Source organism: Desulfamplus magnetovallimortis (assembly GCF_900170035.1).
In the GTDB taxonomy this organism is placed as follows: domain Bacteria; phylum Desulfobacterota; class Desulfobacteria; order Desulfobacterales; family Desulfobacteraceae; genus Desulfamplus; species Desulfamplus magnetovallimortis.
The window spans coordinates 245,170-302,840 of sequence record NZ_LT828540.1; the positions used below are offsets into that span (position 1 = coordinate 245,170).

General features: G+C 39.4%; 50 protein-coding genes (1 of these 50 running past the window's edge). 19 read left to right on the top strand and 31 right to left on the bottom strand.

The window, feature by feature from the left end; genetic code table 11:
• Positions 1–735: 735 nt before the first annotated feature.
• From MTBBW1_RS01015 to MTBBW1_RS01040, 7 genes are all read left to right on the top strand, one after another.
• Positions 736–933 (top strand): DNA-binding protein, encoded by a 198-nt coding sequence (locus MTBBW1_RS01015; RefSeq protein WP_080797878.1) that lies wholly within the window; start codon positions 736–738, stop codon positions 931–933.
• Positions 930–1,319 carry a type II toxin-antitoxin system death-on-curing family toxin gene (locus MTBBW1_RS01020; RefSeq protein ID WP_186441015.1) on the top strand — a complete coding sequence of 130 codons (390 nt, stop codon included), beginning with the start codon at positions 930–932 and terminating at the stop codon, positions 1,317–1,319. The genes MTBBW1_RS01015 and MTBBW1_RS01020 overlap by 4 nt, the downstream gene beginning before the upstream one ends.
• Positions 1,320–1,418: 99 nt before the next feature.
• Positions 1,419–6,083 carry an AAA domain-containing protein gene (locus MTBBW1_RS01025; RefSeq protein ID WP_080797882.1) on the top strand — a complete coding sequence of 1,555 codons (4,665 nt, stop codon included), beginning with the start codon at positions 1,419–1,421 and terminating at the stop codon, positions 6,081–6,083.
• 406 nt (positions 6,084–6,489) lie between these two features.
• Positions 6,490–6,930, top strand: a complete 441-nt coding sequence (locus MTBBW1_RS01030; protein ID WP_080797886.1) for a PIN domain-containing protein — start codon at positions 6,490–6,492, stop codon at positions 6,928–6,930.
• 2 nt (positions 6,931–6,932) lie between these two features.
• Positions 6,933–7,148, top strand: a complete 216-nt coding sequence (locus MTBBW1_RS01035; protein ID WP_139786612.1) for a hypothetical protein — start codon at positions 6,933–6,935, stop codon at positions 7,146–7,148.
• A 236-nt stretch (positions 7,149–7,384) separates the two neighbouring features.
• Positions 7,385–7,549 carry a hypothetical protein gene (locus tag MTBBW1_RS28065; RefSeq protein ID WP_186441016.1) on the top strand — a complete coding sequence of 55 codons (165 nt, stop codon included), beginning with the start codon at positions 7,385–7,387 and terminating at the stop codon, positions 7,547–7,549.
• A 504-nt stretch (positions 7,550–8,053) separates the two neighbouring features.
• Positions 8,054–8,878, top strand: coding sequence for a hypothetical protein (locus MTBBW1_RS01040; RefSeq protein WP_080797893.1), 825 nt, complete (start codon positions 8,054–8,056; stop codon positions 8,876–8,878).
• A 132-nt stretch (positions 8,879–9,010) separates the two neighbouring features.
• On the opposite strand, the gene MTBBW1_RS01045 is transcribed toward MTBBW1_RS01040, so the two are convergent.
• The 13 genes from MTBBW1_RS01045 to parC all read right to left on the bottom strand — a co-directional run bounded on the left by MTBBW1_RS01045 (position 9,011) and on the right by parC (position 27,554).
• Positions 9,011–10,735, bottom strand: a complete 1,725-nt coding sequence (locus MTBBW1_RS01045) for an ABC transporter ATP-binding protein (protein WP_080797896.1) — start codon at positions 10,733–10,735, stop codon at positions 9,011–9,013.
• 139 nt (positions 10,736–10,874) lie between these two features.
• Entirely contained in the window at positions 10,875–11,489 is a 615-nt protein-coding gene (locus tag MTBBW1_RS01050; protein ID WP_080797900.1) for a P-loop NTPase family protein, read from the bottom strand.
• Positions 11,490–11,628: 139 nt separating this feature from the next.
• Positions 11,629–12,642, bottom strand: coding sequence for an HPr kinase/phosphorylase (locus MTBBW1_RS01055; RefSeq protein WP_080797903.1), 1,014 nt, complete (start codon positions 12,640–12,642; stop codon positions 11,629–11,631).
• 393 nt (positions 12,643–13,035) lie between these two features.
• A complete protein-coding gene (locus MTBBW1_RS28070) occupies positions 13,036–13,197 on the bottom strand; it encodes a hypothetical protein (protein WP_186441017.1) in 162 nt (53 codons plus the stop codon).
• Positions 13,198–13,229: 32 nt separating this feature from the next.
• Complete coding sequence (locus MTBBW1_RS01060; protein WP_186441018.1) at positions 13,230–13,490, bottom strand: PqqD family protein; 261 nt, start codon at positions 13,488–13,490, stop codon at positions 13,230–13,232.
• An 8-nt stretch (positions 13,491–13,498) separates the two neighbouring features.
• Entirely contained in the window at positions 13,499–13,960 is a 462-nt protein-coding gene (locus MTBBW1_RS01065) for a lasso peptide biosynthesis protein (RefSeq protein WP_080797909.1), read from the bottom strand.
• A gap of 10 nt (positions 13,961–13,970) precedes the next feature.
• Positions 13,971–14,639 carry a hypothetical protein gene (locus MTBBW1_RS01070; protein WP_080797912.1) on the bottom strand — a complete coding sequence of 223 codons (669 nt, stop codon included), beginning with the start codon at positions 14,637–14,639 and terminating at the stop codon, positions 13,971–13,973.
• A 375-nt stretch (positions 14,640–15,014) separates the two neighbouring features.
• The gene (locus MTBBW1_RS01075) at positions 15,015–15,650 is read right to left on the bottom strand and encodes a response regulator (protein WP_080797915.1); all 636 of its coding nucleotides are present in this window, start codon (positions 15,648–15,650) and stop codon (positions 15,015–15,017) included.
• 327 nt (positions 15,651–15,977) lie between these two features.
• Positions 15,978–17,861, bottom strand: coding sequence for a bifunctional acetyl-CoA hydrolase/transferase family protein/GNAT family N-acetyltransferase (locus MTBBW1_RS01080; protein ID WP_080797918.1), 1,884 nt, complete (start codon positions 17,859–17,861; stop codon positions 15,978–15,980).
• Positions 17,862–18,046: 185 nt separating this feature from the next.
• Positions 18,047–19,855 (bottom strand): ShlB/FhaC/HecB family hemolysin secretion/activation protein, encoded by a 1,809-nt coding sequence (locus MTBBW1_RS01085; protein ID WP_080797922.1) that lies wholly within the window; start codon positions 19,853–19,855, stop codon positions 18,047–18,049.
• A 287-nt stretch (positions 19,856–20,142) separates the two neighbouring features.
• Positions 20,143–23,823: a two-partner secretion domain-containing protein gene (locus tag MTBBW1_RS01090; RefSeq protein ID WP_080797925.1), complete on the bottom strand. Its 3,681-nt coding sequence runs from the start codon at positions 23,821–23,823 to the stop codon at positions 20,143–20,145.
• 3 nt (positions 23,824–23,826) lie between these two features.
• The gene (mltF, locus tag MTBBW1_RS01095) at positions 23,827–25,251 is read right to left on the bottom strand and encodes a membrane-bound lytic murein transglycosylase MltF (protein ID WP_080797927.1); all 1,425 of its coding nucleotides are present in this window, start codon (positions 25,249–25,251) and stop codon (positions 23,827–23,829) included.
• Positions 25,252–25,259: 8 nt separating this feature from the next.
• Positions 25,260–27,554, bottom strand: coding sequence for a DNA topoisomerase IV subunit A (parC, locus tag MTBBW1_RS01100; protein ID WP_080797931.1), 2,295 nt, complete (start codon positions 27,552–27,554; stop codon positions 25,260–25,262).
• Positions 27,555–27,860: 306 nt separating this feature from the next.
• Here parC and MTBBW1_RS01105 point away from each other — a divergent pair, with 306 nt between their 5' ends.
• Positions 27,861–28,079 (top strand): hypothetical protein, encoded by a 219-nt coding sequence (locus tag MTBBW1_RS01105; RefSeq protein WP_080797934.1) that lies wholly within the window; start codon positions 27,861–27,863, stop codon positions 28,077–28,079.
• On the opposite strand, the gene MTBBW1_RS01110 is transcribed toward MTBBW1_RS01105, so the two are convergent.
• The 7 genes from MTBBW1_RS01110 to MTBBW1_RS01135 all read right to left on the bottom strand — a co-directional run bounded on the left by MTBBW1_RS01110 (position 28,051) and on the right by MTBBW1_RS01135 (position 35,991).
• The gene (locus tag MTBBW1_RS01110; RefSeq protein ID WP_139786614.1) at positions 28,051–29,397 is read right to left on the bottom strand and encodes an ATP-binding protein; all 1,347 of its coding nucleotides are present in this window, start codon (positions 29,395–29,397) and stop codon (positions 28,051–28,053) included. The genes MTBBW1_RS01105 and MTBBW1_RS01110 overlap by 29 nt on opposite strands.
• A gap of 163 nt (positions 29,398–29,560) precedes the next feature.
• The gene (locus tag MTBBW1_RS01115) at positions 29,561–30,766 is read right to left on the bottom strand and encodes a DUF4340 domain-containing protein (RefSeq protein WP_080797942.1); all 1,206 of its coding nucleotides are present in this window, start codon (positions 30,764–30,766) and stop codon (positions 29,561–29,563) included.
• A 119-nt stretch (positions 30,767–30,885) separates the two neighbouring features.
• Positions 30,886–33,288, bottom strand: a complete 2,403-nt coding sequence (locus tag MTBBW1_RS01120) for a Gldg family protein (protein WP_080797946.1) — start codon at positions 33,286–33,288, stop codon at positions 30,886–30,888.
• Positions 33,289–33,325: 37 nt separating this feature from the next.
• A complete protein-coding gene (locus MTBBW1_RS01125) occupies positions 33,326–33,871 on the bottom strand; it encodes an ABC transporter permease subunit (RefSeq protein ID WP_245809207.1) in 546 nt (181 codons plus the stop codon).
• Between the two features lie 14 nt (positions 33,872–33,885).
• The gene (locus MTBBW1_RS29340) at positions 33,886–34,029 is read right to left on the bottom strand and encodes a hypothetical protein (protein ID WP_245809208.1); all 144 of its coding nucleotides are present in this window, start codon (positions 34,027–34,029) and stop codon (positions 33,886–33,888) included.
• Positions 34,030–34,035: 6 nt separating this feature from the next.
• Complete coding sequence (locus MTBBW1_RS01130; RefSeq protein WP_080797950.1) at positions 34,036–34,998, bottom strand: ATP-binding cassette domain-containing protein; 963 nt, start codon at positions 34,996–34,998, stop codon at positions 34,036–34,038.
• A gap of 417 nt (positions 34,999–35,415) precedes the next feature.
• The gene (locus MTBBW1_RS01135) at positions 35,416–35,991 is read right to left on the bottom strand and encodes a hypothetical protein (protein WP_080797953.1); all 576 of its coding nucleotides are present in this window, start codon (positions 35,989–35,991) and stop codon (positions 35,416–35,418) included.
• Between the two features lie 617 nt (positions 35,992–36,608).
• On the opposite strand from MTBBW1_RS01135, the gene MTBBW1_RS01140 reads away from it, so the two are divergent.
• Both MTBBW1_RS01140 and MTBBW1_RS01145 read left to right on the top strand, forming a co-directional pair.
• Positions 36,609–36,935 carry a type II toxin-antitoxin system RelE/ParE family toxin gene (locus tag MTBBW1_RS01140; protein WP_080797955.1) on the top strand — a complete coding sequence of 109 codons (327 nt, stop codon included), beginning with the start codon at positions 36,609–36,611 and terminating at the stop codon, positions 36,933–36,935.
• Positions 36,936–36,939: 4 nt separating this feature from the next.
• A complete protein-coding gene (locus MTBBW1_RS01145; RefSeq protein WP_080797959.1) occupies positions 36,940–37,140 on the top strand; it encodes a hypothetical protein in 201 nt (66 codons plus the stop codon).
• Between the two features lie 185 nt (positions 37,141–37,325).
• Here the strand turns inward: MTBBW1_RS01145 and MTBBW1_RS01150 are convergent, their stop codons facing one another.
• Both MTBBW1_RS01150 and MTBBW1_RS01155 read right to left on the bottom strand, forming a co-directional pair.
• Positions 37,326–37,514 carry a hypothetical protein gene (locus tag MTBBW1_RS01150; RefSeq protein ID WP_080797962.1) on the bottom strand — a complete coding sequence of 63 codons (189 nt, stop codon included), beginning with the start codon at positions 37,512–37,514 and terminating at the stop codon, positions 37,326–37,328.
• Positions 37,515–37,732: 218 nt separating this feature from the next.
• A complete protein-coding gene (locus MTBBW1_RS01155) occupies positions 37,733–38,383 on the bottom strand; it encodes a metal-dependent hydrolase (RefSeq protein WP_080797965.1) in 651 nt (216 codons plus the stop codon).
• A gap of 349 nt (positions 38,384–38,732) precedes the next feature.
• On the opposite strand from MTBBW1_RS01155, the gene MTBBW1_RS27645 reads away from it, so the two are divergent.
• The 8 genes from MTBBW1_RS27645 to MTBBW1_RS30145 all read left to right on the top strand — a co-directional run bounded on the left by MTBBW1_RS27645 (position 38,733) and on the right by MTBBW1_RS30145 (position 43,085).
• Positions 38,733–38,888 carry a type II toxin-antitoxin system HicB family antitoxin gene (locus tag MTBBW1_RS27645; protein WP_139786615.1) on the top strand — a complete coding sequence of 52 codons (156 nt, stop codon included), beginning with the start codon at positions 38,733–38,735 and terminating at the stop codon, positions 38,886–38,888.
• A gap of 35 nt (positions 38,889–38,923) precedes the next feature.
• Positions 38,924–39,139: a hypothetical protein gene (locus tag MTBBW1_RS01165; RefSeq protein WP_080797971.1), complete on the top strand. Its 216-nt coding sequence runs from the start codon at positions 38,924–38,926 to the stop codon at positions 39,137–39,139.
• Positions 39,140–39,225: 86 nt separating this feature from the next.
• On the top strand, positions 39,226–39,762 hold the full coding sequence (locus MTBBW1_RS01170; protein ID WP_139786617.1) for a Fic family protein: 537 nt from the start codon (positions 39,226–39,228) through the stop codon (positions 39,760–39,762).
• A gap of 226 nt (positions 39,763–39,988) precedes the next feature.
• Positions 39,989–40,669, top strand: coding sequence for a hypothetical protein (locus MTBBW1_RS01175; protein WP_080797979.1), 681 nt, complete (start codon positions 39,989–39,991; stop codon positions 40,667–40,669).
• 43 nt (positions 40,670–40,712) lie between these two features.
• Positions 40,713–41,963, top strand: a complete 1,251-nt coding sequence (locus MTBBW1_RS01180) for an IMP cyclohydrolase (protein WP_080797982.1) — start codon at positions 40,713–40,715, stop codon at positions 41,961–41,963.
• 104 nt (positions 41,964–42,067) lie between these two features.
• Positions 42,068–42,322, top strand: coding sequence for an addiction module protein (locus tag MTBBW1_RS01185; protein WP_080797985.1), 255 nt, complete (start codon positions 42,068–42,070; stop codon positions 42,320–42,322).
• Positions 42,323–42,369: 47 nt separating this feature from the next.
• Complete coding sequence (locus MTBBW1_RS01190) at positions 42,370–42,924, top strand: AEC family transporter (RefSeq protein WP_245809209.1); 555 nt, start codon at positions 42,370–42,372, stop codon at positions 42,922–42,924.
• Positions 42,924–43,085: an AEC family transporter gene (locus tag MTBBW1_RS30145; protein ID WP_342743871.1), complete on the top strand. Its 162-nt coding sequence runs from the start codon at positions 42,924–42,926 to the stop codon at positions 43,083–43,085. Before MTBBW1_RS01190 ends, MTBBW1_RS30145 begins: the two co-directional genes overlap by 1 nt.
• A 99-nt stretch (positions 43,086–43,184) precedes the next feature.
• On the opposite strand, the gene MTBBW1_RS01195 is transcribed toward MTBBW1_RS30145, so the two are convergent.
• The 6 genes from MTBBW1_RS01195 to MTBBW1_RS01220 form a co-directional block, all read right to left on the bottom strand.
• Entirely contained in the window at positions 43,185–44,666 is a 1,482-nt protein-coding gene (locus tag MTBBW1_RS01195) for a GEGP motif-containing diheme protein (protein ID WP_139786618.1), read from the bottom strand.
• Between the two features lie 70 nt (positions 44,667–44,736).
• Positions 44,737–45,600 carry a porin gene (locus MTBBW1_RS01200; RefSeq protein WP_080797989.1) on the bottom strand — a complete coding sequence of 288 codons (864 nt, stop codon included), beginning with the start codon at positions 45,598–45,600 and terminating at the stop codon, positions 44,737–44,739.
• Positions 45,561–46,049 carry a porin gene (locus MTBBW1_RS30275; RefSeq protein ID WP_080797991.1) on the bottom strand — a complete coding sequence of 163 codons (489 nt, stop codon included), beginning with the start codon at positions 46,047–46,049 and terminating at the stop codon, positions 45,561–45,563. Before MTBBW1_RS30275 ends, MTBBW1_RS01200 begins: the two co-directional genes overlap by 40 nt.
• Positions 46,050–46,391: 342 nt before the next feature.
• On the bottom strand, positions 46,392–49,475 hold the full coding sequence (locus MTBBW1_RS01210) for a response regulator (protein WP_080797996.1): 3,084 nt from the start codon (positions 49,473–49,475) through the stop codon (positions 46,392–46,394).
• A 132-nt stretch (positions 49,476–49,607) separates the two neighbouring features.
• Positions 49,608–50,312: a cobalamin B12-binding domain-containing protein gene (locus MTBBW1_RS01215; RefSeq protein ID WP_186441019.1), complete on the bottom strand. Its 705-nt coding sequence runs from the start codon at positions 50,310–50,312 to the stop codon at positions 49,608–49,610.
• Positions 50,313–50,393: 81 nt separating this feature from the next.
• Entirely contained in the window at positions 50,394–50,864 is a 471-nt protein-coding gene (locus tag MTBBW1_RS01220) for a hypothetical protein (RefSeq protein ID WP_080798001.1), read from the bottom strand.
• Positions 50,865–51,115: 251 nt separating this feature from the next.
• On the opposite strand from MTBBW1_RS01220, the gene MTBBW1_RS01225 reads away from it, so the two are divergent.
• Entirely contained in the window at positions 51,116–53,218 is a 2,103-nt protein-coding gene (locus MTBBW1_RS01225; RefSeq protein WP_080798004.1) for a response regulator, read from the top strand.
• Between the two features lie 56 nt (positions 53,219–53,274).
• Here MTBBW1_RS01225 and yjjJ read toward each other — a convergent pair whose 3' ends face one another.
• The 3 genes from yjjJ to MTBBW1_RS01240 form a co-directional block, all read right to left on the bottom strand.
• The gene (yjjJ, locus tag MTBBW1_RS01230; protein WP_080798008.1) at positions 53,275–54,579 is read right to left on the bottom strand and encodes a type II toxin-antitoxin system HipA family toxin YjjJ; all 1,305 of its coding nucleotides are present in this window, start codon (positions 54,577–54,579) and stop codon (positions 53,275–53,277) included.
• A gap of 264 nt (positions 54,580–54,843) precedes the next feature.
• On the bottom strand, positions 54,844–57,111 hold the full coding sequence (locus MTBBW1_RS01235) for a helicase-related protein (RefSeq protein WP_222423964.1): 2,268 nt from the start codon (positions 57,109–57,111) through the stop codon (positions 54,844–54,846).
• Positions 57,086–57,671, bottom strand: partial view of an RpnC/YadD family protein gene (locus MTBBW1_RS01240; RefSeq protein ID WP_080798011.1) — the 3' portion only. Its footprint extends 284 nt past the window's final position; only the last 586 of its 870 coding nucleotides appear in the window; its start codon lies off the right edge, out of view; it ends in the stop codon at positions 57,086–57,088. The genes MTBBW1_RS01235 and MTBBW1_RS01240 overlap by 26 nt, the downstream gene beginning before the upstream one ends.

Genomic DNA, 57,671 nt, shown 5'->3' on the forward strand with positions numbered 1-57,671 from the left:
TCCTGATTCAGACAGTGTTGACAAGGCTTACAAGATCATAGGTGTCGACTTTGAGTTTTATATGAAAGTCTCGGTAACAGGCTGTTTTTAAAACAACTTTCATCTCTTCGATTGTGGCGGTCATCAGCCATGTACGTTATATGGAGCCGGTTGAAGATGAAATTTTAATAATCCCAAGCGCGGAAAGAATGGAACTTGCTCTATGAGCAAAGTCTCCAGCCTAAATTATGACAAAGTGATAAAAGCGTTACAAAGAGATGGATAGGTAATCGTTCGTCAACGCGGATCGCATATACGGATACAAAAGCATATTGATGAAGAGATTCTAAAGATAACTATTCCAGCGCACAAACCAATAAGACGTCATATCAAGATTAAATCCGATGCAAATCCCTACGATCCATCATGGGCTGATTACTTTGCCAAACTTTCCAAATCTAAAACTGCCGGGTTCTTAGATGAACTTTATCAATGCTTGAGCCCTGTGCGGTGAAAGTCGCACGCAGGGTTCTTAAGGAGGCTTGGGAGTGGTAAGACTCCCCGGCTATCCGACATTTTTGGGGCTTCACTTTGTTACGCCCCATAAACCGCTGAATTCGTCGTTAAGCTGACCGCCGGCGGTTCCGCTCGCAAGCTCGCTCCACCTCCGTCGGCAGCTTAACTCATCGTTATGTATAAAAAATATTGCTAAAATATATGACTTTGAGCTACTATTAGTTCAAGGAGGACAAAAAAATGGCAACAATAACGGTTGAAATCGATGATTCAAAAGCAGACATTTTAAAAGAGAAAGCCCAAAAACTTGGTCTACTACCAGACCAGTTCGTTGCTGCATCTATCGAAGATTTAATTTCAATACCTGAACCAGAGTTTAACAAGGCATTAGAAAAAGTTTTACGGAAAAATAAAGAACTTTATAAGCGTTTAGCATGATGAGGTATCTTTCTCTAAAAGAAATTTTTACAATTCATAATTCAATAATTTCATCTTCTGGTGGTGCATCAGGAATACGTAATTTAGCATCCCTGAAAGCATCACTTGGTCAACCTCACCAAACATTCGATGGCAACGACTTTTATCTTGATCTTATTTCAAAAGCAAGTATCCTCTGCTACTCAATTGTTATGAACCATCCCTTTGTTGATGGAAATAAAAGAGTTGGCCATGCCGTCATGGAAATTTTTCTAATGCTCAATGATTTTGAAATTGAAGCATCGGTTGATGAACAAGAGAAAATTATGCTTCGTTTAGCCGAAGGTAGTATACACCGTGAAGAGTTTGAAGTTTGGTTAAGAGCAAATATAAAAAAAATCACATAACCAGCCAGTTCACCGGATTGCCATTACGCTGCGCTTCATGGTAACCGGTGACCGACAGCGTTATGTTTCAAAAGACAAAGCCCATCGAAGGAATAAAATGTGAGTGAAGTTAAAGAAAAAATGGATTCAACAACCAGTAATCGCTTAGATGAACTTCTTGCTTATGTGCATCATGTAGGGCAGATCAATCAAAAACCTATTTTCAGAATAGAAGAATATAAACAACTGACTATATGGGAGCATGAGTTAAAAGGGAAAATCGGAATCCAGCATAATATAATTGATAACGATGGTATTTCCGTATGGCTAAGAATCGAACGATTAAAGAGGTTTGCACCACCTTCGATTCCTGAACATATACAAGATTGGATTGCCGTTGAAAATGACCCTGAAAGCAAGCCGCAGATTAAAGATAAAATAATCAAAACACTGACAGAACAAGAAGCCAATAAACTTGTTGCCGAAGGAGTTGTAATTGAGTGCGATGTTACTGATCCGTTAAAAGAAGAAATGTCTGGAACAAAGCTAAAGGATGTAATATTTCGCTTAGAAAATAATCAGCAAATAAAGACAGACATAGACAGTTATCTTAATGAGCAGTGGTTTCCTTGGTCTGAGGAAGAAAAGCCACGTAGGGTTACGATTAAAATATATGACTCATTATTTAGTCTACAGCAAACCATTGAAGCACAAGGTGACGAGCAGCCGATAGAATTAATTTGGGGTATTGGTATAAGTCGGTGGTTATGCGAAGGACACAAAATTAATCATCCATTACTGGAAAAGCCGATTGAAATTGAAGTTGATAGAAAAGATGGCACAATACTGATACATCCTCGAAATAATGAGCCGACTATTGCAGTTGGTGCATATTTCGCATTAAAAAACCCTGGTGTGGATGCCTTGTTGCGTTTTGGGAAAAAACATTTTTCTGAAATGTCAGATAACATCGAATTTTCACCATATATTCACGAAAGTTTTGAGCCAATATTAAGGCAGGCTTCAACTCATCTAAGTGAAAGCGGCACATACTGGCCTGATATAAACCATGACAAAGAAAACCGCGAACCAAACAAGATAAGTGACTCTCTTGAGCTAACAGATAGTTGGGTTTTATTTGCAAGGCCAAGAAGTGCCACTGGATTTATCCAAGATATAGAGAGGTTCCAAAAAGAATTAGAAGAGTCAAAATCCACAGATACTGACATTCCCAATCCGACAAAAAAGCTTGTCACGGAATTATCTGATAAAAAACCGATACAGACGGGTGGTGGGTTTCTATCAGATAGCGGTTCGTCTTCTTCATCTTCAGGTGCATCACAAGCGAAAAAACAAAAAACAGAACTGTTTTTCCCAAAAGCCTTTAATGATTCGCAGGTTCAAATAATAGATAGGCTTGAAGAGAATGACGGTGTAGTGGTTCAGGGGCCGCCCGGTACAGGCAAAACCCACACGATTGCCAATATTATTTGTCATTATCTGGCAACAGGAAGGAGTGTCCTTGTTACTTCAAAAGGGGAGTCTGCCCTATCGGTACTGCAAGACCAAATACCTGATGAATTAAGAGCCTTAACAATTAGCCTTCTGGCAAACGAAAGGCAAGGTATGAAACAGTTAGAAGCAGCAGTTGAGCTTTTGGCTGGATTAGTTAGCCAAACCAGTTTGGGGAAGTTGAATCAAGAAGCAGAGTCCAATGCTTTAAGAGTTAAGCAGCTAAAAAGGGAAATAAATGAAATTGATGAAAAGATTAAAGACTGGGGGTTAAAACAACTAAATCCGGTAGGACAAAAGCTGACCGGTGAAAAAAACGAAATTACTGCGATGGAGTTAGCACGTCTTGTCATAGATGATTCCGGTGCCCATGAATGGTTCACTGATGAACTTGGTTCCTCTGATCGTTTCAGCCCTAAGTTTACTGATTCAGATATAGCGATAATAAGAGCTGCCCGCCGAAAAGTTGGTAAGGATATTTGTTATGTTGGTAAATCCATTCCACAATTACAGGATTTACCGGATAGTGCAAATATAGCAGCTATACATGATGATTTATCCGCATCTGCTAAAATTGCCATGGAATCAAAGAGCGGTCATATACCTCCCCTTGCTGTTTCTGTGGAGAAATCCGTTGACCGAGCCAAGCAACTAATTAAGCCATTAAGGGAGCTTGGCAACCTTCTTGATATATTTCAAGAAAATTCCTGGTTGCAACAACTATTTTATTCATGGATTGAAGGTGCATCGACATCAAATGATGAAAATACATTATTCAACGAGTTACTAATATATTTGGATGAATTAATAGAGCGAAGGCAGATATTTGTTAAGACCCTTGTTGAAATACCCGATCCTTACCATTGCTTTGAAGGTACACAAGCTGCTTTAAGTAACTTGGCAAACAATAAAAGAGCTTTTGGTATATTTTCCTTCGGGAGTAAAGAAGCCAAAACTATTATCGAACGGGCAAAAGTTGAGGGAGAAACTCCGAAGGATGCAGAAACCTGGCAGTTAGTTCTTGATTATGTGACTTATCAAGATGATATTAGAAAATTTATCATTAAATGGAATCATGCCGGACAGGAGCTTGATTTACCAGAATTTGTATATCAGTACGGCAGCTTGTATAAGGATATTCAGGCCGTTCAAAAGACTATTTCTAATGCAAAACACCTTGCAGGCGAGTGGCACTCCATTAGTCATGAAATTGGTGAGCTATTCCCACATGGAATAGATCTATCCAAAATTATAGTAAGTAAATTGGAAATAGATAAGGCAATTAAGGCTATTGAGTTTAATACCTCTCGCATTAGCCTCGGTGCTCAACGTATCAAGCTACAAGATTTAATGGAAAAACTAAAAAAATCTGATGGAGATATTGCGAATAGTATAAGTGATTTTGTAAATACCGCTATCGGTAATCCTGAATATTCATCGGACAAAATTATTCAACATTGGCAAGAGTTGGGTTCAGAATTAAACAGAATAAATGAATTAATAGTACATTTGAATGACATTGAAAGAATTGCAGAGTCAATATCTGAGTCAGGGGCACCTATTTGGGGAAGTAAACTTAAATCAGAACCGTTATTAGAAGAAGACGATGCACTTACACCGGCAGATTGGTATGAAACATGGAGATGGAACCAGCGTAAGCAATATTTACATGAAATTGACGGGCGTGAACATCACAAGAAACTTTCTCAAAAAAGGGCGAGATTAGACAATGATTTGAAACGGACGTTTTCCAAGCTTGTACGGATAAAAACAAACATTGGTTTACATATGAGCATGACCGAGCGCGTCCAAGGTGCTTTGATGCGTTTTGTATCTTCTGTCGCTAAGATTGGTAAAGGTACTGGAAAGAGAGCACCGAGGCATCGAAGAGATGCCTATAGGGCAATGCAGGATTGCTACAGTGGTGTTCCATGTTGGATTATGCCCACCTGGAGAGTGAGTGAAAGTTTGCCGTCTGACTTTGGTTCGTTTGACTTGGTGATAATTGACGAGGCATCTCAATCCGACATTACAGCATTGCCTGCTATTTTAAGGGCAAAAAAACTATTGATTGTGGGTGATGATAAACAGGTTAGCCCAACAGCTGCTTTTCTTGCCGAGGAAAAGATATTACAACTAAAACATAATTTTCTTCGAGAGCAGCCATTTGCAGAACTGCTACTGCCTGGAATTTCTGTATATGATCTTGCCAATGCTGTTTTTCCTGGTCAGCGGATCATGTTAACTGAGCATTTTCGATGTGTTGAACCAATTATTCGGTTCAGTATGCAATTCTATAATGAGCCTCTAATACCACTAAGGATACCAAAATCATCTGAGAAACTAACGCCGCCCCTGGTTGATGTATATGTCAAAGGCGGTCAGCGTGATGATAGAAGTAAGATTAACGAAGTAGAAGCAGAGGGAATCATATCTGAGATAAAAGCAGTTGTGGCAAACCCTAAGTATAAAGGACGCAGCATCGGCGTTATTTCTCTAATAGGAGCACAACAAGCAAAGTACATACAGGACCAGTTACTTATTGAGTTAGGAGAAGACATTTTTCAAGAATATAAAATAGCCTGTGGCGATGCTGCCACTTTCCAAGGTAAGGAGCGTGATATTGTATTTTTATCTATGGTTGTCGGCTCCCGTCAAGGTGCAGTAATGAGTAAAAGAGATGCTGAACAAAGAATGAATGTGGCCTTGTCCAGAGCAAGAGATCGAATGTATCTTTATAGAAGCATTCAGGAATCTGACCTTAGTAATGAATCAGATTTACGCTTAAAAATTCTTAGGCACTTTTCTTCCCCTATGCCACAACTCAAGCAAGTAGATAATCCCATTGACTTATGTGATTCAGATTTTGAAAGAGATGTTTATAAACGCCTTACTGCAAAAGGGTATAACGTTGTACCGCAAGTAAAGGTAGGAGCATTTTCAATTGACTTGGTTGTTGAGGGAGAAAATGATCAAAGGTTAGCAATTGAATTAGATGGCGACAAATACCATCCTCCTGAGCAGTGGATGAATGATTGGAAACGGCAACGTACTATGGAAAGAGTTGGCTGGCAATTTTGGAGATGTTGGGGTTCAAGCTACACAATAGACCCTGAAGGATGTATAGATGATTTAATCAATGTGCTTAACAATATGCAAATAGTTCCATGTGAAATAAGCAGCGGAGCAAATATTTATACTGAACAACGAATATATGAAAAACAACTTGAAATTGAAAATGATGATCTTGATTTTGAGTTGGTACCAAATTGAACGAAAACATAACAATAGCATACACGCAGGCTTCCAAAAGCGGCGCGGCTTTCGCTGCGCTACAGCCACACCACTTTTGGAAGCCGGTGATGCTAGGCGTTATGTTTCTGATAAGAAAAAGGGGTGGACTATGAGTTGGAGAACCGGAACAGAAATGTTTTATGAAATACTTCCGATTATAAGGAATCATATACAGGACGATGAAACAAGAAATGACTTCTTAACAGATTAAATAATTTTTTTTTATAATATGACATAGACCCATGTGACATTCGAGAAATAGATGATGAGATTACAGCTATAGCCGAAGAAATCGATCCATAAATATTAAAAAAAAAATCAATGCAAATTTGTTAAAGAAAATCGGCTAATTACAACTAAAACCAATTAAAGGAAGTCATTTAGAATGAAAATATACTTTGATGTTTGTTGCCTCAATCGTCCATATGATGATCAAACACAAGATAGGATTCATTTGGAAACTGAGGCTATAATGACTATACTAAAGCATATAGAATTAAAAGAATGGTATTGGATTTCCAGCGGTGTTGTCAACTATGAAATCAGTAAAATATCTGATGAAGAGAAAAAATGCCGTTTGCAGTCTTTAGTTCGCTGGGCAACTGAGTTTGTCTCCGTTGAACAAGACACTTATAATAAGGCGAAAGAAATACAACAACTTGAAATCAAAGCATATGATGCATTACATATTGCTTGTGCTGAGCAAGGAGATGCTGATATATTTTTATCAACAGATGACAAACTAATAAAAGCATCAAAAAGAAACAAAGAGGCCATAAACATAGAAGTAGAAAACCCTCTAACGTGGTTACAGAAAGTGATATGATTATGAATATACAAATTATGACACAACAACAGATAAGAATAGCAGGAATTGAAATATTAAGTCAGCATATGGGTATTACCGGGATGATTCGTTTTCTTCAACAGACGGAAATAGGATACGGAGATTATACAAAAGAAAGAGAAAGGTTGCTTGGAGATCCAACATTGGAAGAGTTGGTGGCTGATATTCAAGCAAGTGAATACAATAAAAAAACATAACAAGACGTTCCACCAGGTGCGACCTTAAGTCACTGATATTATTGTTAATTAATGCAAATTAACCTGCCGTATCACCGGCAGTTTCTTACCTTGGCATGCATTACTGGTAACGGTTTTGTGTGAAGCCCAGGGGACAATGGAGTCCTTAGCCGATCGAAGCCCAGTTGGGAGATAATCCTCTGGTTAGAGATGAAGAACTTTGTCTTCACAAAACAGGTAGAGAATGTCTCAGATGTATGAAAGTCTGCCCAGTTCGTGCTGTAACCTTGAAAGGAATAGAACGCCATCGTTGTGATATGCGTATTCAGGTCAACCGTAAAAGATTCGCATCCAGACCTAATATGGCAGATGATATTGAGGTCTGCGCGAAGTGTATTGCCGGTATGCCGTGCAGTCTTTAGTCACCTTTGTCAAATGAAACTAAAAAATGATTCGATATGTATTATAAGTCATATGATAAAAAATTCAGTGGACGCAAAAAGCCACGCCGATGATTTTAGCGTTCGCCCTCAATAACATTACAATTTTTTTACATTCTGGAATGATGAAATGATTACTTGCTTTTTTGATAACTATGATCCAACAAAAGACTATACACATGCACAAATTGTCAATGGCCAAATAAAAATGACAGAAGGGCGAACAAGGCGCTGGAGAGGGGTGCGACCTTAAATCAGTGGAACAGGGTAAGCCCAATTGTCTCCATTTAAGTATGGAAAGCAAGCCGTAAGGTGACCCGATAGATGAGTGGATAAAGGAGGTCGGAGAAAGCAAATGCCATTCTGTCATGGAGTGGATAGAGGGATATCCCTTATCAGGAAAGTGAGCAGACTTCCGGCAAGTGTTGAATATCGGGAAAGAGTTGGAATGATCTTAATCATGAGGAAGGGAGTATATATAGTATTATGAAACTTACTGAACAGGAAGCTAGGAAATTCTTTAATTTGATGTGGGCATTACAGTACTTTGTAAATAAGAAGCTCGCGATTATTCCTGATATAAAAAGTGTTGATGAGTATGCCGAATGCAATACTGAAGAAAAAATAGAGGTACGTAAAGCTCTTTATAAAGATAAAAAATACTTTGATATGTTTGTTAAGGAGAATCCTCAAAACTTTTCTGAAGAAGATCTGTCTGTTATACGCGAATGGAAGAATTTTATTGACGGGGATTTTCATATCGAACGGTTTTTGAAGAAATATACTGTTTTTATCAGAGGAGATCAGGTTTACGGAGTTATGGGACTTTATCAAGGGGTGGATGAGTTGATTCATTCTTCCCATCTGCCCCTTTATGTAAAAACTGTTCTTTTGCCATATAAAGGCAAGATTGTATATGACGGACTTTTTCAAAGCTATAATATCTATTTTGGCGGAGGGATAAAGAGGGAGTTAAAGGAATCTTATATGATTGCCAAACAGAATAACAGGATAATTGAAACCCTTGAATACTCCCCAAAAACAACTAAGAAAAAGGAAGCTGCCAAACCCGTCAAAAACTGGAAACCAGAACTGGACAGACTCGCCAAAATTGCAAAAAACCTGAGAGGCAGCTCTGACTCTCCTGCTATTTACAGTCCGGCATTCGGTTTGATAAAGGCAAGTATAGAATTTGCCCGACTTGCGGAATCTGATTTAGATGATCAAGATAGTCTTTATAAGTCTTTGAAAAAAGTAGAGAGTGCATTAAAGAAGTCATATAAAGTACTTGATCGTCAGGAGTCCTGGTAATTTGTTAAAGACAAAAGGCGGTGGATTCAATGGTTGTTTGAATCCACACTACGTTATGGGTTGACCATCCATCACCATGGTGCTTTAAAAATCCGGCCGGTGAATGGTCATTTCCATATTTTGCCTGAGGTTTTAATTTTTTGCTTTTACAAGCACCTGTGCATTTTCAGGTGACATCAGATTTACATTTCCATTTTCAAATATTAAAACATGGTGGCAGTATTGAAAAATTTCAGGGCGGTGAGAGATAATAATCACTATGAGATTGTTTTTCATTTTCAGAATATCCGATAGAATTGCACGCTCGGTTTTCATATCCAACTCACTTGTGGCCTCATCTAAAATGAGCACAGCAAGGGGCCTTATAAGAGCCCTGGCTATGGCAACGCGTTTTTTTTCACCACCTGATAAAAAACATCCGCTTTCTCCTACCACTGTCTGATTTCCAGACGGAAATCGTTTTATCATCTCTTCACACCCGGAACAGCGTATGGCATGTTCAATCTCTTCAGGTGTTGCATTTGCGTTGCCATGCAAAATATTATTTAGAATTGTATCATCAAATAGTTGTGCATCCTGGGAGACGATTCCGATTTTTGAAAACCATTCTTCCATATTGAGTTCATTAAGGTCAATCCCCTGAATTAGGATTTTTCCTGCTGAACAGGGATAGAAACCTGTCAGAAGGTTTAAAAGTGTGGTCTTTCCGGAGCCGCTTTTTCCGGCAATGCCAACAATTTCTCCAGTTTTAAATGCAATATTTAAATCTTTAAAAATATTGTGTCTGCCATCAAAGGTAAAATTTACCCCTTCAAATTTAATAGTTTCAATTTTTTCAGGAAGTTCAACAGGGTTTTTATTTACATCAATGCAGAAAGAGTGAAGCCGCAAAATTCGCTTTATTGCAGCAAATGACTGCTGCATCATTATCATGGAATTTGACATTGATTTTAGAGGCTTCATAAGACCAACACCTGCCGCAAGGCAGCCTGCAATATCTTCAGGGGTTGTACTGCCGTTTTGTAACTGATTATACGCAAGTATCACCATCACACAGATGGAAGTTGTGGACAAAAGATCTGATATGGGGGCAGCAATTGCGTTAAGCAAGGTAGCCCGCATTCGGGCATCAATCATTGATTTGCCCTTTTTGTTAAGCTCGTTAACCTGATTTCTTAACATTGTCAGGTATTTAATCTGACGGATATTTATAAGAGCCTCAACAATGAACCCCTGAAGCCTTGCCTGGCTCTCCATGTAGTGAAATTCAGCTTTTCTTGATAATCTGCTGATTCTGGATACAAAAATACTTAAAAATGGAAAAAGAATGCATACTGTGGAGGCAATTAATGGGTTGAAGTAAAACATGGTTACTGTCAAGAATAACAATGTGGCTGGTATTTGCCACAGAGCTAAAAAAAGTTCTATTACTCCTGCGCTGGCAAACTTTACATCATTGAGTAAACTGTTGGAAAGGTGGCCGGTTTTACTGGCATTATGAAAGGAGATGGGACTTTGTATAACCTTTTCAAAAAGATTGACTCGCATGTCATGGGCAATAGAGATATGAATTCTGGTCATGATATATCGGTTTACAACAGTTAAAATTCCTTTGATCAGCATGAGCAATAATGCGATAAACGCCCAGAATAATACGGTTTCTAAGGTCATTGAGATTGACAGATCCTTTACAAGTTTATTGAGCATCCATGCCAGTACTCCTCCCATAGCAGCCAGGATAAGAGAGGTTATAAAAGCTAATATCAAATTAATCCTGTAGGCTCTTGCATATGACCATAAAAATTTCAGTGAATCACGGTCAAAAAACAGTTTTGTTCTCTTCTGATAAGCTCCCATTAAAATATCTTTCTTTTTTTATTTCTTTACCGTGGAAATGGATACAAATTTCTATATTTGGGGGTGACTGCATCGCAGTCATGCCCGTTTACCGTGAAAATGAATATCATTTTTATATTTGGGGGTGATTGATACATAATCAATCATGGCTATTTAGCATGATAATAAAAGTATCTATCTGGGTAAATGATTTCAGAATAATTACAGTTTGATCTTCATCACAAATAACATCAATTGCACTTTTTAATTGGGGAAGCCAGTAATAGTGGAGATGCCAGGGCATTATCAGCATTTTTTTTATCCTTGAAAGCTCTCTTTTTATCTCCGGCAGCTCTTTTTTAGAAGTTGAACGACTTGAATGGTTGCCATGCAGTTTTTTGTTTTGACTGAAAAGTTTTCTTTGATTGATTAAAAGTTTTCTTTGCTTGAAAAGATCAGATAGATATCGTTTTATTACAATGTAATAATGGAAAAAAAGAGGGTGCGAGATAATAATAATTGTATCGGCAAATTTAAGACGCAAAATAATAGTTGACCATGCCCCTACACCTTCAATTATCCACGAAGGTTTTAAGAGAATTTCATCCTGAATTGCCAACTGTTCTTTTTCAGAAAAGCCTTTATTTCCATCTGAAGACTTAAAAAGATCGTCCAGGTGGTACGCTTTAATATTTAGGAGATGAGATAATTTTTTTGATAAGGTAGATTTACCTCCGCCAGCATTGCCGAGCACTGCAATTTTTTTCATACTCATTTTAAATATTAACCTTTTGCTTCTTGGCTTTAACGCCCTTTGGGTGGACTTTTCCCTAATCTCTTGATTTTGCAGGCGATAAAACAAAAATTCCTATACTATCAACTTATTTAATAGTGCCATAAACATAGTTTTTCAGTCAGGCATTGATTGTTTTCAGTATCTGGCTTTTTTTGATCATCCATGAGCCAAGGCTTGCAGGATCATCTCCTGTGAATAATTTATAAGAGTTTGTAATGTCGGCAATTGAGATCAAGCGGTACATTGCATCTGCATCGGTTTTCTGATCACAGCAGAATCCGTGGGATTTAATAAGTTTCTCAAGAATTTTATTGCTCTTTAACGGTTTCAGCAAAGGGCCTTTTTTTGAAATCTCCGGAAAAAAGATGTAATTAATTTCGGTTTTATTCTGCCAGCAGGATTCGCCATAAACAGCTTCTGGATCAACTGTCTTTTTCAACTGATTTTTTCTGCTTAAAGCTTCCAGGGGCATCTCTTTTAATTCATCAAAAAAAGCATACGTATCCTCTGTTATATTGAGCCTTTCAGGTACCCCATGTGCAATTACGCTGTTCTCTTTTAACTCAATAAGAGTTAAATCATCTCCTAAAAGCCTTGCTCCATGACGAACCAATGATAATGCTGTTGTTGTTTTACCATGACCGCTCTCTCCAATAATTAGGGCACCTGTCCCATCCGGATAACACACAGCAGCACTGTGAAGCAATGTATATCCGTAACTGTTAAGAATTTCTCTGAAAAGGATAGTTATAAGTGGTGTGTATATGCCGCCATGGGGCTCCCGGGAAGAGATGGTGATGAAATCAATAGAGTTGTCGTTACGATTTAATAGTGCGCAAAAAAGAGTCTGATTCTCTTTTACTACGGCTGCCAACTGATGAGTTTTGTAAAATAATCTTGGCTGAATGGAAAAATCGCAAGAAATTATCTCCGTCTGAAGCCACTCAGGAAGTATTGATATTTCTTGTGAAAACAGGCATTTAATCTTCACAAAAATGTTTTCGGAATTCTCCTCTAAGGAATTTGTTTTTGTAAGATTAAGTGCTCTTTGAATAATGGAAAAAGATAACAGATTTTCTTCAGAAGAGAGTGCAATCTGCATTTTTGGAAAATAGCAATGGCATGAGTTCATTATTTGGCATCCTTCATATCATGCAAAAAGTACTTTACACTTTCCGGAACAGTCTCCAAGAAAAATGGGCATTGTGTTCAGGAAAGTGTAAATAATCAAATGAAAGATGCCCATTATTTTTTTGATTTTTGATTGAGCTCAGTTGATACATTCTGCCTTTGCCGGCCCTTTGTAAAAGTTACGTTTTGGGTTCCTGTGATTTTGTACCGGAAAACAGCTTTAAAGAAAGGCATGTTTCATATCTCTTCCAAAGTAGTTTACACTTTGCTGAGTAAGGCCCTCGAAAACAGGGTTTGTTGCTCTTGAAAATGTAAAGCGGAAAATGAAGCATGCCTAAAGAAAAATGAGAAATGGCCGGCAAAGGTATTGGCGGGCAATAAGATGATGAATTTTTTACCAAATGTATGTGTAGGTATAATAGTAGTAATAATAGGTTGTACTGACATGATTCAAAGGAGATTTGCTTTCACATTTTGGTGGCTCATACATCTTTTTTTCTTTTAAAACATTCTCTTTTTTAACATTTTTTTCATCTAATAACTCTTTTTGCTTCATAGTCTCCTCCAGTGGATTAAAAGGATTAAATGTTACTTCAAAAGCCCCCTTTGGGCAATATCATGAACAAAATTTTGAACATCTTTTAAAGCGTGATCAAAATCAACCTCAAAGGATTCGGTGATAGAAGTTGCAATATCACTTGTATTCTGGTTATCCACAAGTGCCAGCCAGATAAGCCGTCCTACCTCATTAAACATATGGTAGTCGCCGTTCTTAGAATTGAGGACAACCAGTTCACCGTTGAGATCTCTCCATGTAAGGTCATTATTTATGCAAAGTTTTTTTCCCAACTTTTCCCTCATTTTTCAATTTTTGGATTTATTCCGTCAGTCCAATACCGGATACCGTTGTAACCAGCCCCCAAATCCACAGGAAACATGATAAATGGATCTCTTTTCTCTTTAAAAGGTTCATCATTTAAAGTAAGCCAGCAATGACCTCTTCTTTTACGGGTTTGCTGGTGCGTAAAAAGACCGATATTCATTACTGCGGGAATGCCCTCTTTTCGGAGCAGATTACCCATGATATAAGATCTGAAAAAACATTTTCTGCCTGTATGTAAAGTGAAGAATTTTGTGAAAAAATCAGCACATTTGAGAATGCTTCCAATTTCTTTGTCGGTTAATATCTTATGCGATTTGATTTCAGGAAAAAGTACAGAGCTCATCTGGTTTGAAATTTTGATAAACCACGCCTGGACAAGATATAAAAAACCAAATGCAAAAATTTTAATTCGCCAGCATATTGATCTTACATTCATAAATTGTCAATTAATTTGATAACCGTTTTTTAACTTCAGAAACAAAGGACTCAAGTCCTTTATCCATAGTGTTCATCCATGCCTTAGTGCCGGCAGCCTGGGTGTGAAGTTTAACATATCCCCTGACTGTATCTCCGTTTTCAAAAGAGGGGATGTCACCTTTAATTTTCACTTTTGCTTCAAACTCAAGAGATATTGTCCAGAAACCAGGTGTTACCCATGCCCAGAACTGTTCAATATCAGCTTTGACTGGTACGGCGTTTTTTTGTTTATCTGTTTCAGATTTATCATCAATAACATAATAGCCTGATTCCCTGAAAGATTTTACCAGGGCATCCTTTACTAATTGTTCGACTGTGTTGCCTTCAGGCAGAAGTATATCACCAAGTGCCTTACCGTATCCGTTTCTTTTTCGGGCTATTGCACGTAAAGTAATTTCCTTGTTATCAATTTCGCCACCTTTCAGAGATGGAATAGAAGCTTGTCTGGGAGCTTTTTCAAACACACGTATATCATTAACCTCGGATATTGTTATTATTTTTGTTGATGCAGGGTTTGGTGCTTCATTGATCTGTACATCCAAAATACCTCGGTTTGTTGCACATCCACTTACAAGAATCATTATGAATAGTAGAGCTGATGCAAAAACAAAATGGCGAATGTTGCAATTGAATTTCATTTAAAAAAACTCCTTTACCTTCAAAATTGTTTTTATTTATGGGGGTGGGCAATAGACAATCATCTCCATCTATCTGATACGATATTAATTGTCAATTATTATTTGTTTGAATCGTATTTATATTTTATATAACGTATGTGGCTAATGTCCGCCACAATCGAAGAGTTGAAAGTCGTTTTAAAAACAGCCACTTACTGAGACTTTCATAAAAATGTATGTGGCTAATGTCCGCCACAATCGAAGAGTTGAAAGTCTTTATAAAAACAGCCATTTGCGGGGACTTTCTTATAACCCCCCAAGTTTGCTGACGCATCACAACGAAACATGAAAGTGTTTGTATATCAGCATGTTATGGAGACTTTCTAATAAAAGTATTCAATTATATTCAGGATAATGAAGTTTAAGGCACTCAGGGCATAAACCATGACTTATGTCAGCTTCACTGTTCAAATAAATATATTCATCAACACCAATCCATTCACCATTGGGATTTCTTATTTTTTTACAAAATGAACACAAAGGTAGTATGCCCCGCAGTGTTTTCACCTCTTCAAGGCTTTTTTTGAGCTTTTCATTGATTGTTTTCAGCTCCTCTGCCTGGATTTCAAGCATTTTTTTCTGGTTCTGGAGATCTAAATGTATTTTGACACGTGCCAGGACAAGTTCAGGCAATATGGGTTTACGAATAAAGTCAACAGCACCCATTGCAAGTCCTTTTTTCTCAACATCCTGTTCTGTGAGAGCTGTCAGAAAAATTACCGGAACGTGTGATATTTCAGGCGTATTTTTTATTTGCGAGATAACTTCGTAGCCATCCATTTCAGGCATCATTATGTCCAGAAGAACAAGAGCCGGTGGTTCCTTAAAAATCTGTTTTAGTCCTTCAATACCACTTATTGCAACACGGACATCATAAGAATTCTCAAGGATACAGCCGATCATTGTAAGATTTGAGGGTGTATCATCAATTATCAGTATTGTTTGTTGCTTGTCGATCATAATATTTTTCATTGATTTTTTTACCGTGAAAATGGATACAAATTTTCATATTCGGAGGTGGCTGAGTCACAGCCATGTCCGTTTACCGTGAAAATGGATACAAATTTTATTTTCGGGGGTGGCTGAGTCACAACCATGTCCGTTTACCGTGAAAATGACTATTATTTTTATACTTGGGGGTAATTAATACACAAGCATGAGTGTTTACTCAAGATTTGTAAGTTAAAACCAGCCACGACATATTGTGTTAAGTACTTTACACTTTTTTGGGGGGAATACCATAAAAAACGTAATTTGATTTCAAAAAAATCTAAAGTGGTCATGAAGCATGCCGAACAATTACTTATTTTCGGCAGGTTCTGAGAAAAGGCAGCTAAGAAGTAGCATTCCGTCTTCAAAGCTTTTTGAGACCTTGAAGGGGAGTTTATTAAAAAGTTGAATCATACCCTTGTTTGTCGGTGAGGTATAAGCAACAAGCCCTTTTATTCCATTTTCATAAGCTGCCTCAGCAAGTTTATCTTGCAGGATTTTTGCAATTCCTGCCCCCTGCCACTCCCTTGAGACAGAAAAGGCTATTTCAGCCATATTAACCGCAGGATTTCTAAGATACTCTCCCACAGCGATGATCTTTTCAAAGCCCATTTCTCCAACAGCCGCTAAAATGGTAAGGTCATTGACATAATCAATTTCAAAGGTTGCATCTATCTGATCATGGACAAAACTTGTTTTTTCATGGAAAAACCTTGAAATTACATCTTTTTTATCCATGTTGTAGTAATGTTCCTGTATTGATCTTTCATCAACAGGCCGTGCAGGTCTGAAAGTCACAGGAACGCCCTTGATATTTATGATCTCTTCAAGTTTCAGTGGATAAACCCCGTGGATGGACTCCTTAAGTTTTCTGCCGATGTCAATGAAATCAAGCTCTTTTGCCTTTTGAAACAGCTCATCCCTGAAATCAGGGTGTGCAATGCTGATAAGAGCCAAAGCTCTCTCCTGAATGCTTTTTCCGAAAAGATTGACAGCTCCGTACTCTGTCACCACAAACTGAACATCACCCCTTGGCACCACAACAGCCGTGTTCTCAAGAAAGGGAACAATTCTGCTGAGTCTTCCATTGTCCCTTGTTGATGTCAGCATGAGTATTGATTTGCCGCCCTTTGACATGGTGGCTCCCCTTATAAAATCAAGCATTCCGTTGACCCCGGAGAAGTTGTTGTAGGGCAGGGCATCGGCAGCAACCTGTCCTGTCAGATCAATCTCCATAGCAGTATTTATGGAGGTCATGGAGTTGTGTTGAGATATGATTCTGGGGTCATTTACATAGTCAGAAGGGTGAAATTCAATGGCAGGGTTGTCATCCATGAACTCATAAAGAAGGGAGGAGCCAACAGCACTGCTGGCAACAAGTTTACCATCATTCAATCCCTTTTTCATGTTGTTAACAACACCCATGGAGACAAGCCTCATGATTCCATCAGAAAGGTACTGGGTATGGATGCCAAGATCGTTTTTTTCAGAAAGGCAAAGCAGAGTGGCTCTCGTGGTTGCGCCAAGTGTTGTCTGAAGGGTTGCTCCGTCATTGATAAGCCTTGACATATGCTTTGCAATGGTGTTTGCAGTCTCAATATCCGGCATCTCCTTTTTTATCAGAAGCGGTTCTTCATGCTCCACAATATAATCAACATCATTGACATGAACAAAACTTCTTCCAAGTACCCTTGGCATACACTGGTTTACCTGGGCAATGACAACATCGGCAGACTCGGCAGCAGCTTTTGTAATATCAACTGAAACCCCAAGGCTCATCCAGCCAAAATCATCCGGAGGGGATACCTGAATCAGGGCAACATTGATGGGAAGCATACGTGTCTTGAAAAGCCTCGGAACCTGTGACAGGTTTATGGGGGTTATAAAACGGGCATTTTTACTAAGGCTTCTGTTCTTTGCAGAGCCAAGGTAAAATGATCTGATATTGAACTGCTGGGAGTGTGTTCTGTTGGCAATCAATGTCAGAGGAGCGCTGTCGAGACACAGAAGTCTTACAATTTCAAGATCTGTAAAGCGGGAGGATATTTCAGAAAGGGATTTGACAAGATGTTGGGGTTCTCCACAGGAAGAGCTTATATATACCCTTTGCCCTGGCTTTACATCCTTTAATGCTTCTTTTGCGGCTCTAAGCTTTTCAATGTAGCTGTCTGCCCAGTAGAGTGATTTGGTCATGATTTTGCTCTCTTGATTAAAGTAAATTTTATTAGAAAATCTCCATAACATACTGATATGTAAAGATTTTAAAGAGTCGTTGTAATGCCCTCGCAATCATGAGGGTTTTATTAGAATGTCTCCATAACATGCTGATATAAAACGACTTTCATGTTTTGTTGAGATGCCTCAGCAAACATGTGGGTTTATTTAAAATTACAGGTTACTTTAAAATGAATTCCGTCATCCTGAAGATTATAATCTGCCTCTTCATCAGCATCTTCAATTGCATAGCCATAGTAAATTTCTGCATTAAACATTGTGCCTGTCCAGACAAGGCCAAGGCCGGTAGAGAGAAGGGTATTATCCTCGGAATTTTTTGTTCTTCCAAAGTGCTCCCTGTCCCATGCACTTCCATAATCCACAAAAGGCACCATTTGGAGAAGATAGTTTCCTTTACCGCTGTTTTTGTTTTCAATATCAGTGCTTTCCCATACAGGAATGCGCCACTCTAAGGAGAGGCGGTAGCCGTTGTCTCCTATGTGCTCATTTTCTCTATAGCCTCTCACACTTGAAGCACCTCCCACGGAGAATTGCTCCATTGATGGCAGGCGGTCATCTGCAATCTGAAGATCTCCGCTTAATATAATCTGGCCTGCCTTTTCCCCAAGGCGTCTTCCATATTGAATCTGCCCAAGCCATGAAAGAAATAGACCATCCGGCAATGATTCTGAATGGACAGTAGGATCAAACATATCAACCCCTATATTAAAAGTTGAACGCAATGCAAAAATCTGCTCGGAGCTTCTCTCCTGAAATGATTGAATTAAACGGATAACAGTGGCACGATTCTTTCCGTTGTAATCTCCTTCTGAAAAAGCAAATGGGTCGTCTCCGTGCATTGACATGAAGGTCTGGCTCTCCTCTTTTTTCAGGGACAACCCCACCTTGAAATTGCGGCTTAAGCTCCTGTAAAGGGGATGCATTAAAGATATCTCCATGCTATCCAGTTCACTTCTGATGCCAAGTTCTTTCATGGAATTGGTAATAAGATCGTTTTCGCTTGATGTATAGCTCAAGGTCAACATAGTATCCTGTGGGGTCAAAGGGAGCGAAAAAGCTGCATCAATCTCCTGTGTACCCTCTGTAAAACCGACATTAAGAGCAAGAGTGTCGCCGAATCCTGTTATATTTCTGATTGTATTGTTAACTGAAACAGTATCAGAGCCAAGATTGGGAGATGAGTGATTATCAATACTCATGTTTATTTCATATGGTAACGCCCTTGTTAGATCAATCTCAAGCAGAGCATCGCCAGCTTTTGGCCCGGGAAGAATTTTTCCATCCATGCGTTCAACAAGGGGATCCTGGAGGAGCATCTGAAAATACTCCTGCAATTTCAAAGTATTAAATGGGGTTTGTGCATCAGGCCAGATTCTTTTTTTAATATATTCAGGCCATAGCCTTTTATTGCCTTTAATGGTAATCTCATCAAGCCTGGCTTCAATTACAAGATATTCTACAACTCCGTTAGTCACCTTTTGCCTCTGCTTTATCAAAGCTCCCGAATTGACATAACCGTGGTCAACATAGAATCGGGTCAAGCGATATCGGATCTCTTCAAGGTCAGCTATTGTGACGCTGGTATTAAAAAAGGATTGCACCTCTTTTTTTAGTTCCTCAGTTGAGAATACTGTGTTGCCTTCAATTGTGATATCGGACAATAAAAAAGATACTCCGCCTGCTGGAATTTTTTCTTTGGGTGGGGCAACAGGAGGTAGTGTAAAATTTTTTTCCTGTTTTTCAGGAAGATAGTCAGGAATATCAGAAAGTACCTTGGATGACGGTTTGTTTAAATCGTGGATTATCCTGGATGAAGAATCCGTTGAATCAAGGGATGGTCTTTCCTGTGAAATTGTTTCTGTGGAAAAACATAAACAACAGAAAAACAGAGTACAGTATAAAAACGGGACAGCATACCTGAATAGTCGTTGAATAAAGTATCTTTTAATCATGAATATTTAAAATCCTCCTGATAAGCTTTGTTTTTAAAAAACGTTAAATATTGATAAATTTTGTTCACGAATATGGGGTTTGATTCTAACGTCTGCCTCCTACAAAAATGGCTGAAAAAAGAATCGAGCCCTGAATATGGAAAATTTTTTATGATAAATCGGCATGCTTCATTTCCCAGTTTACACTTTCCTAATAGAAAACTCTGAATGGCGGGAACCTCTCACAAAAAAGTGTAAAGTACTTTTAGAGTCAAATGAAGGGTGCCGATAAATCTTTGTAATAGTTATTATTCATTTATAATTACAAAAGGTTCAAGGCGTCTTCTGTCAAGAAATATACTTGATGGTTCTTCCGGCCACTGGGGGTGCAACCCTTTGTTTTCATATATAAGTGAACTGGCATCCTGGCTTCCAAGCATAAGGCACAGGTCAGTTGCAAGATTAACATTTTCAGCAAGTTCTGTGGATATATTGGCAACAGCACCGCTCATATCAAGCTTAGGGGCATCGTTTATATTGATATCTCCTTTTCTGCCTCCGGGTGCTGCGGCCTGTATGGCATTTAGAAGGGGATCGTTCTCATAATCTTCCCGTTCAGGATTGTCGAGGCTCAGGGGTTTGTAGTTTTTATCAATTATAATACCTTTTATATCAAGATTTATATCCCCGCCACTTGCATTCGAAGCCGCTGTATTTGCCTGTATGACCCCATGCTTCATGACAAGATAATGTGCAGAATCACCATCTTGAATGCCTTTGAGTGTAATATCACCCCCGTTTCCGTTGCCTTCACTGTCATTTACAGAGGTTGTTATAAGGCCATCGTGCAGAAGTATGTTGTTGGCTCTTATTGTAATGTCTCCACCGTGGGCAGAGTATGCAGAAGTGTTAACGCTGCTGTTGTTTTTTAGCACAATATTTTTTGCATTAATGTCGATGGGGGAAGCAGGGGCATTGACTTTGCTTTCTGAAGTCACCATTGAATTTTCGTCAAGGGAAAGGATGTCTGTTTCAATGGTAAGTTTCGACTTGTTTGACAGATCATCATCAAAATATTTGTCGGCGAGGTTCTGGTAACTGCCAATGCTGATTTCTGATTCGTTTGAAAGTTCAATCTGTTTTGAAGTGATATCTATACTGCCGGCAGGGCCTTCTGATCTGTAATCTGCAACACTCTGAATATCACTTAAAGAATCTATGGTAATTTTTTCAGCCTTTATTGTTATATTACCGGCTTTTCCGATGGAGAAAGTATCGCTTCCAATATAAGCATGGTCAGTCATTGCAATGAGCCCTGACACATTTATGTTAATTGTTCCTGCATCTCCTTGTGATCCCAGATATGCCTGGTTGAAAATACCTGAAGTGCTTCCTTTACCGTCAATACTTAAGTTTTTAGCCGAAATTGCTATGCTGCCTGAATTACCTTCGGAGTTATTTTCGCAAGAGCTCGCAATTCCAGTCCAAGAATAACTTCCCTGATCATCAATTAATATGTCCCCTGCATTGATAATAACATCACCAGCGTGGCCTTTTGAATAGGTATAGGTTGAAATTTCTGCACCATTAATAATTTCGAGTATATCATATACTGATATTTCAACAGTACCTGCATTGCCTTCAGAACTTGTTGTGCTACGGCTTGTTACACCTGTTAGGGCTTCGTTGCCCTGCTTATCAATAAACATATTACCTGCATTAACGAAAACATCCCCAGCGTTGCCTTTTGAATATGTAGAACTTGTAATTTCCCCGCCATTAATAACATTAAGCATATCATTTACATATATTTGAACATTTCCGCCATTGCCTTCGGCGTTTGGCTCACATGCGCTTGCAATACCCGTCCATGAAGAGCTTTCCTGGTCATCAATTATCATGTTACCTGCATTGACAAAAACATTGCCAGCGTCACCCTTTGAATATGTAGAACTTGTAATTTGCCCGCCATTAACGACATTAAGCATATCATTTACATATATTTGAACATTTCCGCCATTGCCTTCGGCATTTGGTTCACATGCGCTTGCAATACCTGTCCATGAATCACTTTCCTGTTTATCAATTATCATGTTACCTGCATCAACAACAACATCTCCAGCGTTGCCTTTTGAATATGTAGAACTTATAATTAATGCACCATTTAGAACTTGAATCATACCATTGGCTGATATTGCAACATTTCCAGCATCACCCAATGACCATGTATTGCTTGAAATTTCTCCGGAATCACTAATTTCAAGATCTCCTGAAAGAATAATACTTACACTTCCTCCGCTGGCCTGACTGTTTTCAGTGGCTGCATCGCTTGAAATTCCAGTATAATATCCCTTTCCGTCAATTTTCAGGTTTTCAGCATTAATGGATATACTGCCAGCATCATCATCAGAGTAGGAATCAGTGGAAATGCGTCCTTTTGATTTTATCTCAATAATATCTTTGGCGGTTATCTGTACAGTTCCTGCGCTACCTTTACTTCTCTCCTCATTTGCTTGGCTGTAGATGCCTGTACTTTGTCCCAGGCCATCTATTAATATGCTGCCTGAAGATATGGAAATTTTGCCTGCATCTCCCTCTGACCAGGAGTTTGTTGAAATCTTAGCGCCATTTATAAGATTGAGAGAATCGTTCAAGGTTATATCAATACTTCCTGCGTTACCGCTTAATATTGAGTTTGCATCACATGCTATTCCAGTGAAAGAGTCGTTGTTTTTATCATTTATTGTTATGTTTTTAGCATTAATGATAACTTTCCCTGCACCACCTTCACCTGATGTGTCACAAACTATCTGCCCGCCATCCATTACGTCAATTCCGTGTGAGGCAGTAATTGTAATTGTACCGGCATTTCCGCTTGAACCATCGTTGGTTGTACTGTAAATCCCTGCATAATCCCCCTGACCGTCAATATTTATACTGTCGGCTGATATGGCTATGTCACCGGAGTTTTGATCTGCAAGTGTGGTGCATGAAATATTTGAACCGTTTAAAACATCAAGCGAGCCTTTAAGAGATATTTCAATGCCTCCTGTGGAGTTCAAATCCCCTTTGTTATCAGACTCCATTGTGCTGTTGATGATTTCCGCATTTCCCGCAGCAATTGAAACAGTTCCTCCACCGTTGCCGCTGACATTTATTTCAGCACTATTCATATGAAGATCGCCTGAATAGTTGTTTGTTACTTCGCTATTTGCAGAAGCAACTGTTGCTCCTGAATCAAAGTCCATGGTGCCGGCTTTTGTGCCAATGGCTTTGATTTTTAAAACGCCATTTTCGGATGTTATTGAAGGAGTGCTCTCTTCTGACGGCTGAATGGCAATATCCCCGGCAGATATGGAGATTGTAGATTCCGGTTTGAATTCAAGAACAGTACCGTTGATTTCAATGGATGCTGACTGTTGTCCCAGAAAACCAAATGACTCAGGGGCTGCCTGGGTCAATGTGCTTGTTTCTCCAGGTGATGCACTGAAAACAGAACCATCATCAAAAACAAGGGAATCAGCGGTACTCACATGAAATGCCGCAGGGACATCAACCGTTGCATGGGGGCCAAAAACAATGCCTGATGGATTTATAAAGAAGAAATCTGCCTGCCCGATTTGCGATCTAAGCAGACCATCAATGGTGGAAACTTCGCCGCCTGTTACCCGTGATATTACATTTGATATGTTATTGTCTCCTGTAAATGTGGCACTCTGATTTTCTGATATGGAAAAGGTTTTAAAACTGTGGAAGAGGTTGCTGCCGGAGAGAGTTCCAAGGGATTGGGGAATTTCAAAATCAGGGCCGGAAAGGGCAGTTGAGGGGCCGGTTGTGCCGTCTGTTGCAATCTCAGCATTAACAAAATCAACAAAGGGTGTTAGGCTCAGGAGAAAAAGGGATAAAAAGAGAAATATTTTTATTGTAAAACCAGGTAAAAAAGAGAGAGCTTCTCTTTTCCAAAACATGTAAAACGCTAATTTTTGCATTTTTTATCCTCCGGAATGGGCTTTTTGTTTCAGAATATCGTAGTACATAAAAATTCTTTCAATGTATTTAACCGGCTCTCCACCCCTTGCATAGCCATATTTAACTTTTGTATAATACTTTTTTTTGGCAAGCAGGGGAAGGGTTTTTTTGATTGATGACCACTTGTTGGCATCGAGCCCTTGCCTTCTTGCAAGTCTTTGAGCATCAAGTACATGTGCATAACCAATGTTATAGCTGGCCATTGCAAACTTGATTCTGTCAAGGGTATCATTCACGCCATTAAATTTGTGGTATAGCTGTTTTAAATAGGCAATTCCAGCCTTCATGCTCTGAACCGGATCCCGACGATTTGATATGCCCATATCACTTGCTGTCTCTTCTGTAATTTGCATCAAGCCCCTGACTCCTGTTTTGCTTCTCGCTTTGGGGTCAAAATGGGACTCTTGATAGATCATGGCAGCAATCATGCGCCAGTCAAAACCATACTTTTCACACTCTTTCATTATTACTTTTTTATACCTTGGCAGACGGGTTTCAAGGCGTTCATGAAACTTAAGAAGATCAAAGTAATCAAATTCATCAACATTGCCGTAATATTTTTTATATATTTTGTCATAAACCCCATTACTTTTTATTATATCAAAAAAAACAACCATTTTATCGGAAAGTTCTATATCATCAGGTTTGACAGCCCATCCAATGTACTCTTTTTCATGTATGGGAATCCCTATTCGGATATCTGGATAATATCTTCGGTTCAAAAGTGCAATGTTGGAATCTGCTATGGTGTAGCTGATCTCTTTATCCGATGAAGAGCTTTTTGATGAAGGGGCAACTTCCTTTTCCGATATCATGCGCAAAAGATCTTCTGGGTCAAGATCGTCATGAACCACCATATCAATATCAATTCCGCTCTCCTTAATTTCAAGAAGCCTTTCATGGTAGGATGTGGAATCGGAAATATGGATAGTTCTTCCAGGCAGTTCTTCTATGCTCTCTATGGGCAATTTACTTTTATGGTAAATAAACATCTGCTGGACAGTCATGTATGGCTGACAGAAGAGCATCTTTTGTGCACGCTTATCAGTAATTGTTACTCCTGCCGCAATAAAATCACCCTGTTTTGTATCAAGAGTGTAGAAGATATCACTCCAGGAAGGAGTAATTATTTCAAGGTTAACCTCAAGAAACGCTGCAAATTCTCTGGCAAGCTCATACTCAAAACCCATTGGCTCACCTCTGTAGATATAGTAACAGTTCGCATTGTTTTGGGTAATGACCCTGATTTTACCGGATTTCAAGATACGTGAAAGGCTGTCAAGAGGTGTACTTTCTTGTCTCCTGGTATAGATAATAAAGGCTGTAAGGGCTATGATTAAGGAGATTGTAATAAATAAAAGAAAATATTTTTCAAATAGTTGCTTCATGCATCACCTTATTGAAAATCCTGTTTTTCGGGTAGTCCCGTCTTCTCTTCCTTTTCTGTTTCAAGGGCATGAATCGACTGATACCCCCTTGGAAGTTTTCTGCCCCTTTGGCCTCGTTTTCCCCTGTAGTTTTCCTGGTTGGCGGGTTTGAGCTTTAAAAGTCGTTTTCCGGAATGTACAATGATGGTGCTATCTTCTTCTATTATCTTTAACAGTTTTATTCTTTCACCACCTTTAACTTTAAGCTGATCCCTTGGAATACCTATTATTTTGTTACCTTTTCCCTTTTCCAGAATGGGCATTTCATTTACAGGGAATATAAGAAGCCTTCCGGCAGTTGTTATTGTGGCAATAAGATCTTTTTCAGGGGAGTAAACATACTCCGGCTGCATAAGATCTGCGTTATCTGGAAGATTGATCATGGCTTTGCCATTTTTGTTTTTGCAGTAAAGGTTAGGCATTTCAGTGACAAAGCCAAATCCTGTATCAGAGTAAAGAAATATCAAGGTATCATCATCTCCATTAATCATAAAGGGAATAGTTGCATCAGGCTTTATGACAAGGCGCCCTGTAAGTGGTTCTCCCATGCTGCGTGCAGATGGAAATGTATGGGATGGCAGAGAGTAGGTTCTGCCGGTTGAATCAAGAAATACAGTCTGTTTGTTGCTCAGGGTTCTTCCGTGGGCAAGGTATTCATCCCCAGATTTAAATTTAACTTTTTCAGGCTCAAAGTCATGTCCTTTGGCTGATCTTATCCAGCCATTTTTGGAAAGAATAATGGTTACAGGCTCCACTAAAATCACATCTTCCTCTGAAAAAGCCTCTGCCTCTTTTCTTTCAAGAATTGGGGATCTCCTTTTATCACCATGTTTTTTTATATCCTGGCGAATCTCTTTTTTAATGAGATTTTTGAGTAAAAGTTCTGATCCAAGGGTTTTTTCAAGGTTTTGACGCTCTTTTTCCAGTTCATCACGCTCCCCTGTGATCTTTATCTCTTCAAGGCGTGCAAGATGTCGCAGTTTTATATCAAGTATTGCATCTGCCTGGCGTTCACTCAAGTTGAATCTTTTGATCAACTCTGATTTTGGATCATCAAAATTTCTTATTATCTCTATAACTTCATCAATATTGAGAAATGCAACAAGAAGGCCTTCAAGGATATGAAGTCGATCAAGCACCTGATTCAGGCGATGCTGAAGACGCCTTGTAACAGTATCTGTCCTGAATGTAAGCCATTCTGTCAATATTGTGAGAAGGTTTTTTACCTCGGGCTTGCCATTAAGGCCGATCATATTCATGTTTACCCGATAAGAGCGCTCAAGATCAGTTGTTGCAAAAAGGTGATCCATTAGTGCATCCATATCTATCCTTGAGGAGCGGGGAACAATTACAACGCGGGTGGGGTCTTCATGGTCAGATTCATCTCTGAGATCAACAACCATGGGAAGGCGCTTTGCTTCCATCTGTGCTGCTATCTGCTCAATGATCTTTTCTCCGGAGGCATGGTGGGGAAGGGCAGTGATAACAATTTCGCCATCTTCTACATGATATTTTGCCCTCATTTTTATTCTACCGTTTCCGGTTATGTAGGTTTCTTTTATCTCACTGCGGGGAGTTATTATCTCAGCTTCTGTGGGGTAATCAGGGCCCTTTATAAAGGAGAGAATTGCATCAATACCGGCATCAGGATGATCCAAAAGATGAATGCATGCTTCTGCAACCTCTGTCAGGTTGTGAGGGGGAATATCTGTTGCCATGCCCACAGCAATGCCGGTTGTACCGTTGAGCAGAAGATTTGGAAGACGCGCCGGTAGCAGAGAAGGCTCTTTGAGGGTGCCGTCAAAATTGGGAATCCAGGTTGTTGTACCAAGGTTTATCTCCATGAGAAGCACCTCAGCATAATGTGAGAGGCGGGATTCCGTGTAGCGCATGGCAGCAAAGGATTTTGGATCATCAGGGGCACCCCAGTTGCCCTGACCATCCAGAAGTGGATATCGGCATGAGAATGGTTGTGCAAGAAGCACCATTGCTTCATAACATGCAGTGTCTCCGTGTGGATGAAATTTACCAAGAACATCACCCACGGTTCTTGCTGATTTTTTGTGTTTTGCAGAAGCGGTGAGGCCAAGCTGGCTCATGGCATACACAATTCTGCGCTGGACAGGCTTAAGGCCATCTCCTATGTGTGGCAAGGCGCGGTCAAGGATTACGTACATTGAGTAGTTGAGATATGCCTTTTCAGCAAACTCCTCAAAGGGAATTTTTTCAAAATCTTCAAGCACAAGAGGGGAGGCATTGGACATCTTATTTTTTTATCTCCGTATTATCATTGTCAGAGGGGCAGCATTTTCACATCATTGCTTTTGATTACTTACAGAATGACGAATTATTATTACTGAAATTCACATTGAAGGCAAGAAACATTTGGACTTGGGGCGAGAGGGTTTCATCGAGTTTATGTCAAGAACCTTGTTGTGAAAAGAGTCAGTTCTTAATTCATTGACATTTGAGTGAAATCCTATATATCTTTCATGGGAATGGATACAAATTTCCATCTTTGGTGGTTGCTTAATAGCAGCCATGTGCATTATTCAAAAAAGGAGGATTTCATGACAACCCAGGCAATTGAAATGGTTAAGGAAGTTGAGACTCCAAAGGCAGACACTGTTGCAAAAGCTGGTATGGCAGGCACTCTTGGAATTACATTATATACAGGGTTTTCAAGAGGACATCTTGCTCAATTAATACATCCATGGGCAGGTATTGCACTTGTGGGATTTGCAGCCTGGCACACTTATCTTAATATGAAGGATAAGGATCCTGCATAATAGGAAAATTTGATGCCAGGTAAAGTGGATAGAAATGAACTTTGTGTTCATGATCAATATGTAAATTGCGTCCACTGAAAATGACCCTATACTCCGGCTGATATTTCCCGGCAAATACGTTAAGGCTTTTAGCCTGGGTCACCCAGCCGGATTTAATCTCAATTGGAATGATTAGACCATTTATTTCCATCACAAATTCCACCTCACTTCTACCTTCTCTCCAGCAATAAAGGGGAGAATGACCCTGGCATAAAAACTCCTGGGCTGCGAAATTTTCGGCAAAATAGCCTTTGTAAGTCCCATAATCGGAGTCCAGTACAGACTTGACCGGCAAGTCAGCCAGTGCTCCCAGAAGCCCTACATCAAAGAGGATCAATTTAAAAAAGTTTTCCTTTGAAAAGGCTGAAAAGGGAAGCTCACCACGATTAATAATATGAATTTTATGAATCAATCCTGACGCTACAAGCCAGTCTATGGCTCCGGCAAGTCTTGAATATCCCCGTATCCCGGGAATCACCCCCTTGAATTTAAATTTGGGGATGGAGCCATCTTGCTCCCTGGCTATCTGGGCAGGTATATTACGCAACAATCTATCCACATGCATGGAATTGACTTTTCCGGAATGCTTTGCAATATCCGCAAGGTATTGATTTAACAGATCCTTTTGCTTTTCCCTGACCTGTTTCATGCAGGTAAAAAGATCATTTTTGCCATCCACATATGTTTGCACTATGTCCGGAAGTCCGCCAACAACAAAGTAATGGGTCATCTGTTCCCATAATCGCTGATGAACAATATCAGGAACTGGTTGAGAAATATCAAGGTCGGAAAGAAAATTAAGGAGCATTGTTTCACCGGCACCCATCAGAAATTCCATAAAATTCATGGGAAACATCTCCAGAAACTTAACCTTACCAACAGGAAATGATGCTTCACCAAGGTGTATCCCAAGAAGAGAGCCGGCGGAACAGACTGCTAATTCCGGCATCTTTTCACTGAAATATTTCAATGAAGTCAATGCCCGTGGGCAAGCCTGAATTTCATCCATAATGAGAAGGTCATCATTTGTATCAATGGCTTGATTCAGGTAAAATGAGATTTCCTGGATAATGCGATCAACCTTTAAATCTTTTTCAAAGACCCTGTGTAACGCCTCGTCTTCTTCAAAATTAATATAGTGACAGTGGTTAAAATGCTCTGCACCGAACTTTTTGAGGATATAAGTTTTTCCAACCTGTCGTGCTCCCTTAATAATAAGGGGCTTTCGGTCGTTTTTTTCTTTCCACTCCAAAAGAGATCTGTAGATGATTCTTTTCAAAATGATCACCTGAGCCTTTACATCAAGAATACGTTAGAAATTAGGGCATGATTCATGAGAATTTGCGAAGATTGGATTTTTAATATACGCACCTCATAAAAAAAGTGCTATCAAAAAATATCGAAATTGATATTTTTTGTATAGCACTTAATTTTAAAAATTTCTATTCTGTAATATTATTGCTGAAATCCATCACATTTTCCTGCTCCGATGTATTATTGTTCTGATCTGGTATAATGTTTTCCTGTTTTGACGTATTGTTGTTCTGGTTTGATATAATGTTTTCCTGTTCTAATGGAGTATTTTTTTCTTCTTTTGCCATCAATTCATCAATCTTTTTCAGAAGATTATCTCCTTGATAGCTGTCCAGCATAAAGGGATAAGCATTTTCAGAACTTAAGGCCGGGTATTTTTCATTATCTTTTACAAATAGTTCAATGGAATATGTTTTTTCACCCTTCATAGTAATGGTAGCAGCCGTGCTCATACCTTTGAATGCATCTTCCTTTGAATCATTTTCTGTAAATTGAGAACATTTAAGGTTGGAAAGGGTGGATAGAATACCATCAAGGGTATCTTTATTCTCCAATTCAGTTGCTCCTGGTGAAGAGGACATATTTTCAACGTCCCCTTCTGGTTTCTGTTTCACTTTCCACACTTTAACAGATGCTTCATTTACAGATGCTTCATTTACAGATGCTTCATTTACAGTGGCTTCATTTTCCGAGTCAGTTTTACTTTCTTCAGAAGATTTATCTTCAGAGGCTTCTGCACTCTTATCGCTGGATAAAACAAGCTCCATAACAGTGTCATCTTTTGACAGAACAACCTCTGTGATTTTATCTTTGTTAAAGGAGAGTACCGTTTTATCCCTTATATCATCAACGGTTTTTTCAAAATCACGTCTAAAACTTTTGGAAGCATGATAGACACTATTGTTGCCGTCAAGGCGTATAAAAGTATGGCGGAAAGATGGTGCTGCTTTTCCAATATCAAATTTTCTGAGGGTCTCAACAGATGATTTTACTGTAACAGAAATCCGGTGTTCCTGATCAAGCTCATATCTGTTGAGATTCTCTCCCTGTTCTGAAATCAGTGCAGAGACCTTGATCTCCTTTATTATATCAAGCATTTTTGAAACAACTTTTTCATCAGCAGGATAGTCCTTTTCAGTTACTTTCCATGACTCATCCTTCTTGGCAATGGGAATTGTTTGGCCATCTTTTTCAAGTATGATCTCCTTTATATCAGAAACATTTATTTCAGGAATGGAAGGAAGAGTGTAGTTGTTTCCATCCCGATTATGCATTACAAGATAGGCTGACAGCAATACAATCAGCACACCTGGTATGATATACTCCTTTTTCATTTTTATCTCTTGTGCCTCCTTCTGGTGCTGTGAATAATCACGCTATGATATAGCTTTCCAGAAAACAAATATAGCTTTCCAGAAAAGAAATCTGGTGCTTGACTGATATGAGAAGATGATCACTCATCCCTGCCATTGTGAAACATGATCTTTATTGTTTTTCTGCGGGAATTTCTCCGCAGCCATACACCAAACCCGAACAAAATCATCAGAGCAGGAAGCCCTGCAATATTGAAGGTCTTTATAAAGCCCCTTGCAAATGGAGTTGTTTCAGAGAGAGGGTTGAGGGTCTGATTCTTGCTTCTCATCTCTGCAATATCATCCTGATCATTTAAGTGATCAATTACATTGAGTATAAATGTGGCATTGGTGGTTCTGCCCTCGGGGTCAAGCATGTTGTCCTGAAGCATTGAAGAGCAGGCCATGACAAAAATTTTTCCTGGTTTACCTTTAGTAATAATTGTGTTGTCAACTTCTATCTCTGAAAGAGCTATTGCCGCTTCATCCTTGCTTGTTTCATCGATTTTTGGGCTTTCGCTTTCATTGGCAGAACCAGTATTGGCGGAATCAATGTCTGTATCCGGGGAAGCTTCTTTTTTGGTATCATCAGAGTCTTTTTTTGCCACATCTTTCTGGGGAATTGATTTTCCTGCAAAGTAGCTTGTGAATTCACCACTTAGCATATAAGCAAGTGCATGTGACTGCATTTCTGATGTTTCAGCAGGGGGCCTTATGAACATGGGATTGAGGTTGATTCGGTCTTTCATAAGCCACGACTCATCCGATGATGAAAAGAGCCTTGTTGCAGTGACGCCGCTCTGCTCAAGTTTCTGCTCATCAAGGGTAATGGGTGAGATCTTCATGGCAATTATTCCCTTGATGTTTTTCATGAAATCAGGTGAATTGTTGATATTGGCATCTTTTATAATTGGAGCAAAATAAATCTCCTGCTCTCCGCCACCCTGTCTTGCTGGTTTCATCTGTTTGTAGCAGTTTTTATCAAGGATGTAGGATTTGTCGATCTTGACACCATAGTGATTCAGAAGTTTATCAAGACCTGTGTCAATGGGTATATACTGTGGGCCACCGCCAAATCCCATCTGCTGCTGGGACATAATTTCATTGAATGTATCTGTGAAAAAGGCGATATTGGTTCCCTTCATCAATGCCTGGTCAATAAGAAAGAGTTCATAGTCGGAAAAAGGTTCTGTTGGTCTTGCAATGATAAGGGTTTTAAGACCTTCGGGAATGCCGCCGTCACCCTTTATATTGCTTATTCCTTTTGAGCTTTTATCTCCTGATTCCGATTCATCACCATCTTCGCTATCTTTTAGATTAATATCCTGAATTGTATATCGTTTGGATATAAGATCATTAAAGACATTCATGGTACCACCCTGCTGACCCGGCATCATGCCCATACCTCCACCCATAAGGGAAAGCGTTCCATGGTCGGCAAGATAGCCGATATTTTCGTTGATGCCGATCATTGTCTCCATGGTTTCGGTGAAAAGCTCATCTAAGGCATCAGGGTCAACCATCTGATAAGTTGTTCCTATTATGGGCAGATTGATGCTTGAAATAATGGGGGTGCTTTTTATCTTCTCCTTGTACTGCATTACAATACCTGCCCCGCCATTTCCTGCTTCAATTCCCTTTTGGGGAATGGCTGGCCATTTCATGGCCATTACATTGTATTTTTCAGCAATCTCGTCAAGGTTATTCTCTTTTGTTGGATCAACATATTTATAGTCGATTTTGCCAAGGCTTTTGGTGTTAAGCTTTTCAACAACCTCTTCAATGCGCTCCGGCAGAGATGACAACTGGTCAAGACCCATGAGAGGCGCTACCTTTTCAAGGGATGATGAAAGATAGAGGGTTATCTTTACCTTTTCATCAAGGGCCATAAGAGCGCTAACCTTGTTGTTCAGCTTCTGGATGGCTGTGGTAAGTGTATATTCAAGGCCGTTGGTTGAGGTGATTGCAGGAATTTTCTCCATCATGTCACCGTGGATGATGACAAGCCCCATGTAAGCCTGCTGGAACTTGACCTCATCGTTTTCAATTATACGGATCTGTACAGGAGAAATGCCGTAGTCCTCGGCCATCTGACGGTTGACATTGGTCTGTTCCGTCATGCCTGCCTCTCCTGCTGTAACATCATAAAAACGATAGTTGAAAAGTTTTCCACCCCTTGCTGCATACTCCTCCATGAGATCATGGAGATAGCGTTCAGTGTTGTTGTGGGGTGCAGGTAGATTTTTTGTGAAAAAGACCTTTATACTTAGGGGTTCAGATAGGCTTTCAACAACTTCATGGCTTGCATCCGATAGGGAATAAAGTCCATTGGATGTAAGATCCGCCCTGAAAAACAGGGTAACTCCAGCAACATTTACAAGCACCACCACTGCAAAGTAGAGCAAAAATTTGATCCATGCTCCTTTGTTGCCACCGCCTCTGGGGGCTTTTTTCCCTGAATCAATCAAGGCGGTGTTATTTTTATCAGCAATTCCTTTCTTCATAGCAAAACAGCTCCTTAAATTCTTTTCCCTTAGATACTTAATTCTTTTCCTGCATTACAAGATATGTTCCTGACAGCCCGATAAATATAACACTCAGAAAATAGAGAATATCCCTTGAGTCAATGATCCCTTTGGATATGCTCTGAAAATGCACATCTGCTCCAATAAAAGATACAATTTCTGTTATGGATGCAGGAACAAAAAAGAGGATTTTGTCAAGGATGGTCAATGTAAAGCAAAGGGATGCCCCAATGATGAATGCAACAATCTGGTTGCGGGTAAGAGATGATGCAAAAATACCCATTGCAGAATAGGCACCGCAAAGAAGGAGAGCACCTGTATAGCCACCGATAACAGGTCCTGGATCCACGTCTCCAATAAATGATATAAAGATAGGATAGGAGAGGGTTGGAAACAGCATGCATCCGCAAAAAAGTGTGGCGGCAAGGAACTTGCCCACGGCAATATCCGTAAATGAAACAGGCATTGTAAGCAGGGTCTCATAGGAGCCAACGTTCATCTCTTCGGAAAATAGCCGCATGGTAACAGCCGGAATAATAAAGGAAAATATCATGGGCAGCATGGAGAAAAAGTTCCTCATGTCTGCTGTATCAAAAAGAAAAAAGTGGAAAAGAAAAACCACCCTGTGACCACAAGGAAAAGCGATATTACAATGTAGGCAATGGGTGATATGAAATAGTCCTTGAACTCTTTTAGTGTAATTTGGATCATCTGATTCATGGCACTCTATCTTTCTCCTCCTCTGTAGGATTCCTCTCCCTTAGTCAACTCCTGGAAAATACGCTCAAGTGTCTGGGAATCCCTTGTCAACTGGGCAATACTCCAGTTTGTTTCCTTGATTTTTTTGTATAGATCCCGCCTGATATCCCTGGAGCTGCTGCTGTGAATTTCAAAAGATACCACATCACTCTCTTCAGGCTCCTTTTCAATTACACGAATATCCGGAGATATGGCTGCAATAAGTTTTTTTGCCTCTTCAGGATCTGCGTCATACAGGGAAAGATCAATGCATGAGCTTCCGGCAGCCCTTGATTTCAGGTTTTGAGTTGTATCATCAGCAACCACCTTGCCTCTGTTTATAATAACAATACGGTCACAGGTAGCTTCTGCCTCGCTCAGGATATGGGTGGAGAAGATAATTGTTTTCTCCTTTCCAATACGTCTGATGATTGCTCTGATTTCTGCAATCTGGTTTGGGTCAAGCCCTGATGTGGGTTCGTCAAGAATTAGAATTTCAGGATCTGTCATCATGGCATGGGCAAGCCCGACACGCTGTTTCAATCCCTTGGAAAGTTCATCCACGGTTTTATGCATTATGCCGGAAAGACCGCATAAACTGGAAAGCTCTTTGAGTCGCAGATGGATTTTGTCCCTGGGGATTCCCCGAACCTTTGCAACATAACAAAGGTAATCAAACACAAGCATGTTGTGGTAAAGGGGAGCTGATTCCGGCAGGTATCCCATAAGGCTTTTTATTTTAAGGGCATCCTCGGAAATCAATAGATCCTTTACAATAATGTCTCCGGCAGATGGTTTAAGAAAACCTGTCAGCATCCTGAGTGTTGTAGTCTTGCCTGCACCATTGGGACCGAGAAGCCCCAGGACTTCACCTTTCTTGATCTCAAGGCTGATACCGTCAACAGCACAGAAGCTGTTGTAGTATCTGGTCAGATTTTTGACCTGTATCACAGTACCTCCTTTTTACATCTTAAGTTGTTTTGTTAATAGGGAGTCAGTGGTTTCTAAATTACCATTTATCATTGTTATTACTTTCTATTTTGAAACTTCTTGATCGACTTTGGTGGTAAAATAGATTCTTCAGACTCTCTAAGTTACTCAAAATCGACATCTTATTGCTTTTTCAGAAGTTATTGCAGTTGTCTGAACCAGGATAACCAGGATGGATAGGATGCTCAGGATAAATAATCCTGCCTTATCTTGTTAATCTTGGGAATCCTGATTCAGACAGTGTTGACAAGGCTTACAAGATCATAGGTGTCGACTTTGAGAAGTTATAAGCTCATTAAATAGACATCTTTTATATACTATTATTAATTAAACTATTATTGATTAAATAGACATTGTACATATACTATTTTGAGTATTTCAGTATGTTTCAATGATACTGCTTTTCTCAATAAATGTCTTAAGTTCGTTTTTCGTTTTTGACATGGCATTCATGGTTTTTTCAAGGCTGCGGCAGAAAGGATCCTCTTCTCCTAACTCCTTTCTTGATTTTTCAAAAAGCGTTATGGCATTCTTCCACTGACTGTCAAGCTCCTTTAGTAGCGTTTTTCGTTTTTTATGCTTCTCTTTTTCAGCAAGAATGACATCCTCAAGTCTTTTCAGTGCATACTCAACAAGTGCATCCCTTGGGGTATTATTATCCTTTGCGATCATCTCCAGGAGATCAAGGGTTTTTCTGCTGAGTACATAGGTTTTCTGAACCCTTTCAATCTGGTTGAACTGTCTGATTCTTATTTTTTCAGCAATATTGCTCAATGCCTCTGCATCATCAACAAGATGATCAAAAAGTGATTTTTGCTTTATACCAAGGTGCACAGCAACAAGACTCAATGATTCAATGGCCTTTTCAGAGAGTTTGAATGTGGCCCTGACAGATTGCCTGCCCCTCAGATCCATGGTAACCGACCCTGTTACTGTGTTATCCTCGTTTGTCATGTCAACCTCCTGACGCCATATATCATTAACACAAAAAAATGATTAGTAAATGATATTGAACATTATCATTTGGTAATGTTTTTGTCAGATTTTTGTTTGTCAGAATTTTTGTTAAATAAGGTTAAATCAGAAACAATTTATTGAGGTAATTAGTCACATGATTATATTTAATGGATTAAAAATAATCATGAAAAATATTTTTGAAAGGTTCAATTACCATGAAAAAGGAGGGATGATCAAGTAACTTATGATTTTTGGCAATCAACTGCCCATTTTGATGAATTTAAAGACCTGCATTCCTGCAATACCTGCAAGCATATAGACAAAAACAGTTGCGGAAAGAGAGCCTGATTTGAGTTTCAGGGCAGAGTAATATTCTTGATTATTTCAACTTTTTTGTGTTATCAATTAAATCTATGGATTAGAGATAAACAGAATTGTGAACTATATTGAGAGTTTGCCTTCCTTAATTTGGGGATTGGGGCATTCAATAAGCGGAAAAAAATCAGTCAAAAAGTTGGTTTGTTAGTTTCGCATTATTAGGATAAGAATGTATATTCCCCAAGATTATTGAGTGCTTGATATCCATGTTGATACAGTTTTAATATGGAAAGACATTGAAAAAAATAGTGCATTACATTACCAGTGATGGCAAAAGTATTTTTCAAGGATGGTTTCGCACCTTGAGAGATAGACGTGCCAAAATAAACATCACCAAACGTCTTACTCAAGCAAAGAAAGGGAGCTTTGGAGATACAAAGTCAATTGGTGATGGTGTTCATGAGATGCGTATTAACTATGGCCCGGGGTATCGGGTCTATTATGCCAATGATTTAGAAACCATCATTGTTCTGCTCTGTGGTGGGGACAAAAGCACCCAGGATGAAGATATCAAGACAGCAAAGAAATATTGGGCAGAATATAAACAAGAAAAAAAGAGGTGATAATATGCAGGTAGCCGGTCATGATGAATTTATAGTTGAAGAGCTAAAAAGAGACCCTGAATTCCTTGAGTTGTATATTGAAGATGTCATGAAAGAAAAAGATCCGTTTCTTTTTAAAGAGGGACTCCAATACATCATTAAAGCAAAAGGTTTTAATTTTGATTTGGAGATTCGGATTAAAGATAATGATAAAGAGGCTGCTTGATAATAGTCATTATATCGATTCTATCTAAGTGTCTGATTTTATTGAACTATTAAAAATGAGAGCTGTAATAAAATCAGTGGGTTATGGAAAATCGATATAACGGCCATGGCAAACCCATCTTGCCACAACGAAGCATGAAAGCCCTGAAAAAAACCTTGAAATACGGGGACTTTCTTATAAATGTTTCATGTAGTAAACCTTCCGTTTTTTTCAGCTTCAATTTTTTTAGCATGGACTTGATTGTTCTTTTTTTCAAAATCTTTGGTAACCGTATTATCAAGTTCAATCTGTTCTTCATATTCCCTTCTGGTACGTGTGATTTTGCAACAGCATATTGCCACAACACCAACTGCCGCTCCTACAAAGTGCATCATCAAAGATGCTTTGTACTGTTCGTAAATCCTGCTTCTGTTCCTTAGTTATCTCCTTTTTTTCAAAAAGCCTTTCTTTTCAAGTTTTTCATGGGGCTGGGTAAGTTGTTGTGCCTGGAGTTTTTCGGGCATATTTTTTTTGTAATGTTTCTCAAAGTTGACAGGCTGTTACTGAATTAAAAAATTGTTTACATTATGCCATATTGTATTTTTTTTGGCAATCAACTGCCCATTTTGATGAATTTAAAGACCTGCATTCCTGCAATACCTGCAAGCATATAGACAAAAACAGTTGCAGAAAGAGAGCCTGATTTGAGTTTCAGGGCAGAGCCGATGGAAGATTTTATCACTGGTATAAAGCGGAATTTCCATACAATGGAATTGAGTTCATCAAGCACAAGGTGGGTTATGCATCCTGAAAATACAGCAATGCCGGCAGCAATTGCCATATTTGTACCGGATGGAATGAACATGAGAAATGCAGCTTCCCCGCACAAAAGTGCAAAGGGAATGCTGTGCATTATGCCTCTGTGGACTGTTATGCGTTTAATTACCTCGCATACTGCATGATTTATGAAAAAATAGGAGAGCACAAAATAGGAGACAAGAAATTCAGGCGTGGCAGTAAAATGTTTTGATACATCATCAAGAAATGCAACAGGAATTATAACTGACAGAAGACCAAAAACAATGGCAAGCGGCTTGCCTGTATCGCTGTCCAGATCCGGCAGAAGCCCTCCAATAGTACCTATGACAAATACCGCTGTTAACTGTGTGGGGTTGAGTAAACCCGGCTTTAACAATATGTATCCAGTTGATACAGCAGCCCCGGCAGCCATGCCGCCCATGAGGTGGGTTTTAAATCCTGACATTTTTTCAGTGACCTTTATTGGGTAGTGTCATAAAAGTGTTGATATCTTTTTGTGAAAGCCCTGCTGAATCAAGTTTTGTGAAGAGCTCACCAACATATTTGGGACACCACCCTTTATTGATATTGTAGAGTAATTTTTGTTTTATCGTGGAAATAGATACAAATTTCGGGGGTGGCTAAATCACAGCCATGTCCGTTTACTCAAAGACGACACTATGGAAAAGCCTGTCCGAAAGGTGTTAAGTTATCTGCTTTTTATTTGCAGAATCAATGATTTCTGCTACATTAAAGCAGTTGGATATCATATTAGTTGGAAAACAGGCAATTTGTTTTTTAAAGGGGAGTTTGATATGAAAATCATATATCAAAAAAGGGGTCAATGGTTTACAGGGCATATCCTTGAAGATCCTGAGTATGAATCCCAGTGCGAAACTCTTGAAGAGTTGCGCAATAATCTTACTGAAATATATAGTGATATTGTATCCGGTTTGGTTCCTAAGGCATAACCTTTCATAAAGAGATTGTCTGTCGGGTTGAAATGATGAAAAAAAACTATTATGACTTTGATGAAAATAACTCTGATATCAGAGAATCACTGATTGTGATTGATGATCTGAAAGGTCAGATTGACATAAAAAAAAACTTACAAAAAGAACATTGGTCAGCAATTCAGGAGAAACTGCGTATTGACTGGACATATGACTCCAATGCTATTGAAGGCAGTTCTCTTACAAGGGGCGAAACACTTTTTTTTTAAGAGAAGGGCTTACGGTTGAAGGAAAGCCTTTTAAAGATTTTCTTGATGCCAGAAATCATGCAGAAGCAATCGACTGGCTTTACGATGTGATAAAAGAGAATCGCTCAATCTCTCAGGGACTTATTAAAGAGATGAATGCTCTGCTTTTATCAGGTGTAAAATATACTCCTGCAATAAGTCAAAGCGGTCAGAAAATAAAAAAACCGGCCAATCCTGGAAAGTACAAGGTTCACCCAAATCATGTTTTACAGACAGATGGAACTATCCATTTTTACACTGCCCCTGTTCATGTGGCAGATGAAATGGAAAATTTGTGCAGATGGATTGATGAAAATATTTACAGCAGACATCCCCTTGTTATTGCTTCTATAACTCATTATAACATGGTAAGAATTCATCCTTTTGATGATGGTAACGGTCGTGGTGCAAGGATTCTTATGAATCTTGTGCTGATAAAAAAAGGCTATCCGGTTGCAATAATAAAAAATGAGAACCGTCGAAAATATCTGACAACACTGAATCAGGCGGACAATGGTGATATTATGCCCTTTATAAAATTTATTGCAGACGCTCTGATAGATACTGAAAAGTCTATTGTGGATGAATTGAAACGATTGGCTTAAGTAGTGTTTAATTGTTCAAAATTAACAATGCCGATATTTTTTATTAGAAAGTCTCCATAACGTGCTGTTTTTATAAAGGCTTTAAACTTTTAGATTGTGGCGGTGATCCGCCATGTATGTTTATATGAAAGTCTCCGTAACAGCCTGTTTTAAAAACGACTTTCATCCCTTCGTTTGTGGCGGTGATCCGCCATGTACGTTATAATTCAAATCAAGGATTGTATAAATGACAAAAAACATAGTGCAAAAAATTGATGATCTTGTAAAAATTAACACTATTCTTGTCAGTGTATCTGACAAGTCAGGACTTGAAAACTTTATTCCTGAAATTGTGAAGATTAATCCGGAGATCAAGATCCTTTCCACAGGCGGAACATTCTCAAAAATAAAAGATATCCTTGGGAGCAGGGCAGAAAGGTCTCTTCAGCAGGTCTCTGACTATACAGGGCAGCCGGAAACCCAGGGTGGGCTTGTGAAAACACTTGATTTCAGAATTTATCTTGGCCTTTTGACCGAAACATACAATGAATCCCACCAGAATGATCTTCAGCGCACAGAATCGCTTCCCATTGATATGGTTGTGGTAAACCTCTATCCATTCAGGGAGACCATTGCAAAACCCGATGTTACCTGTGAAAATGCCAGGGGAAACATCGACATCGGCGGCCCAACAATGATAAGGGCATCTGCAAAAAACTTTATACGGGTTGCTTCGGTTGTAGATCCCGGAGACTATAGCGATATTTTAAAAGAGATGGCCAAAGGAGAGGGCGCACTTTCCCTTGATCGTCGTTTTCAACTGGCACGAAAGGCATTTGATCATACAGCCCAGTATGACAGGACAATTGCTGATTATCTTTCTCAGCAGCCGTTTGACAAGGTAAAAGAGTGCTATACCTGCTCATAATTGTCTCCCCACCCATAATAAATCATTTTTAGGAGAATTATTAATGGCTGAAGATTTAAAACAGATGTACAAAACCGTAATGGATGACCATTTTACCCCTGCCATGGAGATCACATTTGTGGATGGCAATAACCGCCAGACCCTTTTTTATGAAAAGGTTGCCTGGACAATTGACGGGGTGCAGAAAGGACTCAGATATGGCGAAAATCCAGGGCAGGAGGCAGCTCTCTACCGCCTGGTCAACGGTAATCTTGTGCTTGGGAATACTTCCACAATAAAGCCTGGCAAGTATATGGTTTCAGATATTGAGCTTTTGCAGTCCGGTAAGCACCCAGGTAAAACCAATCTTACAGATGCCGATAATGCTTTAAATATCCTGCGTTATTTTTCCGAAACCCCTGGTGCCGTAATCGTAAAGCATAACAACCCCTGTGGTGCTGCAATTGCAGACTCTTTAGAAGAAGCCTATGCCAAAGCCTATATGGCAGACCGTGTTGCAGCCTTTGGAGGATGCATTGCTCTTAACCGTTCGGTTGATCGTGCCACTGCCGAGGCCATAGCTGACCAGTATGCAGAAGTTGTTGTTGCTCCTGAGTTTGACGAGGGGGTTGTGGATATTCTTGGCCGCCGTAAAAATCTTCGTGTTATCCGCATCAACAATATTTCAAGACTGGTGTCTTTTATAGGCGAGAGGGTTGTGGATTTCAAAAGCCTTATGGATGGAGGAATTGTTACCCAGTGGTCCTTTGCCCCTGTTACACTCTCAAAGGATGATCTTAAAGTTGCAGAAACTGAATATAAAGGTAAAACATTCAGGGTAAAGCGTGAACCAACAGAGCAGGAGTATAAGGACATGCTCTTTGGCTGGCTTGTGGAGTCAGGCATAACATCCAATTCCGTTATATATGTCAAGGATAATGTCACAGTGGGCATAGGCACAGGAGAGCAGGACAGGGTGGGAGTTGCGGAAATCGCTGTTGACAAGGCCTACCGTAAGCTCATGGACAGATACTCCTTTGAACGCTACAACACCCCGTTCAATCTGCTTGATGATGCTGACAAAATAGCTGAAATAAAGGAAGATGTGGAAAAAGAGAAGGGCGGTTTGACAGGATCTACAATGGTAAGTGATGCATTTTTCCCTTTCAGGGATGGCATTGATGTTGGATTGCGTCAGGGAGTTAAATCCGTTATTCAGCCAGGAGGCTCCATGAACGATTTTGAGGTGATTGAAGCATGTAATGAGGCTGATGCCACAATGGTTTATACAGGGCAGAGAAGCTTTAAACATTAACATTATCAACAGTTCTGTGGGGTGGCAACACCCCCTCTTATTACCCTATTATCGTACTTTAAGAATATTCTGGAAATTTATATTATTTCATTCAGGGAAAACCTATGCAGCAGTTAATGAGTAAAAGCGAAATTGTTTACGGAATAAGACAACTCAACGTGTCTGATCGTCTTAGTGTCATAACATACATATGGGATGAAATTAAAGAATCTCACGAACTGGAAACTGTCTCAGAAGATGAGAGGAGACTTCTCCTGAACAGGCTGGGCGATTACAGAGCAAATCCTGATTCTGCAACAGACTGGACGGAACTGAGACAGGAGATTTATAAAAAGAAAACCTATAGAATGGTAAGTTAAAATTTGGAACAACAAAACTGTATGAAGGCCTTATTTTCAGGATGTTTTTGACAACTTTCATGACAATATTCGGAACAATTTCCCAGTTGTTTTTCATCTCTGCTGCTGCTGGCATTCTGGTGAGAACAAAAATTGTTTCCCCTTCCCAGATTCAGGCTTTGTCTGCCGTTACTGTCAATGTTTTTCTCCCATGTCTGATTATATCCAAAATAATATTAACATTTGATCCAGAAAGTTTTCCGCTATGGTGGGCACTGCCTTTGTCTGGCCTTTTGCTTGTATTTACAGGACTTATCTTTGCTGCTGTTCTTTTTCGTATGAAAAAGGAAAAGTGGCCTTTTCTGCCCTTGGCAAGCATGCAGAATGCAATTTATATTGTGTTGCCAATTGTCAAGATTATTTATCCAGATCAGTTTGATCTTGCTGCAATGTACTGTTTTCTTTTGACAATTGGGTTGACACCTCTCATGTGGAGTATAGGAAAGGTTCTTCTAACAGGAACAGGAGAGGCTAAGATTCAGAGGAGAGATTTTATTACGCCCCCTTTTGTGGCAACAATTATTTCTATTGTGGTTGTATTTTCAGGCTTTTCAGCAGTTTGATGGTTATTCAGGCATCGTCCCCTCCAGCCACAAATCTTATCCTTATTGTCAAAAACTACAGCGGGGATAATAACTCAATCAGCAGCATGATGTTTTTACAATACCTTATCTGCATACTGGCAATGCCATTGTGGCTTGCTCTGTGGCAAATTCTAAAATAAAAGGGCAGAACCTGCCTGCCCTTTTCAAAGTCAAGATGCCAAAATATTTTTCTGGAAATCTATAGATGTTTTATTCATCTATTACGAGATTATCACCTCTTACGGAATTATACTCCACATGGTAAAATCGTCACTTGTTGATTTCATTGTGATTGCAAATTGATTACCTGCAAAATCAATGCATGGTACAGTAATTGACAGATCATCATTGAAAACAATTGCCGATGCAGCATCATCATGCTGTGACAGGGTTGTCATGTCAGCTTCAAAGTCAAGCATTGTTCCGGAGTACTTGAAATGAATCCCGAATTTCATACCATTTAGATCAAGATGGGGCAGGGTAAATCCAAAATCACCGGCTAATGTTATGCACTCTTTGTCTGAGCTACCTGCATCCGGGTTTATGGCGCCATAGATAATAAGCTGCTGGTTGTCAATATAACTCCACCCTGCCTCAAGAATATCAATATCTGTTGTACCTTCCGGAAGGGGTTCAACCCTTATTATGGTAACTGATCTTGTTGCAGCGCCGGCATTGTGATCCCAGTCATAGTTGTATGGCCACTCCACATCCTGGTCGTCGGATTTGCTGGACTGATCAGGTGGGCTTGGAACTTTCTGGGGAACCACAACTCTGTAAGGGCCTGATCCGTCAAGTTTGTTCTCATCCGTAAGTACCCCTGTATCAAGAGGAGCGCCATCCCGTGTCATTGCAAGTATTGCCTTAAGACCGTTTTCAACATAAATGGGATCGCCGTGGCTTCTTCCTGCAACAGAAGGAGCAGAGTAGTCACACCATCCTGTATCAGGATTGAGGGCATAGTCAGCATCGGTTACATGGTTATAAACTGCTGGAGGGTACTGGTATGATTCCCCTGGCATATTACCATAAACATGGTAGAGTTCTGCTCCTTCCTCATAATTAAGGGGATGATACTGTGACCATCCATCAGGTGCAAAAACAGTTATACCTGTTGCTTGCTCTGTTAAAATTCCGGCATCATCCAGAAGATCCTTTAAGGGAACACCTGTGTACTGGGCATAGAAATCCCCGGATCTGCTTGTGTTCATTAAAAGAAACTGTGTGTGCTGTTGAAGGGCTTCAAGATCGCTTCTGGTGTATATTTTTGATGGAGCCATTGTTAAAAAAGGGTTATCAGAAGCATTTCCAGGAAAACTTCCGGCAGTGATCTCTTCCTGGTTGGTTGAGCCGTCATCATCTGAATCAAGTTCGTCAATTCTTGATATGGCGCTTTCGTTACGTCCATTATCTTTGTAGGCGTTTCCATAAGCATTGATTGTTTGTTCAATGTTGCTGTTTTCTCTTCCGTATTCGGTTTTGTAGTGACACCACTGGCAGCTTCCAAGGGATACTGTGCTGCCTGTACTTTTTTCATAACTTCCGCCGCTGTGACAAAGGGCGCAATGATCAAGTTTTGTGCCGGCTTTATCCGGGTATGCAGCAAGAAAATTTTCTGAATCCCGCTCACCTTCGTGGTGATAGGCAGCATATCCACTTGAAACAGATAGAAACAGTACCATGGAAAAGACAATGGCCATAATGGTCGTCCGTTTACTCATTTTTTTGTTTTCTCCTTGTTAAAAAAATTGAACTTAAGTGCTGTCTAATCAAATTGCCTGAAACATGATCTTAAAAATCCATTGCAAGTCTAAGAGTAAGACAGTTTTCCTTATCAATATAATCAGTACTCCCATCCGGAAGCACTCTTACCTTTATTTTGTCTGAAAAGTCGGTAAAGGAATAGTCAGCAACAATGCGGCACATGGGAAACATAATCCAGTTCATGGCTATGCTGAAAGCATCAGCCTCTTTTACTGAAACATGGGATGCAGGGTTTATCCAATCTTCATCTCCTGAAAAATGATCCATACGCAGAGCAAGTACAAATGCTCCCCATGTGTTTTCAGATGGGTTGAAAAAGCTGTTGGGATAAATGGATTTTAGAAGACCGTTGGAAAAATAGTGAGTCTCTCCTGTCAGTGCTAACGCTGCACTTAGGTACCAGTTTGAAAATTCGGCATCTGACTTAGGAGTGCTTCCGGCAGGATCAAGCCCACTGTATGTGAACCAGCGTTTTTCGGCCTGAAGAGCAAAAGGCCCTGATGCCCATGCAGCTTCAATACCAGTTCGTATTCTGTCATCAACATTTTCGATTACGCCGAATTTTGTGTTGTGGGTCAGTTCATAGATATTTCTTGAGGTTCCTGCCATTCCAGAGCTTTTTACACGAAGATCAATGTTTAGGTTATCTGCTTTTACAAAGGTTCCCGAGCATCCGAGATGCAGTGATTCAAGCCATCGGTTATTCACCATTTTAAATGGAACAACCACAACTCTTGCCGCAACTTCTGGTTCATCATGTTCGTTCCCCCTTGCGGAACCGTCATCTCCATCGCCATTGAAAAGCCCTGCTGAAAAGTAAAGGCGTTCCTTGAAAAGGGAAGTATAGCCCATTATCCCAACATCCCTTCCAGGAGAGAGATAATAACCCATGGAACGTTCGGCAAATAGTATTGCCTTGTTTTTTCAAGAATTTCCAGGCTGAAAGGTTCTTTAAACTGTCCGAACCTTATGCCGCTTGTGCCGTAAACAAATTCACCAAAAGCATCAACAAGGTTGCTTGTTTCATTGCCCTGAAACTCATACTCCATCCCGAACCTGAACCAACGTGTAAGCTGACCGTTAAAAATAAGTCTTGCCCTTCTTATATCAAAGCGGTTGTCTGAACGCTCCTCTTCATTATAATAGTGGTAATCTGACTGAAATGAGCCTCCAAGCCTCATTTCAATCCCGCCTTCTTCTTCAGATTTTATGTAAAAACCCCCTTTATATCCTGCAAAAAAAATTCGTTCTGCAAAAGCTGTTGCAGATATTGATAAAACCATAAGTATTACAATGAATTGAGTTGTTCTGCGTAAAACTTTCCTGAAAAAAATTGTCAATTGAAAATAACCTCCGCATACTTAATTTATCGGGTGGTGTCCCAAATCCGTTGATCTGATAAGAAAACGACTCTATTGATAAGTATTGACTCTATTGATAAGTATTGACTCTATTGATAAGTATTTCCAAAGAGTCGTCCACAGGTTTGGAACACTACCATTTATCGCAAATATCTACGTATTCACACAATTTGAATATATAATGGGAAGAATGAGAATAGGTCAATATTAAAAAGTTGTTTTTATTATAAAAATCTAAAAACAACCAATATTGACCAGAAATAACATATGGAGGGTGCTAATGAGGGTTATTGTAATGGATATCTGTGGTATCTTACATTTTTATCTAAAGGTATTGTGCAAATCTTTTTCAAGTTGATGTAATATTTCCGAAGCTTTGTTAAAATCAAATTTTCCAATGATATCTTTAAGTTCTGTACTTTTTGGTTCAAATATGGAACCTTTCAGTTTTGTTGCCAGCATTTCTATATGCCTTGATGCTATAAAACTCTTTTTATCCAGCAAATTGGCAATTGCCATAAGGTCAGATTTAATCTCATCAGAATCATGAGCTAGTTTAGAATCATGAGGTAGTTTAGAATCATGATGCAGTTCAGAACCATGATGCAGCTCAGAATCATGATGCAGCTTAAAATCATGATGCAGTTCAGAATCATGAGGCAGTAAGGAATTAGTAATTCCCTGAACAGCGATACTATCCACTGGCTCACCGTTCATTGCATTGTTTTCAAAAATTTCGCCGTTGATGGATTTTTCAATAATTTTATCAATTGCAAAAAGTGTATTTACAAGAACATTGTTAAAATCGCCATAAAGTGAGAGTAAAACTTCTTGTGATGCACTATTTTTAAAACCATTCTCAAAGGCTTCCGAGGCAAAAGAAAGAGCTTTAGCACCAAGATTTCCGGCCTCTCCCTTTATTGTATGTAGAGTAAGTGCAAGGGCTTTTTGATCATCTGAGTGAATAAGATCAAGAATTCTCCGGCTTGTATTATTGTTTTGAGTGCGAAACTCTTTTAACAGCTTTTCATATAGCTTTTGATTTCCTGATAATCTTTCCAATCCTTCATCAATATTTACTAAATGCGGTTCTGTAATATTCCTGATTTTTCTGTATAAGTTATCAGAGTTACCTGAGCTTACAGGCAAGTCATCAAGGTTACCTGAATTTACAGGCAAGTCATCACAATCCACTGCATTATCTGTTAGGCATTTATACAGAACATTATAGAGATTTTCAGGTACGATTGGTTTGCTGACAAAACCGTTCATTCCGGCTTTAAGGCAGGCTTCTTTTTGTTCTGTCATTGCATGGGCGGTCATGGCAACTACCGGAAGATCCTTTAGAGTTTGTTTGGCTCTTATTCTTTTTGTTGTTTCAATGCCATCTATAACAGGCATCTGTATATCCATCAGAACAACATCAAATGATCTTTTATTCAGAAGTTCCAGAGCTTCCAGACCATTGCCTGCAATGGTAATATCCATTTCTGCAATCTGTAGAATCTCTGAGGCCACCTGTTGATTGATGCTATTGTCCTCCACCAGCAGAATTTTTGCCCCTTTTCTGGATTTGAGAAGTTCAAGTGCCTTATCCTTATGAGATTCCCTTTTCCCTGGCATGGAAAAGTCTTTGAAAAAAGCCGAGATAATTGCTTCGACAATATTTGAAGAGGTCAGCGGCTTGATCAGAAATCCGTCAAGATCAATTTTGTCAGCAGCTTTCATGACCTCTTCCCTGCCATATGCTGTGATAAGAATAATTTTGGGTTGAAAAAAATTTTCATCCATTCTGCGAATTTTTATTGCAGTCTCAATGCCGTTCATCCCTCCTGGCATGAAATAGTCAACAATAACAAGCTTAAATGGATAAGTTTTAGCGGCATTTTCAAGTTCAGCAATACCTTCTTCTCCAGATGCAGCAAGAGATACCTTGAAAAGGCAGGATTCAAGCATTCTCTGGATTACTTTTCTGGATATTTTATTGTCATCAATTACAAGAACAGGCATGTTCTGAAGAGCTTCATCAACTAAACAGGATGATGATTTTTTCATTACACTTTGCTGAAAAGTGGCACTGAAATAAAAGGTGCTGCCCTTGCCGAAATCGCTATGAACGCCAATTTCACCGCCCATCAGAGATACAATTTTTTTACTGATGGAGAGACCAAGGCCGCTGCCACCATATTTCCTTGTGATTGAAGTATCAGCCTGGGAAAATGATTTGAACAATTTTTTCTGCTGTTCCTTTGTAAGACCAATACCTGTATCGGATACAGAGAAATGCATGGTAATATTGTTATCATTGTCCTGAACTTTTTTGATGGACACTAATACATGTCCTTTTTCTGTAAATTTAATACTGTTGTTTATAAGATTGATAAGCACCTGGCCAAGCCTCATTGGGTCTCCAACCAGGGGAATTGAAATGTTTGAAAGTGGAGACATCAGAAGCTCCAGTTTTTTCTCTTCAGCTCGTAATCCAACAACATTGAAGACATTGTTAAGAACATCTTCCAGAAAAAAGTCAGTTCTCTCAAGTTCAAGCCTTCCAGCTTCAATTTTTGAAAAATCAAGGACGTCATTAATCAACCCCAAAAGCGAGATTGCCGCAGAGTTTATTTTTGTCAGATAATCACGCTGTCTGTATGTGAGATCGGTGCGGAGCAAAAGGTGAGTCATACCCATTACAGCATTCATGGGGGTTCTGATCTCGTGGCTCATATTGGCCAGAAATTCACTTTTGGCCCTGGTGGCAGAATCAGCTTTTTCAGCCATAAGTTTTATATTTTTATTTGCTTCTACAAGTTCCTGCTGGGTTTCAGTAAGTTCACTGTTAAGTTTTTTGAGCTTGATATTCTGGCTTACAAGCGTTCTTTGCATGTTGACAAATTCATTGTTCAGCCTGCTGATCTCATTAAATGCCTCTTCGGAAAGACCATTAAGTGATTCATAAGAGAGAATGGCGTTTTTTTGACCATTTCCCTTTTCAGTCAAATTATTTTCTGAGGCGCTATCTTTATGTGAAGAGTCAAGTGAGGCGGAATCTGATTGCCAACCTTCATCAGATGTTTCAAGTGAAAAATCATCATCTGTTTCATTAATCTCAGGTATGGTTGCAGACATAAAAACCTTATCACCCTGAAGAGATAAACTGAGTAAAAAAGTGGCAGGCATTCCAAAGTAGTTAAGGCTGAATGGCTTATCAATAACAGGCTCTTTGCGACGAAGTCTGTCAACAAGCTCTTTCCAATCCTGCCATGAAGTATCTGCAAGCACCTCAAGTACATGTGTTGGCGTTCCGTCAATGGGGCCTGCGCCAAGGCTGTCGTGTATAACTTTTATAAGCTTGCCGCTTTTGGTAAAGAGATACTCTGCCTTTTTTTCATCATATATATTATCCATATTGCCTTACCGTTTATACTTCATTGTAAAATTTCCATAACATGCTGACATATAACGACTTTAATGGATTGTTGTGATGCCATCGGAATCATGAGAGGTCATTAAAAAGTCTCCATAACACAATGATTTATTTCAGGCCTGTTCCTTGGATTCTAAAATGGATTTTGCCACAGAAATTGCATCCTCTGCATTGGAGGCAAACCCTTGTGCTCCTAAAAGCTTCCAAAGTTCCGGACGGCTGTTTAAAGCAATCCCTCCCACCATGATTCCGGTCTCTTCTCTATTTTTTTTCACCTCTTTTATAAGCTCCTGGGTATTTTTGAGATGAAACATCATGGTTGTTGAGATGGCAAGTATGTGAGCTTTTTCTGAAGCAACTGCTTCAGCCACTGTTTTTGACGGGGTATTTGCACCAAGGAAAAGTGTATTCCATCCTTCAGACTCAAACATGTCTGCCACCATTCTTATGCCCATTTCATGAAGTTCATTGCCAACACATGTTGCAATCAGGATATTATCGTTTTTATTACCTGACATTATGTAGGGATAGAGTTGTGCCATTATAGATTGTGTCATTGCAGTAAAAAGATGCTCCTGGGCAACCGAGATGATTTTGAGCTGCCACAAACGGCCTGTCAAATACATATCCGGCTGAAATACCTGAAGATAAATATCCTTGACAGGTGTACCTGATTCAACTTTTTCAATGATGAGATTAGATGCAGATTTTCGATCACCTGCAAGAACGTATTCTGCATATTGTTCAGCAAGTTTTCTGTAAGGGGCATCTCTGCTTATGATTTCATCAAGCTCCCTGATTACTGCTTCTGAAAGCATTGTTTCTCCTCTTTGCATTGTAGTGCTTCTCATTTTCTCACAATAGACATCTTTGGCTTTTTGAGTAGTGCTTCTTCAAGTTTAAACTATCGGGAGACTTTTATTTGATCTTTGTACACTTTCGTTTGTAAGATTTACAAATGCAGCCTGATTTACAATAAACCAGTGATAAAGCGGATAGATTTCATCAAAGGTTTTCTGTGAAAGATGATTTTTCATTACCTCCACCCAGTTGTTAAGCTGAGCCGGCCAGTATGATGCATTGAAACCATGGGAACGATAGGTTGTATAGACCCACAAAACTGTTTCAACAAGATTTTCAGCATCCGGAAAGGCAAGTATTGTCTCGACATAACGGGCGTGATTGCTGTGATTGTCCAGCATCATTGCAATATTCTCCTTTCCTGTCATTTGAAGAATATCTTCACGGGCCTGCATACGCATGTTCAGTTCACTTACAAGAAGTTCCCGTTTGTTTTGCCACTCTTGCAATGCTTCCTGAGTTGCAGGCTGGATTTTCTGTGCTGTTTTAACAAGTTGCTCTCTATCCATAATAACCTCTTTTATGAGTTTTTTAGGTTTTTAACTTGGCATCCTTCATACAGCCATCAAAGTACTTTAAACTTTCCAGAGCAATATTCCTGAAAAACGGGAACACCTCTTAAGGAAAGTGTAAAGCGGGAAATGAATGATGCCCTGATTTTTTACATATTTATTATATCCATATTAGTCAGGATATGGTATCTTTTTTTTGATAAAATGAAACTGAAAGTATTGTACATTGAAGAGGATATTTTTTGCAGATGAAAGAAGACAAAAAAGGAAAAATACTCATAGTTGATGATACACCTGTTAATATAGAAGTTCTTGGTGAAGCCCTTTCTCCTCAATATGATATCAGGGTTGCCACCTGTGGCAGGGATGCCCTCTACCTTGTTGCCACAGAGCTTCCTGACCTTGTTCTTCTTGATATAATGATGCCTGAAATGGATGGATATGAAGTTTGCAGAAGAATAAAAAATGATTCCGGAACATCAGGTATTCCTGTCATATTTATTACTGCAAAGGCCCATAAAGAAGATGAACAGAAAGGGCTTTCTGTTGGGGCAATTGATTATATTACAAAACCATTTAATCTTGATATTGTGAAGGCAAGAATTAAAAATCACCTTGAATTGAAATGGACAAAAGATGCACTTATTGAAGCCAGCAAAGCAAAAAGTGATTTTCTTGCAACAATGAGTCACGAGATACGTACCCCCATGAACGCCATTATCGGTATGACCGAACTTGCCTTGAACACAAAGCTTGATATGGAACAGAGAAAATTTCTGACAATAATCAGGGACTCTTCAAATGCATTGCTGGCACTTATAAATGACATTCTGGATATTTCAAAAATTGAAGCAGGAAAAATTGAGCTTGAAGATGAGACCTTTAATATAAGGGAGACAGTGGAAGCAGTTATAAGCACATTGACAGTAAATGCACATAAAAAGAAACTTGAAATCTTATCACATATTCTTCCGAAAACACCTGTATGGGTTGTTGGCGACAGAATGCGCCTGCGACAGATACTTGTTAACCTTGCAGGCAATGCCATCAAATTTACAAAGAGCGGTTATGTACTCATAAAAGCCTATACTCAGGAACCTGATGGTGATTTTTTATGGTACCATTTTTTAATCAAAGATACCGGAGTCGGCATTCCTGAGGATCAGATAAAAAGGCTTTTTAAAGCATACAGTCAACTTGATAACAAAATGACCCAAAAATATGAAGGGACAGGTCTGGGACTTACCATTTCCAGGCACCTGACCACACTTATGGGAGGAAAGATATGGGTTGAAAGTGAACCCGGGTGCGGCAGTGAATTTCATTTTACAGTACCCCTTAAAAAAGGGATATCTTTAATTGACCAGAAAGAGAGCGTAGATCAGCAAGCAAACAGAGTTCTGATTTTTGATACCCTTGAACCATCCGGAGCTATGTTGAGCGATCTTCTTGCTGAAGCAAACTGTTCAGTAAAACTTGTGACAAATATCAGTGACGCACGTAAGGCACTTCATGAAGCTGCTGAACAAAGTAATATCTACGATTTTTTTCTTATTGACCACGAGAGCACCGGCATTACTGCAAAAAGTATCCAATTTGTTTTTAAAGACCTGGTTGAAAGTTCAGCAGCAGTTGTTGCTTTTTTGCACTCATCAACCCTTTTACTTGATAAAGATGAAGAATCAGGCCATATCTCTCCACGCTTTATCCCCAAACCTCTGACATTAAAAGAGATAAAGTGCTTTATTGAAACTGCCGGTAACAAAGAAGAATGCATCAAAAAGAGTAACGTTGATTGTGAGGTTGAAGGTCAAGTTGATTGTGAAGTTGAAGGTCAATTGGATGATGGAAAGGTAAAATCACGGCATGATATGCCTTCACTAAATGTGTTGCTGGTTGATGATACTGATTTCAATCTTTTTCTTGCAAATAAATTGCTTGAGATGCGGGGACACAATGTTTTTGAAGCAAGGGACGGCAGTGAAGCACTTGAAGCCCTCTCAACAAGGGATTTTGATGTTGTTTTAATGGACATCTCCATGCCTGTCATGGATGGAATTACGGCAACCCGTTTGCTGAGGGCATGTGAAAATGGTGACTTATATGATATAGATGAAAAATCTGTTTCTTTATCACTGCTTCAATCCATTGAAAAATTTCGCAAGGGGAAAAAACCTATCCCTGTAATTGCCATGACAGCACATGCCGAGCCTGAACAGGAAAGAGCCTGCCTTAATGCCGGAATGAATTTTGTGGTGACAAAACCGTTTAAGCCGCAAACGTTTTTTGATGTACTTTACACTGTTCTTTCCAACAGTTCGGGAACAGCTTTGAATTCAAGCAGTTCATGAACATTTCTGTAATAACTTGCCCATTTATCTCCACCATATTCGGGGGACTCTGACCCTTAACCCATGGGATTCAATTTTAAAAACTTTTTTAATTTTTCAGAGATCAAAAGATCTTGTTTGAGATTTTCCCAAAATTCATATGCCATTTCCTTTGTTTCCATCAAAACCTCACGATTGATGATTAAAGGTTCAGGGTCATACTCTTTAAATGCGTATGGCCGAAGATGCCCGCCAGGTGTCGGGGCGAAACCCATTGAGCACATGTCATAAACCGGCAATAGTCGAAAACCATCTCCATCAATGGCAAGACTGATGTTACCGAGGTGCATATCCGAATTATTGATATAATGGCCGAAATGCCAAAGCACCTCTGCCTCATAAACGTGATCCCACTTTACCAGCTCTCGCTCAGCCAGAGCTTTGAGTACTGCAGGCCAGTTTTCCCCTAATCCCACAAATTCACTATCAATTGACCGAAGAGATATCATTGAACTGCGGCCAATGGCTCCATGTCTGTCAAATCTGTTTGACTCAAGAAAAAGCTGATTGTCAATCTCCGACAGCTCAACATCTGATGTTGAGAAACCATAACTCTGGAGAGTTTTTGTTGCGTGGTATTCTGAAATTAAAATATCTCTCCATCTTTCTGCGATCTCATTTTTTTCAGTCGGGGAAAATTTTACGATAACATGTGATAAACACTCCTTGCAATATACTGCAAATTTGGGTTGCTCACCACCTGCCGAAGAGCCCGGTACCTCACCGGCAATGGCATTTTGGGCAAGCTGTTGATATTCATCTCTTGAATATTGCGTTGTTTTTTGGGGAATGCGTAATAGTAATGATTCTCCAAGTCTTATGTTGCCATGCATGTCATCCCCATTGATCATGAGAAACTTACCAATATGCTCACTGTTCCATCTTTCAGGATTTTTCGGAAACCCATCAGACAATGAAGCCATGGTTTCCGCAATTTTTTTTCCAAGAAAACCTTGAGGCCGTAAGTCATATAGAAAATAGGGAAGATCGTCATAAAGCCCGTTTAGGCTATCGCCCAGCAATACAGATGGTGTATCTTTTACTGATTCTACAAAAAATCCACCGTGCAAAAGAGGCCTGAGATAGGCAATAATGGAGCTGTTTCCAGACAGATCAACCGTTGAAATTGGTATTCTATTTCCACCTCCAAAAGCCTCTCTGGACATGGCATATCTGGGAGCTCGCCCATCTTGAATCCGAACGATTTTATCCCCCATGGCTTTCAATTTAGTGGAAATCGAACCTTGGGACAATCCGGTATATGCCTGAATCTCCTTTGATTTTGCTGGGCCTCTTTTGAGGTATTCTTTAATGGATTCCATTTCTCATACAAACTTCTCTTAAAAATAACAAATCAATAGATTGGCCAATAGATAAATATCATTATTATTAAAATAAAATCAAAGTTTTATTGAATTATATTAATGCTTATTCCGATAAATAATTGGTTTTGTCTAAAATATTATACATGTATCATTAATGATTCAGTGATCCGTATCTTCATTTCGCCGGACTTCAAAAATTGAAGATCAAAAAGATCCGGTTATCCTGTTATTACAGCCACTTGTTAACGTTAAGTATCTTATTCACCAACTCACCTTAAAATACCTTCGTTTCTCACGATTATTTAACACCTTGCTGCAAGACGCCCAATCAATATTGGAAACATTTTGGTTATATCTTACTTCAAATGGATTTTTATCCGGTACACTATCAATGATTTTCCTTGCTTCCTCAATTTCACCCTTTGCCACCTCAATCCAGACATCTTCTAAAACATCGGGTAATTGCCCAAAAATGCTGGTAATATTCTTCAGTCGTTCTGATAACAAATCATGAACCCTGTCTTCCACTGAATCCTTGTATCTCATATTGTAGATGTGGACTGTATCATTTATCTGTCCGATTCTTTGAACACGCCCTTTTCTCTGCTCCAGTCTCGTGGGATTCCATGGTAAGTCCAGGTTAATTAATGTGCCAAGTGTTTGTAAATTAAGACCCTCAGATGCGGAATCCGTACCAACTAAAATTTTATATTTATGGGATTTTACACCGGCTTTGATTGTGTCTTTATACTCTTTTTTAAAATAGCCGTTAAAGAAAACACCTGATTTATCTCCTCCGGCATAAAGGGCAATTGCAACCGATGGAAATTCTGACGATAATTTATCTGCAACCCAAAAGGCAGTGTCATAATATTGAGAGAATATGATCACGCCTTTTTCTTTCCAGCCATCTTTTAAAAGCTCAACGGTTTTCAGGAACTTTGGATCAGTTGCCTGATTAGACTCCAAAGCAGCTACAAAAGCGTTTAACAACTCTTTTTCTTCCGCAGTAAGATTCTTTAATTCAATTTGTTTTGTATCTGTTGTTTCTTCTTCATTGTCCTGCTCATCAGAGAACTCGTCAAAACCGTCCCCCCATTCTCTCAGCATTTTTTGACCTGTTCTTTTTCCTGCTTCCAAAGATGATCCAATACGTTTCAATAACAAAGTTCTGAAAAAACCGGCACTCTTGACTCTCTGGCCCAATAGCTTGCAAAAATCTTCCGCCAGCTCATAAGCATCTTTCATATAACCGGTCAAAATTAATGCTTCCTCTTCACTCTCTCCGTGCAGTTCCACATTGATTCTCTGGAGGTAAGGTTCATTTGTTATGGGGTCAATTTTGTTTTCTAAATATGATCTTTCACGTCTTACAACGTGGCGGATAAACGGATTCCTGTGAGCTTCATCCACAATCACACACTCATATTCACGCTTTAATAAATATTGTGCTGTTTCCGAACCCAAAGAGATCAGCCCCTGTGATATAATGCCGATCCTTCTTGGACATTTAACAATGTCAATCCTGCCTCTATTGGGATATTTAAGACCGTTTTCATCTATCCACTGCCGACCGTCCCACCCTGCCGACGGCAGATCAAGAAGGGCATTCATCTCGTCCTGCCATTGCCAGATCAAGGTTTTTGGTACAATTATCAAAACAGGTTTGTCACCATACAACGCCATCAACTGGGCACCCATTGCCAACTGAATCGTTTTGCCCAGACCAACCTGATCCGCCAGAATATATCTTGCTCCAAAGCTTTTCTTATGGTCTCTTAACGCCAGATCCACAAAATATTTCTGATGCTCCCACAAACCCAGATGTTCACGGTAAACAGGGGATTCCACAGCAACTGCTGCTGCTTGGCTCTTTTCCTCTTTCCATTTTACAACTTCATCTATTTCTACCCGCTCTGAAATCCTTTTAATGTCTTCAATGATAAAATCACTCAAATCCCTGGCACTGATATCATTCCACAAGCTATCAAACTCTTCCTGCACCCAATTCACAGCTTCTTCTGAATCATCTTCCCAGGCAAGTTCATAATTGATTTTCCACGCTGTTTTTGATTCGTTCACACTGCCGAGAAATGATCTTTTCTCTCCATTCTCCAATGTAATCACACCGGCTTTTCCGTGAATTAATCCAAATTTGTCATTTGGTAAAACCCGTATCTGCATTTTGCCGGACTTCAAAAATTCATAAAGCCTTTTAAAACGATTTGCCGCATTTTCAAGCTCTTCCGGTTTCCCCTCGCACCACTCTTTTCTCATTGAAGCATTGGCAAGTTTAGCTGTACGCACATCTTCTGCCAATAGTTCGGAATTGCAAACAATCCTGATTTTACCGGAAACTGATTCTAAAGCTTCTCCAGCTACTTCAAAAATTGAAGATCGAAAAAATCCGGCTATTCTGTCATAGGATTTTGCATTCGTTAAGCTACGATTTAAAAGTGAATCCGCTATGGATTCCCTTATTGATGAGAAACGATTTATCACGTTAAACCTGTTTGTTTTTCTTTTCACTCAAGCTATTTATTTCAATATTTCCTGCCTGCATTTTTATGGATTCCAGCATTTCCTTAAACTGTTCTTTTGTGAGCATACCCTTATGGAATAATGATTGAAGCAGTTCAACTTTCCCTTTAAGCATGCCTTCATTGATGTAATGTTCTGATATTGTAGTTGCAGTAAAGCTCATTTTGACCTCCTTTTTAATATTTTCCACTATTTCTTCCGGTAATTGTTTATAGGCACTGACCCATTGCTCAATCAAAAGTTTTTTATCATTATCAAGCAGAGCTTCCATTCTGGCGACGGCCTTATAAATCTCTCTTACAAGATATTCCCTGTCAATGCCTCTGTCATCAGCCTTTAAAGCAAGAAGTTTACACATGAGTGAATGCTTTTGCACAAGTTCTGAACTCTTTTGAGATTTTACCTTGATCACGTCAAAGTGGCAGTGCTGTTTCTCCATTTTATCGCTGAAACCATACCAGAAAGTATCAGGGATATCTTTTCTCCATACAGCATCATCAGTATATACAACAATGCTCCACACAGGACGCTGTCTTAAAAGCCAGGCA

Excerpts from the sequence above, each read along its gene's own strand:
- MTBBW1_RS30145 (WP_342743871.1), top strand. The coding sequence starts at position 42,924 with ATGGTTATTCAGGCATCGTCCCCTCCAGCCACAAATCTTATCCTTATT.
- MTBBW1_RS01070 (WP_080797912.1), bottom strand. The coding sequence starts at position 14,639 with ATGAAATTCAATTGCAACATTCGCCATTTTGTTTTTGCATCAGCTCTA.
- MTBBW1_RS01200 (WP_080797989.1), bottom strand. The coding sequence starts at position 45,600 with ATGGGTTATTATCTCTCTCCTGGAAGGGATGTTGGGATAATGGGCTAT.
- MTBBW1_RS28070 (WP_186441017.1), bottom strand. The coding sequence starts at position 13,197 with ATGAAGCAAAAAGAGTTATTAGATGAAAAAAATGTTAAAAAAGAGAAT.
- MTBBW1_RS01045 (WP_080797896.1), bottom strand. The coding sequence starts at position 10,735 with ATGGGAGCTTATCAGAAGAGAACAAAACTGTTTTTTGACCGTGATTCA.
- parC (WP_080797931.1), bottom strand. The coding sequence starts at position 27,554 with ATGTCCAATGCCTCCCCTCTTGTGCTTGAAGATTTTGAAAAAATTCCC.
- MTBBW1_RS01085 (WP_080797922.1), bottom strand. The coding sequence starts at position 19,855 with ATGATTAAAAGATACTTTATTCAACGACTATTCAGGTATGCTGTCCCG.
- MTBBW1_RS01020 (WP_186441015.1), top strand. The coding sequence starts at position 930 with ATGATGAGGTATCTTTCTCTAAAAGAAATTTTTACAATTCATAATTCA.
- MTBBW1_RS29340 (WP_245809208.1), bottom strand. The coding sequence starts at position 34,029 with ATGAATCAGATGATCCAAATTACACTAAAAGAGTTCAAGGACTATTTC.
- yjjJ (WP_080798008.1), bottom strand. The coding sequence starts at position 54,579 with ATGGAATCCATTAAAGAATACCTCAAAAGAGGCCCAGCAAAATCAAAG.
- MTBBW1_RS01145 (WP_080797959.1), top strand. The coding sequence starts at position 36,940 with ATGCAGGTAGCCGGTCATGATGAATTTATAGTTGAAGAGCTAAAAAGA.
- MTBBW1_RS01105 (WP_080797934.1), top strand. The coding sequence starts at position 27,861 with ATGACAACCCAGGCAATTGAAATGGTTAAGGAAGTTGAGACTCCAAAG.
- MTBBW1_RS01135 (WP_080797953.1), bottom strand. The coding sequence starts at position 35,991 with ATGACAAACGAGGATAACACAGTAACAGGGTCGGTTACCATGGATCTG.
- MTBBW1_RS01125 (WP_245809207.1), bottom strand. The coding sequence starts at position 33,871 with ATGCTGCCCATGATATTTTCCTTTATTATTCCGGCTGTTACCATGCGG.
- MTBBW1_RS01035 (WP_139786612.1), top strand. The coding sequence starts at position 6,933 with ATGAATATACAAATTATGACACAACAACAGATAAGAATAGCAGGAATT.
- MTBBW1_RS01065 (WP_080797909.1), bottom strand. The coding sequence starts at position 13,960 with ATGAATGTAAGATCAATATGCTGGCGAATTAAAATTTTTGCATTTGGT.
- MTBBW1_RS01080 (WP_080797918.1), bottom strand. The coding sequence starts at position 17,861 with ATGACCAAATCACTCTACTGGGCAGACAGCTACATTGAAAAGCTTAGA.
- MTBBW1_RS01030 (WP_080797886.1), top strand. The coding sequence starts at position 6,490 with ATGAAAATATACTTTGATGTTTGTTGCCTCAATCGTCCATATGATGAT.
- MTBBW1_RS01210 (WP_080797996.1), bottom strand. The coding sequence starts at position 49,475 with ATGGATAATATATATGATGAAAAAAAGGCAGAGTATCTCTTTACCAAA.
- MTBBW1_RS01175 (WP_080797979.1), top strand. The coding sequence starts at position 39,989 with ATGACAAAAAACATAGTGCAAAAAATTGATGATCTTGTAAAAATTAAC.
- MTBBW1_RS01075 (WP_080797915.1), bottom strand. The coding sequence starts at position 15,650 with ATGAAAAATATTATGATCGACAAGCAACAAACAATACTGATAATTGAT.
- MTBBW1_RS01155 (WP_080797965.1), bottom strand. The coding sequence starts at position 38,383 with ATGTCAGGATTTAAAACCCACCTCATGGGCGGCATGGCTGCCGGGGCT.
- MTBBW1_RS01165 (WP_080797971.1), top strand. The coding sequence starts at position 38,924 with ATGAAAAAAAACTATTATGACTTTGATGAAAATAACTCTGATATCAGA.
- MTBBW1_RS27645 (WP_139786615.1), top strand. The coding sequence starts at position 38,733 with ATGAAAATCATATATCAAAAAAGGGGTCAATGGTTTACAGGGCATATC.
- MTBBW1_RS01150 (WP_080797962.1), bottom strand. The coding sequence starts at position 37,514 with ATGATGCACTTTGTAGGAGCGGCAGTTGGTGTTGTGGCAATATGCTGT.
- MTBBW1_RS01015 (WP_080797878.1), top strand. The coding sequence starts at position 736 with ATGGCAACAATAACGGTTGAAATCGATGATTCAAAAGCAGACATTTTA.
- mltF (WP_080797927.1), bottom strand. The coding sequence starts at position 25,251 with ATGAAGCAACTATTTGAAAAATATTTTCTTTTATTTATTACAATCTCC.
- MTBBW1_RS01180 (WP_080797982.1), top strand. The coding sequence starts at position 40,713 with ATGGCTGAAGATTTAAAACAGATGTACAAAACCGTAATGGATGACCAT.
- MTBBW1_RS01040 (WP_080797893.1), top strand. The coding sequence starts at position 8,054 with ATGAAACTTACTGAACAGGAAGCTAGGAAATTCTTTAATTTGATGTGG.
- MTBBW1_RS01050 (WP_080797900.1), bottom strand. The coding sequence starts at position 11,489 with ATGAGTATGAAAAAAATTGCAGTGCTCGGCAATGCTGGCGGAGGTAAA.
- MTBBW1_RS01185 (WP_080797985.1), top strand. The coding sequence starts at position 42,068 with ATGCAGCAGTTAATGAGTAAAAGCGAAATTGTTTACGGAATAAGACAA.
- MTBBW1_RS01215 (WP_186441019.1), bottom strand. The coding sequence starts at position 50,312 with ATGCTTTCAGAAGCAGTAATCAGGGAGCTTGATGAAATCATAAGCAGA.
- MTBBW1_RS01225 (WP_080798004.1), top strand. The coding sequence starts at position 51,116 with ATGAAAGAAGACAAAAAAGGAAAAATACTCATAGTTGATGATACACCT.
- MTBBW1_RS01220 (WP_080798001.1), bottom strand. The coding sequence starts at position 50,864 with ATGGATAGAGAGCAACTTGTTAAAACAGCACAGAAAATCCAGCCTGCA.
- MTBBW1_RS01090 (WP_080797925.1), bottom strand. The coding sequence starts at position 23,823 with ATGCAAAAATTAGCGTTTTACATGTTTTGGAAAAGAGAAGCTCTCTCT.
- MTBBW1_RS01195 (WP_139786618.1), bottom strand. The coding sequence starts at position 44,666 with ATGAGTAAACGGACGACCATTATGGCCATTGTCTTTTCCATGGTACTG.
- MTBBW1_RS01055 (WP_080797903.1), bottom strand. The coding sequence starts at position 12,642 with ATGAACTCATGCCATTGCTATTTTCCAAAAATGCAGATTGCACTCTCT.
- MTBBW1_RS01115 (WP_080797942.1), bottom strand. The coding sequence starts at position 30,766 with ATGAAAAAGGAGTATATCATACCAGGTGTGCTGATTGTATTGCTGTCA.
- MTBBW1_RS28065 (WP_186441016.1), top strand. The coding sequence starts at position 7,385 with ATGAAAGTCTGCCCAGTTCGTGCTGTAACCTTGAAAGGAATAGAACGC.
- MTBBW1_RS01120 (WP_080797946.1), bottom strand. The coding sequence starts at position 33,288 with ATGAAGAAAGGAATTGCTGATAAAAATAACACCGCCTTGATTGATTCA.